Raw genomic sequence first — 51,054 nt, forward strand, 5'->3', positions numbered from 1 at the left:
TATTTAGCCTTGAGATTATTGCAGCACCAAGGAAGGCAATATCGACTAACTAAGAGCGAGCTTAGGCTCGCTCTGATTGAATTAGTGAATGAAACATGAGATTAAAGTTGTGGGGATCCTTCCGGTTTTAACCTCGCGGCCTTTGATAAATTCACCTACGGGGTGACAATACCAATGCTGCTCGTAGCCCGTAGCCCGTAGCCCAAAGCCCAAAGCCCGGAATCCGCAGCCAGCAGATAGGAATTCTATTGGGGTTAATTGGGCGATGATAAAAAAAGAGGAATAAGTTGATGTCTGTAGAAATAATGCTGTCAGCATTTGCCCTGATGCTGATCATGGAAGGCGTAGGGCCACTATTATTTCCGAATAAATGGCAAAATTTTATGCTGAAACTGGCCAAAGAGAAACCAAATACGATCCGACAAATTGGTGGTGTTATATTTATTTTTGGCTTCATCTTATTGTTTTTTAACAACTAAAACAAATTACTGTGATGATTCTATTTCACATCGAATCCGTCGTTAACAATTAAACTTCAAAAAAAATCATAAAATAGGTGATCTAGCCAAATGGGTCTGGTAAAATCCCCGCCTAATTTTCTTTCGAAATATACAAATTTATTATGGGCAAAAACGTCGTTGTGTTAGGCACCCAATGGGGTGACGAAGGTAAAGGTAAGGTTGTAGACCTGTTAACGGATAAAGCAAAGTTTGTTGTGCGTTATCAAGGTGGTCACAATGCTGGTCACACATTAGTGATTGACGGTGAAAAAACCGTTTTACACTTAATTCCATCTGGTGTGTTACGTGATAACGTAAAATGTTTGATTGGTAATGGTGTGGTATTGTGCCCGAAGGCACTGATGACTGAAATCGGCATGCTTGAAGCTAAGGGCGTACCAGTACGTGAGCGCTTACTTATCAGTGACGCATGTCCACTAATTTTGCCATATCATAATGCCTTAGACGCAGCCCGTGAAGCGGCTCGTGGTAACAAGAAAATCGGCACTACCGGTCGTGGTATCGGTCCAGCTTATGAAGATAAAGTAGCGCGTCGCGGTTTACGTGTTAGCGATTTATTTGATAAAGAAGCATTTGCCGTTAAGTTAAAAGAGATCATGGAATACCAAAATTTCATGTTAACCAATTATTACAAAGCAGATGCCGTTGATTACGATACCGTATTAGCCGATGCTCTCGCGGTTGCCGACATCATTAAAGATATGACCGCCGATATCAGTGAAATATTAGATCAAGCGCGTATTAATGGTGAATCGATTATGTTTGAAGGTGCACAAGGTACACTTTTAGATATTGATCACGGTACCTACCCATACGTAACGTCTTCGAATACGACTGTTGGTGGTGTTGCTACCGGTTGTGGTTTTGGTCCTCGTTATTTAGATTACGTGCTCGGTATCACTAAAGCCTACACTACCCGTGTTGGTTCAGGCCCATTCCCGACCGAACTCGATGATGACATCGGTAATCACTTAGGCACTGTTGGCCACGAATTCGGTGCTACCACTGGTCGTGAGCGTCGTTGTGGTTGGTTTGACGCCGTTGCCATGCACCGTGCTGTACAAGTAAATAGTATTTCAGGTTTTTGTCTGACTAAGCTAGACGTACTTGATGGCTTGAAAGAATTAAAAATCTGTACCGGTTACAAAACCGCATCGGGTGAAATTTTAACTGTGCCGCCAATGGCCGCTGAAGGTTATGAAAACATCACCCCTGTGTATGAAACCGTACCAGGTTGGTCAGAAAATACTGTGGGTGCCACCTCAGTTGCAGAGCTGCCGGCAAATGCGAAAGCTTATATCAAGCGCATTGAAGAAATCACAGGTGTACCAGTAGATATTATTTCAACTGGCCCTGATCGAAATGAAACCATGATTTTGGTTAACCCTTTCGACGAATAAAATTCTTGCGAACTTTATTAGAAAAGCCGAGCTCTGCTCGGTTTTTTTTGTTTTAAGCTTCGAGCAACTAGCAACTAGCAACTAGCAACTAGCCACGGGCAGCATATTTGTGAATTCACCTATCGTGTAACAATACGAATGCTGCGCGTAGCCCGTAGCCAGAAGCAATTAATTACCCCTGTAGGCAGGATGCCTTTAGAGGGTGATTAGATAAAGAATTTTATCAAGCTATAACCTATTATTATGGTACTGACTGTAAATGATATGAGTTATTACCAATTATGTTAAAAATTGTGTAACTTCGAAGAAAGTTTTCAGGTACTATCTCAAACCCGAAAGGTCCATCACTCTATTAGTAAAGGTATCTGCTATGACCGACTTCCGCCAGCAAGCACTCGATTATCATGAACACCCAACACCAGGAAAAATTGCCCTGGCGATCACCACGCCCGCAGAAACAGCTTATGATTTAGCTCTTGCTTATAGCCCTGGTGTGGCTGAGCCGGTACGAGCAATTGCCGAAAATCCTGATGATGTTTATCGCTATACCAGCAAAGGCAATACCGTTGCGGTAATTACCGATGGTAGCGCAATTCTTGGCTTAGGTAATCTCGGCCCGTTAGCATCAAAACCGGTGATGGAAGGTAAAGCGTTATTGTTTAAACGATTTGCCAATATTGATTCATTTGATATTGAAGTGAAGCACAATACGGTTGAAGATTTTGTCAATACAGTAGCGAATATTGCCGATAGTTTTGGTGGAATTAATCTTGAAGATATTAAAGCGCCTGAATGTTTTGCCATTGAAAAAGCACTAATTGAACGTTGTAAAATTCCTGTGTTTCATGATGACCAACATGGTACCGCCATCGTTACTGCTGCCGGTATGCTAAATGCGTTAGATGTACAAGGGAAAGTATTAAAGCACGCCAAAATTGTCTGCATGGGAGCAGGAGCCGCTGCGATTGCTTGCATGGAGTTATTAATCAGTTGTGGTGCGCAACGTGAAAATATCTATATGCTTGACCGTAAAGGTATTATTCATACTCGCCGTGATGATTTAAATGAGTATAAAAAATTGTTTGCCAATAATACCGATAAACGCACATTAGAAGATGCGATTGACGGTGCCGATGTATTTGTTGGCGTATCGGGCCCTGACGTATTTACTCCGGCGCAATTAAAACTGATGGCACCTAAACCTGTCGTTTTTGCTTGTTCGAATCCTGATCCTGAAATTAAACCGGAACTGGCGCATGCCACTCGTGATGATTTGATCATGGCTACGGGTCGTTCAGACTACCCCAACCAGGTGAATAACGTATTGTGTTTCCCATTTATCTTCCGCGGTGCGTTAGATGTTAGAGCCAGGTTAATTAATGCCGAAATGAAAGTTGCGGCGGTAAATGCCATTCGCGCCATCGCTAAAGAACCAGTGCCAAAAGAAGTCTTGAAAGCCAGTGGCGATGCCCGCCTGGAATTTGGTGCCGATTACATTATTCCAAAACCTATGGATCCAAGACTGTTGCAAAATGTCGCTTATGCCGTAGCGAAAGCCGCAGTAGATTCTGGGGTTGCTACCATTGACATGCCAGAAAATTATATGGGCAAAAGTTAAAATAAATTTTAACTTAATAAAAAAGCCGCAATCTGTGATACAGGCTGCGGCTTTTTTGTACAATGGTTGGCGGGGTTTGAATGCTTTGCATAGAAGCCTAATTAAACGGCTTTAACCTCGCGTACTTTGCTGAATTCACCTATCGTCTAACAATACCAATGCTGCCCGAAGCACGTAGCCAGAAGCTATTAGTCTTGTTCTTCAAACTCGGAAAAATCGGTGATGCCTTGCGCTTCCAGAATTTTACGCACACTTTCTGGTAACACGTTTTCATTATCTTTTGCTAAATCACCGTCACCGGGTAAAGGTTGACCAGTAAAAGCATGTAAAAACGCTTCACACAATAATTCACTATTTGTCGCATGACGCAAGTTATGTACTTGTCGTCTGGTTCTTTCGTCAGTTAACACCTTTAACACACGTAATGGGATTGAAACCGTAATTTTCTTTACTTGCTCACTCTTTTTACCGTGCTGTGCATATGGGTTGATGTATTCCCCGTTCCATTTAGCCATGGATATTCCCCAAATTTAATATTTATCACTACACTGTTACATAATCGCGCTTTTTTGCTAAAGCTGTTCTATAAATTGGCAATTATGCAATTTAGTCACTTTTGTGATCGTAAGTAAATTGTACTGGTTCTCATCATCGAGTCAACATCTAAAAGCAAAGATGTTTAGATGGCTAAAACTCCTTGACCTGAGCGGTAAAACCGTTTAGATTTATAGACGTCTAAACATCCAGGTTAAATTTTCGATAAAAGAGTCAACTATGAAGCAAGATAAATTAACGACTATTGCGGTAAGAGCCGGCATAAACAGTGATGAACATCATGGTGCTGTAGTGCCAGCGCTGCATTTATCCAGCACTTATAGTTTAAAAGGCTTTAATGAAAAACGTCAGTTTGATTACTCGCGCACCGGCAACCCAACTCGCGCCACTCTTGCGCAAGTTATTAGTGACCTGGAAAACGGTAGTACCGGTATCATCACCAGTACTGGCATGTCAGCTGTTCATCTTATTTGCCAGTTATTAGCCACTACCGATACGCTATTAATTCCTCATGATTGCTACGGTGGCAGTTACCGTTTATTTACTTATTTAGCCGAACGCGGTTTATTTAAATTATTGGTGGTAGATCAAAACGATGAGCAACAACTGCAACAAGCGTTAGCACAAAAACCAAAACTGGTGTTATTAGAATCGCCAAGCAATCCTTTACTGCGTATTGTCGACATCAAAGCCATATGTGCGCAAGCCAAAGCGGTAGGCGCGTTAGTTGCGGTAGACAATACGTTTTTATCACCACTATTGCAGCGGCCACTGGATTTGGGTGCAGACATCGTCATTCACTCGACCACTAAATTTATCAATGGACACTCTGATGTCGTGGGCGGCGCAGTCGTCACCAAAGATGCCGAACTGGGTGAAAAGCTGGCCTGGTGGGCCAACTGCATCGGCATCACCGGCGCAGCATTTGACAGTTTCATGGTTTTGCGCGGCATTAAAACTTTGCCTATCCGGTTAAAGCAGCATCAACAAAATACTGAGCAGTTGGTGGCATTTTTGCAAAACCACCCGGCCATTGAAAAACTTTATTACCCGGGCTTAACCGATCATCCAGGCCACGATATTGCCAAAGCACAACAACAAGGTTTTGGCAGCATGTTTTCTTTTGAAATAAAAGGTGGCGAAGCACAGGTACGCACTTTATTCGCCAATGTTAAGTTATTTACCCTGGCGCAATCATTAGGTGGTGTTGAAAGCTTGATCTCTCACCCATCAACCATGACACATGCGGGAATGAACCTTGAAGCACAAATCGCCGCCGGTATTGGCCAAAATTTGATCCGCGTATCGGTAGGTATTGAAGATATCAGCGATATTATCGATGATTTAGATAACGCCTTAAATGCCTCATTAGAGGTGGCATACTAATGACACAAGTTCAACTTCAGCAGCAGGGTGTAGCAGGTAAGCCAATCAATTATTTCAGTTCACAACAACAGCCTAAACTTAGCTGTAGTGTACATAAATTTGGCGGCAGCTCACTGGCCAATGCACAGTGTATAAACCGCGTAGTCAGTATCATTAAAGAGCATGGCAAACAGGAAGATTTAATCGTGGTTTCCGCCAATGGCAAAACCACAGATCAGCTATTTAAATTATTAGACGCAACTGATGAACAAGCCGTTACGCAGTTGGGAGATATTGAAGTTGAGCAAATAGCGCTAATTTCAGATTTATTATCGACCAAAGGCACGGCAACATTAAGCACACAGCTTTCGGCAGATATCGAGCTAATTGATCGTTATTTTATCGACAGCAAGGTGGCTGAAAATCGCAATGATATTTTATCATTCGGTGAAGTCTGGTCAGCGCGTTTGCTTGCTGCTGTGATCAGTGAGAGTTTATGCCCGGCAACAGCGATTGATGCCAGAGACATACTGGTGTTAGATTCACAAAATAACTTTACCTTGAATGAGGCGCTAAGCCAGCAAAATCTAACTCAGGCAAAACAGCCTGGCAAGTTGAATATCTTAACCGGTTATATCGCCAAAGATGAATTGGGCGATACCCAAACGTTAGGTCGTAATGGCAGTGATTATTCGGCCACCATTGCCGCGCATTTACTTAATGCCGACAACGTAACCTTATGGACCGACGTGGATGGTGTTTACAGTGCCGACCCGCGTATTATCAGTACTGCACGAAAGTTGCACCGCCTAGAAAATTCGGTGGCGAAAGAATTAGGTCGCTTAGGTAACCCGGTGTTGCATGCCAAAACCTTAAATCCACTGGCAACCCACAGTATTCATTTGAATGTTGCCAGCAGTTTTTTGCCGGAAGATATTGGCACTGAAATTGGCGCTTTTGGCGAAATTGCCAAGAGTGAAATCTCGGTAACTCATAATAACGAGTTAATTAAAATTAATTCGCAACAGTTTACTACGCGGGTGCTTGAGCAGATCAATGCCAGATTTTTACCCATTTACCAGTGTAAAAAAAATACCTGCGTGGTAATTTCCCAACAATTTGCTGATTTAGCGATTCATTATTTGCGCGAGCAAGATATCGATTACAGCACGCAAGATGTGTCATTAATAGCGGTGGTTGGCTATCAAATTGCTAACCGTGGTGAAATTAAAGCCCGTTTTAACCGGGCCCTTAAAGGCACTGACATCAGCGAATTTGTCGGCTCAGACAATGGCCACAGTTTACTGGCATTTTTTGAACACCAAAGTTCAGTGGAATTGATCAACCAAGTACACTCACAGGTGACCAAAGATAGCCGTAATATCGGTTTGGTGATTGTCGGTTTGGGCAATATTGGCCAACGCTTTTTAGAGTTATTGCCCAGTCAGTTAGAAAAGGTTGATGCCCTGGATAATGTTCACCTTGTCGGTTTGGCGAGCTCAACACGGGCATTATTTAACACCGATGGTATCGATGCCACTCAGGCGCTGGAGTTGTTTAACCAAAATAGTCTGCAATACGATAATCAAGTGTTACTTGAATGGTTAGAGCAGCACCCATACGACGAATCGGTGGTAGTCGATATTACCCCGAGTGAAGCATTCAGTGACTTGTACCAAAGCTTTTTCCAGCGTGGCATCCACGTGATCAGTGCTAACAAGTGTGCCGGCGCAAGCAGCACAGAAAATTATAATGCATTGCTTAATAGTCAAAAAGCCAGTGACAGCCAATGGCTAGTGAATACAACCGTAGGTGCAGGCTTACCGATCAACTACGCGATTAGCGATTTACAAAACAGTGGCGATTGTATTGAAGAAATTTCGGGAATTTTTTCCGGAACCTTATCCTGGTTATTTGCCAATTTTGATGGTTCGCAACCATTTTCACAATTATTAAACGATGCTCTGGCACAAGGCTATACTGAACCAGACCCTCGCGACGACTTATCTGGTCTTGATGTGCAACGCAAACTATTAATCTTAGCGCGATTAGCCGGCTTTGAGCTCGAACTTGACGATATTGAATGTCAAAATCTAGTGCCGGCAGCGGCTCAGCAATTAACTTTGCGCGAATTTTTACAGCAATCATCCCTGCTTGATGATTTCTTTGCCGAAAAATTAAAACAGGCAACGGATGAAAACGCTTGCTTACGTTATGTAGCGCGATTCACCCAAACCTTTGATGATGCCAAAGGTAAAGGCTATAAAGCAAAAGTAGGGCTAGAGGTGCTGCCGAAAGGCCATGCCTTTGCCAATTTAACACCATGTGACAATGTCTTTTTACTGAACTCGGTTTGGTATCAAGACAATCCATTAATCATTCGTGGCCCAGGCGCTGGCCGTGATGTAACCGCCGGGGGCTTACATTCAGATTTAGTTAATCTGTGTCGTACACTCGAAAACAAAACCAAAGAAGTAGTAATCAAGGGGATTAACTAATGAATGCCAGAGCTCGACAATTAGATTTGTTAAATCGAACGATAAGAGATATTGATAACGATTTAAACGTATCGTTTGAATTTTTTCCACCCAATTCGCCCGAAATGGAAAATACCTTGTGGAATTCGATTGAGCGTTTGGCGCCGTTAAACCCAAGCTTTGTCTCGGTAACCTACGGAGCGGGCAGTGGTACTCGTGATAGAACTCATGGAGTGATTAAACGTATCCAAAAAGATACCGGATTAATTGCCGCCCCGCATTTAACCTGCATTGATGCCGGCCGTGAAGAGTTAATTGATATTGCCAAAGATTACTGGGAAAGTGGTGTACGCCATATTGTTGCCTTGCGTGGTGATTTACCGAATAACAGCAGTAAGCCAGATATGTATGCCAATGATCTGGTAGAACTATTAAAAGGTGTAGCCGATTTTGATATTTCCGTTGCGGCCTACCCAGAAACCCACCCGGAAGCACCGAATGCGCAATTTGATTTAGTGAACCTAAAACGTAAAGTTGATGCCGGAGCGAACCGTGCCATCAGCCAGTTCTTCTTTGATATGGATTCATACCTACGTTTTCGCGACAGATGTGTCGCTGTCGGTATTAACGTTGAAATTGTTCCGGGCATATTACCAGTATCTAATTTTGCCACATTGAAACGCTTTGCCGATATGACCAATGTGCATGTGCCTGACTGGATGGGTAAAATGTATGAAGGCCTGGATGATGACCCGACAACCCGTAACATGGTTGGCGCTAACATTGCGATGGAACAGGTGAAGATATTAAGGAGTGAAGGCATCAATGATTTTCATTTTTACACATTGAACCGTTCCGAGCTTACCTATGCTATTTGCCATACCCTAGGCGTGCGTCCTTAATACTGGTTAAAAGTTAAAAGTTAAAAGTTAAAAGTTAAAAGTTAAAAAAGAAACGAAAAAGGAGAACTGTTCTCCTTTTTTTATTATTGTTTTTCAACCGATTTAAGCTCAGCTTTAATCGGTTTAAAAACAATAATGTTGGATGAAGTCGAGTAAGATCTTTTCGGTCGGTTTTATTTGATCAAACGCCAAAAATTCATTCACCTGGTGTGCCTGTTCAATCGAGCCAGGACCTAGCACTATGGTTTGGCAGCCAAGCTCCTGAATGTAAGGTGCTTCGGTGGCGTAGTTTACCGCCTGACAACAGTGGCCTGAAAATTTCTCCGCCAGTTTTACCAACTCACTGTCTTCACTTTCGGCAAAAGCGGGGGAGCTGGCATGCAGCTCCTGCATTGACACTCTGCCAGGATATTTCTCAGCCACCGGTTTTAGCGCTTGTGATAACCAATGCAAAAGCTCTTCATCCTTAATGCCGGGCAGGGCGCGCAAGTCGATATCCAGATAACAATCACCGCATATTCTATTGGCACTGTCGCCACCTTTTATCGCACCAAAATTGAGCGTTGGCTCGGTGACCGAGAACGCTTCATTTTGATAATTGGCAATCAAATCTTGTTTCAATGCCATCAGCTTTTCGATCACTTGATAAATCAACTCGATGGCATTTACCCCTTTATTGGGTAAACTGGAATGCCCCGACTTGCCCTTAATCGAAATACGGTGTGACATATGACCTTTATGCATGATCACCGGCTGTAAATTGGTTGGCTCGCCAATAATGGCGACATCGGGCTTGGCCAGTTGTTGCTCAATAAAAAATCGAGCCCCGGCCATGGTGGTTTCTTCATCTGCGGTAGCTAGAACATACAAAGGTTTTTTCAGTTGCTTAACTGGCAGGTTTTTGCAAACTTGTAAAATAAAGGCGAAAAACCCTTTCATATCACAGGTGCCTAAGCCATAGAATTTATCGGCTTTATCGGTAATGGTAAAAGGATCACTATCCCAGCCTTTTTCATCAAAAGGCACAGTGTCACTATGCCCCGATAATAATAATCCGCCAGTTCCCTCGCCAATTTTGGCTAATAAATTATACTTATTTCGAGAGTCTGGAACTTGTTGAATGGTAATGCTGAAACCCAGGTCGGAAAACCAACTTGCCAACAGTTCAATGACGGCTTGATTACTTTGATCCCACTGCGTACTGGTCGCACTTATTGATGGGCTGGCAATCAATTGAGTCAGTGCTTGTTGAAAATTTGGTAAAGACATGGTTATCCTTAATTAATAGTGAGATATTTATGTTAAAAAGTTGCATAAATAATCATAAATTGTTATTTTCTCTCTTACAGTTTAATCAAGCACAGGTTTTCTGGCTAGTAAATAATTATCTTACTTATAACATCAGGTAACTAAGTTGCCTCTGGTTGTTGTTAGAGAGCGATTTTCCCAGCTGAAACTGCGATTGATGAATAAAATTTAATGAATAGAATTGCAATTAAGGGTTTTGATGAAAGTAGCGATTGTAGGTGCTAGTGGCTATGCTGGCGCTGAGTTGGTAGAAATATTAACTAAACATGACAAAATTACCGATTTTCAACTGCTGGTTTCTGAAGGTAGTGCGTCGAGTGGCCGGTTATTTTCGGAGCTTTATCCGCGGCTGCAATCAATTTGTGATAAACCATTACAACCATTCACTTCGTCCTGGCTGGCCAGCAACCAGGATTTAGATGCGGTATTCTTTGCCACACCTCATGAGTACTCACAACAATGGGCACATGAGTTCGTTACTGCGGGTATTAAAGTATTCGATTTGTCTGGCGCGTTTCGGTTAAATAATGTTGAAGATTATCCCAAATATTATGGTTTTTCACACCAACATGAAACGTTAATTGACGCAGCCATTTACGGCTTAGCAGAGTTTAACGCTGAACAGATCAAAAAAGCAGATATTGTTGCTGTGCCGGGTTGTTATCCAACGGCTAGCCTTTTAGGGTTGAAGCCGATCACCAGTAATGGCTTAAATCAACCGGATGGCTTAATTGTGGTAAACGGCATTAGTGGCGTAAGTGGCGCCGGCAGAAAAGCGGCATTAGCGACCAGTTTTAATGAGCTTAGTTTAAAGGCTTATAATGTTTTACAACACCGTCATCAGCCGGAAATTAGTCAGGAATGCGGCCAGCAAGTTATCTTTAACCCACATATCGCACCATTCAAGCGTGGTTTGTTATCCACAGTCACCCTTAATTTAAAAGCAGGAGTGACGACTGAACAGGTTGAGCAGGCTTACAATAATGCCTATGCCAATACGCCTTTGGTCAGGATCAGCAAATCCTGGCCGCAAATCGACGATGTTGCCGGCTCGCCTTTTGCCAGTTTACACTGGCAATACGATCCAGGAAAATCTGTCCTGGTAGTAAGTTGCGCCATCGATAACTTATTAAAAGGCGCCGCATCGCAGGCAATACAATGCTTTAATTTAAATATTGGCTTAGATTCCCACTATGCGTTAGCAAATGCTGCAATCAGCAACGTATCAGCGCAAGGAGTTAATTCATGACTTCGCCTTTAGTCATTAAAATTGGTGGTGCGATTATGGAGTCGCCTGCCGCACTCAGTGAATTGTTTAAGGTGATTAAAACCCTACAAGATAATCAGCAACCAGTGATTGTGGTACATGGTGGCGGTTGTGTCGCCGATGAATTATTGGCAAAAGCAGGCTTTACCAGTAAAAAAGTGAATGGTTTACGAGTGAGTGAGCCAGAGCATATGCCGATTATTACCGGTGCTTTAGCGGGAACGGTAAATAAAGCATTAGTGGCAAGTGCAAATTGCGCAGATATTTCTGCCGTGGGTTTGGCCTTGCACGATGGCCAGATGATCAAATGTACCGCTGCCGAAGCATTTCTGGGTTGCGTAGGTATTCCGCATGCCAACAATGATAAATTTTTACAGTGTATGATGGCCGCCGGTAATACAGCCATCATTTCTTCTATTGGCAGTTTAGAGAATGGTCAATTGGTAAACGTAAATGCGGATGATGCCGCGGTTGCCATTAGCCAGTTAGTGCAAGGTGATTTGATCTTACTTACCGATGTTGCTGGCGTTAAAGGTGCAACCGGTGAGTATTTAGCGAATTTAACCTTTGATGATGCCCAGGATTTAATTGCCAGCGGTGTTATCGCTGGTGGTATGGTGGCAAAAGTGAACGCTGCCTTTACTGCTGCAAATCAATTACGACGAAGTATCGCGGTGGCCAGTTGGAAAACCCCTGAGCAATTAATTCAATTGCAACAAGGACAAGGTTTTGGCACCCGCATCGAACCTAACCTTTAATTATATTAGTAAACAGGATAGTTATGTCGTTACAACATTTTTTAGCAGATCAACTGCAAGATAAACAACAGCTTGAAGCATTGATTGCACAAGCAATAGATATTAAAAGCAACCCTGGCAATTATTCACAAGCACTTGCTGGCAAGTCGATAGTGATGTTGTTTGAAAAGCCATCGTTAAGAACACACATCAGTTTTGATATTGGCATTGAAAAACTTGGTGGCCACAGTCTTTATATTGGTCAGCAAAATGGCCAGCTAGGTGAACGTGAACGGGTGAAAGATGTTGCTAAAAACTTAGCCTGCTGGAGTGATGCCATTGTTGCCCGCGTATTCAAACAACAAGTGTTGGATGAAATGGCAGAGCATGCCGGTGTGCCGGTGATCAATGCGCTGAGTGATTTATACCATCCATGTCAGGCGCTTGCCGACTACATGGCGCTAACGGAAACCTTTGGCAGCGTAGAAAATTTAAATGTTGCCTATATTGGTGACGGTAACAACGTATCCAATTCATTAATGCTGATGGGCTCTATTTTGGGGGCAAATGTTACAGTAATAACACCACAGGGTTATGAACCCGATAGCTATTTGGTGGCGATCGCGGCGGAATTAGCTGAGCAAAGTGGCGCAAAATTAACAGTATCGACTAATATTGAAGATGCGAAAAACCAACAAGTGATTTATACCGACACGTGGATTTCTATGGGGGATAACACCAAGGTCGATGCGATTTTAGAAAAATTTATGCCCTATCAGATAAATGCCCAATTGATGGCGAAAGCCGGGGCAACGGCAGTCATGCACTGTCAGCCGGCGCATTTAGAGCAAGAAATCACCACAGAAGTGTTTGATTCGGAGCAATCATTAGCGTTTCTACAAGCAGAAAACCGCATGTGGGCACAAAATTCAGTACTGGTTAGCCTGTTTAAATAACGCTAACCTATTTAAAAATTTAACATCGAGATTAACAACATGAGTAAACAGATTAAAAAAGTGGTATTGGCGTATTCTGGTGGTTTAGACACATCGGCGATCATTCCTTGGTTAAAAGAAAACTACGAAGGTTGTGAAGTTGTGGCGTTTTGTGCCGATGTTGGCCAAGGCGATGAAGAGTTGATTGGTATTCAAGAAAAGGCCATAGCCTCTGGCGCTTCTGAGTGTCACGTGGTCGATCTAAAAGAAGAATTTGTCAAAGATTATATCTATCCAATCTTGAAAACCGGCGCAGTATACGAAGGACAATATTTACTGGGTACATCAATGGCTCGCCCTGTTATTGCCAAAGCACACGTAGAAGTGGCGCTAAAAGTTGGAGCGGACGCGGTATGTCACGGTTGTACCGGTAAAGGTAACGACCAGGTAAGGTTCGAGTCATGTTTTGCTGCCCTGGCGCCGCAACTAACCGTTATTGCGCCATGGCGTGAGTGGGACATGGTATCTCGTGAAGACTTATTAGATTATCTGGCCGAGCGTGATATTCCTTGTTCAGCGTCGCTGACTAAAATTTATAGCCGTGATGCCAATGCCTGGCATATCTCGCACGAAGGCGGAGAGTTAGAAGACCCGTGGTGTGAGCCAACGAAAGAAGTGTGGACGATGACCACAGATCCTCTGGATGCGCCGAATACACCGGACACGGTAATGCTGAGTTTCGATAAAGGTGAGTTAGTTGCCGTTGATGGTAAAAACTTATCTCCGTATCAAGCTCTGGTTTATCTAAACGATAAAGCCGGTGCCCATGGTGTTGGCCGTATTGATATTGTCGAAAACCGTTTGGTGGGGATGAAGTCTCGCGGCTGTTATGAAACTCCTGGCGGTACGGTATTGATGGCGGCCTATAAAGGCCTGGAGTCATTAATTTTAGACAAAGAGTCGTTAAAATTCAGAGAGTCGGTTGCGCTTGAGTTTTCTCACGTAATTTATGATGGTCGTTGGTTTACCCCTCTGGCAAAATCACAAATGGCAGCAACCAACTCGTTTGCCGAGCAAGTGACTGGTGATGTCGTGGTGAAGCTTTATAAAGGCCAGGCGACTGTGACGCAACGTCGTTCACCAAACAGTTTATATTCAGAAGAATTTGCTACCTTTGGCGAAGACGATGTTTATGATCAAAAACATGCCGAAGGCTTCATTCGTTTATTCAGCTTATCTAGTCGTATTAACGCACTAAAACAGCAGGAGAAATAATATGGCAGCATTATGGGGTGGTCGGTTTAAATCGGGCAGTAGTGATATCTTTAAAGCATTTAACGATTCGCTGCCATTTGATTATGTGCTGGCACAACAAGATATCCAAGGTTCGATTGGCTGGTCAAAAGCGATTCAAAAAGCGGGCGTATTGACCGTTGAAGAGCAGCAAAAAATGGAACAGGCTTTGTTAGATCTTGCTGCCAAGGTTGAACAGGGTGAAGTGGATTTTAGCGCCGCTACCGCAGAAGATATTCATAGCTGGGTTGAGTCTGAACTGATCGAAGTGATTGGTGATACTGCCCGTAAACTGCATACTGGCCGTAGCCGTAATGATCAGGTTTCTACCGATTTGCGTTTATGGTCACGTGAACAAGTTGATGTATTGTTAAACATGCTGAAAAATTGCGTGCAGCAGTTGATCAATTTGGCTGACAATAACAAACAACATATCTTGCCAGGTTATACCCATTTACAGCGGGCCCAGCCAATTCGGTTTGCTCATTGGTGTATGGCCTACGTAGAAATGCTTAAACGTGATATCTCACGTTTAGAAGATGCTCGCAAAAGAATGAATCAGTCACCGCTAGGTTGTGGCGCATTAGCCGGTACCACTTATGATATTGACCGGGTTGAACTTGCTCATTCATTAGGCTTTGATGGCCCATGTATGAACTCGCTCGATGCCGTATCGGATAGGGACTACGTATTAGAGCTATTGTTTGCCGCAAGTACCGGCATGATGCATTTATCACGTTTTTCAGAAGATTTAATTTTCTTTAATTCTGGTGAAGCAAACTTCATCACCTTAGGCGATCAAGTTACCTCAGGCAGCTCGTTAATGCCACAGAAGAAAAACCCGGATGCTTTAGAGCTAATTCGTGGCAAATGTGGTCGTGTCTATGGTTCATTACAAAGCTTACTGGTGACGTTGAAAGGCTTACCGTTAGCCTATAACAAAGACATGCAAGAAGATAAACAAGGACTATTTGACGCTTTAGAGCAATGGTTAAGTTGTTTGGTGATGGCAATCGAAGTGGTTAATTCTATCGAGTTAAACAGTGCCGAATGTCAAAAAGCCGCTCGTGGCGGCTATGCAAATTCGACCGAACTTGCCGATTATCTGGTCTCTAAAGGTGTACCGTTCAGAACTGCGCATGACATTACCGGCGCTGCCGTTTTGTATGCGATCAATCAAGGCGAACCACTGGAGAGTTTACGCTTAGATGAATTTAAGCAATTTTCACCATTAATTGAGGCCGATGTTTACCCGGTGCTGGAACTGGAATATTTAGTCGATAAACGCAATATTCTCGGTGGTACAGGTATCGAACCGGTAGAGAAGGTGATCGAACAAAATCGTCATCAATTTGGTTCCACTGATTATGTAGTCCGAGATGCCAAATTAACCGATTTAAGAGCTATCTTAAAACTGGTGAACTATTGGTCATCACGCGAAGAGAACCTACCGCGCAGTGAAGACGATTTAATTAAATCAATTCGAGACTTTGCTGTGGTTGAAGTGAATGGTCAAGTTTGTGCCTGTGCTGCATTGTATATTTACAGTACCGGCCTTGCCGAGATCAGATCGCTCGGAGTGTCTATCAACAACCAAGGTAAGGGCTATGGTCAAAAACTGTGCCGATTTTTACTCAACAGAGCGAAAGATTTATCATTACTGAAAGTGTTTGTGTTGACCCGCAAACCAGACTTCTTCAAACGCTTAGACTTTATCCCTGGGGATAAAGATGCGTTACCTGAAAAAGTGATGAAAGATTGTGATTTATGTCCTAAGCAAGATAATTGTGATGAAGAAGCCTTGTTGTATAACTTGAGCGATCATCAATCGATGCCACAAATGCTAGGCAGTATTGAAGTAGTAGAAACTTAATTCAGAAGGGATGAATTAACTTAGAATTTAAAAGGCCGCTAAATTTCATTTAGCGGCCTTTTAAATTAAAATAGCTCTTCTTCAGTCGTTTCTTCTTCGCTTTCTAAGATTTCTTCAATATTGTCATCACTTATCCAGTCTTTTGGTGCCGTGCCTTGGATGAAATACTCAAAGCGAGAGCTTCGGTCAGTTTTATTGGTGCGTTTCCCGGTTAGCTTATCGATGCGAATTGAGACTATATTTTCCGGTTGTTCAAACGCTTCATAGGGATATTGATTTAACGCCACTGCCATAAACTTAATCCATGACGGCTGCGCGGCATTGGCACCCGCTTCACCGCCAGCGGTTTGATTACGGCCTAAATTACCGTTGACCACGGTACGGCCCAAGTTGCGGGCGGGATCATCAAAACCAATCCAGGAACTGGCCGCTACCCTGCGGCTGAAACCACTAAACCAGGCATCTTTTGACTGGTTGGTGGTGCCGGTTTTGCCGGCTAAGTCGCGACGGTTAAGGGTTTTAGCGCGCCAGCCAGTGCCACTCCAGCCGGTGCCTTTTGACCAGTCACCACCACCGCCCCAAATGACACTATTCATCGCCTCGGTGACCAAGAAGGCATTTTCCCGGCTAATAATTCTTGGTGCTATTGCCTGGGTGATCAACTCAACATCAACATCCTCAATCGATTCAAAACTGTTGGCGTATTCTGCTTTTGCCAGTTCACACTGATAACAAGCCATTTGTGGTTCGGCCTGATAAATCACTTCACCATTGGAGTCTTCAATCCGGTCAATAATATATGGCTCTACCAAATATCCCTGATTGGCGAATGCGGAAAATCCGGTGACCACTTGCAGCGGCGTCATCGACGCTGAACCTAATGCTAATGATTCATTTTTCGGTAGCTCTTGGCTATTGAAGCCAAACTTGGCTAAATGGCTGATTAGGTTTTTTAACTTAATGCCCCGTAACAGTCGCACCGACATGACATTTTTCGATTTTGCTAAACCGGTTCGTACTCGCAGTGGCCCTTCATATACTGCCGGAGAATTTTTCGGACGCCAGGCAAAGCCAGAACGCCTATCCCATTGGTTAATCGGAGCATCATTAACAATAGAGGCTAACGTATAGCCATTATCAAGGGCAGCGGAATAAACAAATGGCTTAATATTTGAGCCCACTTGACGATTGGCCTGAGTAATGCGATTAAACTGGCTTTGTTTAAAACTATAGCCGCCGACACTGGCTAAAATAGCGCCTGAGTCTGGTGAAATCGCCACTAAGCCTCCTGATACATCAGGGAGTTGGCTTAAGCGGAAAATATTATCCTCTGCCGCTTTTACGTAAATGAGATCACCGGCAGTGATGATTTCATTGGCAAATTTTGGTGCCCTGCCTTGTGATTTGTCATTAACATAGGCACGTGCCCATGACATTCCCTGCCAGTCAATAATGGCTAATTCACCCGTTTTCAATAAAATTTCAGCCTGTTGTTCATCAACGTTAGTGATAATTGCCGGCAGTAATTCATTATATAAAGGCACGCCTTTTAATATTTTTACTAACTCTTCTAGCTCAGGTTTTTGTGTACTGACTTTTGTTATTTGCTCTTTATACTGTGCAAATTGGTTATCATTCAAGCTAAGTGCAGCCCTGCTTGTTAACAACTCTTTGTCGCTCTCAGATAGCCACAAGTGCTTTATTGCACCACGGTAGCCATGTCTCTCGTCATAGGCATGAATATTCCCTAATACCGCAGCCGTTGCTGCTTGTTGTAGTTCAGATTGTACCGTAGTGTAGACTTTTAAGCCCTTACCGTAAGCCACTTCAGTGCCATACATTGCCAGCGCTTTTTTGTTCGCCATTTCGGCGACATAAGGGGCATCAAGCTCGATATCAACGCCATGTCGTTTGGTACGTATGTCTTCATTGTTGGCTTGTTGGTATTCTTGTTCAGTAATATAGCCACTGACTAGCATTCGTTGTAACACGGTAGTGCGACGAAATTTAGCGCGGTCAGGATTACTGATCGGATTGTATGTGCTTGGTGCTTTTGGCAAGCCGGCAATAACGGCAATTTCCGCTAACGTCAATTGTTTTAATTCTTTGCCATAATAAACCTGTGCGGCAGCGCCAACACCAAATGCACGGTGGCTTAATTCAATTTTGTTTAAATATAATTCTAAAATTTCATCTTTGCTTAACAGGCTTTCCATGTGTAAAGAGATAAAGATTTCGCGAATCTTTCTGACATAGGTTTGTTCTCGGGTTAAAAAGAAATTTCGTGCAGTTTGCATGGTGATGGTACTGGCACCACCCGCATCGTTGCCAGTAATTTGACCGATAATGGCGCGCGTCATGCCTATCGGATCAACGCCAAAGTGCTCGTAAAATCGGTTGTCTTCGGTGGCCAAAATGGCATTGATCAACTGCTCCGGCATGTCTGCAAGTTTTGCTGGAATTCGCCTTTTGGTGCCGAATTGCGAAATCAATTCACCATCATTGCTGTAGATCTGCATAGGTATTTGTAATTGCACATCTTTTAATATTTCTACGCTGGGGAGCTCGCTCCGCATACTGAGATAGAAACCGCCGATAACCAAGCTTAATAAGGCGGTTCCTAATAGGGATAATTGCATGAAACGCTTGAGAATTTTCACTAAGAATAATACCAATAACAAAGAAAACAATAATTATATTACTAGTATATAGAGATAATTAGTGTAATAAATGGTTTTTTGTCTATATTATGTCTATATTAAAAAAATAATAAATAATAATAAACACAGGAAGTTATGCTCAGTCGATTTTTCAGCAAGAATGTATCTTTAATGGTCGGGATTGATATTGGTTCACACTCGGTTAAAGCGGTGCTTATTAGTGAAGATAAAAACGGTTATCAACTCGATGCATTCTCTGTAGAACCTATGCCCAAGGGCGCAATCGTTGATCGAAAAGTACAGGATATTGAAGCGATAGGAGCGGTAATTCGCAAAGTTCGCAAGCAAGTTATGTCTTCTGTTCAGCAAGCCGCCGTCGCCGTTTCTGGTTCAACCGTGATCACCAAAATCATCTATATGGATGTCTCTTTAAATGATGACGAACTGGCCAGCCAAATTGAAATTGAAGCGGACAGTTTAATACCATACCCTCTTGATGAAGTTAGCCTGGATTTTGAAAAGCTTGACGTCAATGAAGCCGACCCAAGCAAAGTTAATGTCTTACTGTCTGCAGTGCGTACCGAAACGATTGAAGCGAGAGTCTCGGCGTTAGATGCGGGTGGCTTTTCTACCAAAGTCGTGGATGTTGAATCCTATGCGTTAAGCCGGGCATCTGAACTTTGTATGCCAATGCTTCCGGATGATGCCAAAGACAAAGTCGTGGCTTTTATCGACCTTGGCGCCACCATGACCTTATTCACGGTAAATGAAGGTAATAATTCGATCTATACCCGTGATCAACTGTTTGGCTCTGAACAATACACCCGTTCTATTGTCTCTTATTACAATAAATCTTACGAAGATGCCGAAACTGAAAAAATATCCGGTGAATTACCACCGACCTATACCTTTGAAGTACTGGCACCATTTCAAACGACCCTGATCCAACAAATTCGCCGGGCGATACAAATGTATCTGACTTTCAGTGGTAAAGATAAACTCGATTATCTGGTCGTTTCTGGTGGCACCGCGGCGCTGGAAAATATTCAAGAGCTATTATCGGCAGAGCTGGGTATACACACCATAATCGCAAATCCATTCAATAATATGGTGCTTGGTGAGCTAGTGGATGAAGATGCTTTAGCACTGGCTGCGCCTCAGTTGATGGTGGCATCAGGCTTGGCAATAAGGAGTTTTTCGCCATGCCACATATAAATCTACTGCCTTGGCGTGAAGAAGCGCAACGCTTAAGGCAGCAACAGTTTTTCTCAATATTAACATTTTTAGCCTTAATTAGTTTTTTGGCGGTGTTTTTAATCAGCCAATATTATCAGGCAAGGATCGATGGCCAGCGAGCACGCAATCAATTTTTAACCAACGAGATTAAAGTGCTTGATGCGCGGATTGTTGAAATTGATACCCTTGAACAAAAGAAAAAAACCTTAATTCAACGAATGACGTTAATTGAGCAATTACAAAAAAGTCGTAACATTGGTACCCAGGTACTTGATGAAATTGCAAAAATAGTTCCATCCGGGGTTTACATTATTAAACTTGAAAAACAAGGTAATGTGTTGTTATTGCAAGGTAAGAGTGAATCCAACAATCATCTTGCCAATATGATCCGGGAAATACAAAGTTCCACTTTACTCGCCGATGCCGAGATTGAATCCATTATTAATTCCGGTAAATCGAGTAAGTTATTAAGCGATTTCAAGATGAGTTTACGGATTCAAGGTTTATTGGATGATAATCAAATTAGTAACGCAGGAGGTTAATGATGAATTTAGACCTTTCCCAATTTGATAATCTGGACCTGAATAATATTGGTCAATGGCCAAAACTGGCGAAAATTGCACTGGCGATGGTGCTGGTGGTTTTCGTTTCTTATTTTATTTACTTCTTATTAGTGAGTGATAAAATTACCGAGCTGGAGCGTGAAATAACGCAAGAAACCAAGTTAAAAAATGATTATCAAGCGAAATACTTCGTTGCCGCAAACCTTGAGTTATTTCGCGAACAAATGGAAGAGGCAGAAGAGATATTTGCTAAGCAAGTAAAACGATTGCCAGAGAGCCATGAAACTCCTGGTTTATTGGATGATATCACTTTTGTTGGTACCACCTCGCGTTTGGATTTTGTTAAGTTAAATTGGCAGCCAGAGATACATCAAGAATTTTATGTAGAATTACCGATTGAAGTGCAAGTTACCGGTGCTTATCATGATTTTGGCGAATTTGTCAGTAAGATATCGGGTTTGCCGCGTATTGTAACCTTACATGATTTCTCCATCACCGGTAATGCTAATGGTCTTGAGAACTCATTAACCCTGACTTTGCAGGCAAAAACATACAAATACAGGGAGAGTAAGTAATGCGTTATTTATTGTTACTTTCGGTATTGTTACTGAGTGCATGTTTTGACGATTTAACCGATCTGCAAGCGCACATAGATAAGGTTAAAGAGTCTACCTCCAATAAAATAAAGCCGATACCACTGCTCACCGATTTTAATCATTTTGATTATTCGGCGTTTGCGTTGCGCAGTCCGTTTGTGGCACCGAAACCAGAAGCGATTCAAGAAAAAATGCAACAAATGTCTGATTGTTTGCATCCTGATCCCAGACGGCGTAAACAACCACTGGAAAAGTTTGCTTTAGAAAGTTTAGATATGCGTGGCACCTTAGGGGAAAAAGGCATCATTTGGGCTTTGGTAGAAGCTGCTGATGACACTCTGCACAGAGTCTCTATCGGAAGTTATTTGGGGTTGTATAATGGTCGTATCACCAATGTCGGCCAGGAAGAAATAATCATAGTTGAATTAATACCAGATGGCGCTGGCTGTTGGGTAGAACGAGAAACAACCGTATCAATGGTTGAACCGGGCCAAGAGGGGTAAGGGAATTCATGTTTCATATCAAAAAAATAATAAAGTTACCTTTCAGGATGAAACAAGGCATAGTCACTGCCGTATTGTCCTTGCTCATGTTGTCACTACCATTTAGCAGTTATGCGCAAGGTAAACTCAACGACATCTATTACAACACGCTGATAGCCGATGAAATTGAATTTACCTTTGGTTTTGAACAATCGCTGAGCGCCGAGCCCGTAGTGAAAACCTTTACCGACCCTGCTCGTATTGAAATTGTCTTTGATGCTTCAGACTTTGTCGCGCCTTTAGCCGATACTCAGGTCAATCATGCCGGCATTAAATATATCGATGTGCAGCAACTCGCCGGCAAAATTAAAGCGACAATTTTTCTCGATGAGCTGAAATTATATCAGGCACAAATTATCGAAGGTAAGTTTGTCTTATTATTAAATAGCTTGTCGACGTTTGATAAAACTGACCCGCAGGCAGATATCGCCAGTGAGTTTATCAATAATATCCAGGCCATTGATTTTAGAAAAGGCGAAGCCGAAGCGGGGCAAGTATTAGTATTTTTAGATGATAGTATGTCGGCAGTCGATGTAAAAGACCGGCTCGGCAAAATTCATCTTGAATTCCATAACACCGAGATTATGGAAGAGCTATTGTATAAGCTGGATGTGACTGATTTTGGCACCATAGTGACCAGTATTGAAACCTTTAAAGAAGGCAATAATGCTCGCCTGGAAATCGGTACCAGCAAACCATTTTCTTTTGAGCACAATCAAATTGATAATATTTTTTCGTTAACGGTGAAAGAACAAGAAGAGAAAAAATCGTATCTGGAAGACGGCGAAAATTTTAACGGCAAAGCCATATCATTGAACTTTCAGGACATTCCAATTCGTACCGTGTTACAAATCATTGCCGATTACAATGGCTTTAACTTAGTCACCTCAGACACGGTTAACGGTAGTATTACCCTACGTCTGGATGGTGTACCGTGGGATCAGGCATTAGACATTATTTTAAAAGTAAAAGGCCTGGGTAAACGCCTGGATGGAAACATTCTGATGGTGGCACCTAACGATGAACTGGTTGCCCGGGAAGCGAAAGAGCTACAAGCGCAACAACAGGTTGCCGATTTAGCGCCTTTATATTCTGAGTTTGTGCAAATTAACTACGCCAAAGCCGGTGACTTTGCCGGTTTACTGAAAAATGAAGGCACAAGTTTAATGTCGGATCGAGGCAGTGTCACTGTTGATGAACGTACCAATACGTTATTGGTACGTGATACTGCGAAAAGTATTGAAGACATTAAACGTATGATCAATGTGCTTGATATTCCCATTCGTCAGGTGGTGATCGAATCACGTATGGTCACGGTGAAAGATAATATCAGCGAGGAGCTGGGCATTCGTTGGGGCGTTACGCATAACGGTGGTGATACTGCAACTTCAGGTAGCCTTGAAGGCGCTGATCTTGCTAATGCTGGTAATATTCCATCAATTAATGACAGATTGAATGTAAATTTACCGGTTGCCGACCCTGCCGGGGCAATTGCCTTTCAGGTGGCCCGCTTAGCCGATGGCACCATTTTGGATCTGGAATTATCGGCGATGGAACAGGAAAACAAAGGTGAGATTATTGCCAGTCCACGGATCACCACTTCGAATCAAAAAGAAGCTTACATCGAACAAGGTACTGAGATCCCGTTTGTACAAGCGGCCTCAAGTGGCGCCACCTCGGTAACGTTTAAAAAAGCGGTATTAGGTTTACGGGTAACGCCACAAATTACTCCGGATAATCGCATTATTCTGGATTTGGTTATCACGCAGGATACTCGCGGTGACACCGTTTCAACCGGTACCGGTTTGGCTACTGCCATTGATACTCAAGAAATTGGTACTCAGGTACTGGTAAATAATGGTGAAACTATCGTTTTAGGTGGTATTTATCAACAACAAGTGATCAATTCTATTTCTAAAGTTCCAATCTTGGGTGACATCCCTTATCTTGGTTGGTTATTTAGAACAACGACTGAATTTAACGAGAAAAAAGAACTACTTATATTTGTTACACCAAGGATAGTCACTGAAAAATTCTAACAAGAAATAGCAAAAATCAGTCAGGATAAGTTCATAAACTGCTTATGAATTTATCTAGATGGTGTTTTTTTAAGGCGCATGCTTGCAATTAGAGTCACTTAATTGCGATAATTGCGCCCTTAATTTTTTCGAGGAGTGTCCTCAATTTCGTTAACTTATACCATTTGATTCAACTTGGTATACCTTTTTACGAGTATTAAAGAAATCTCATGGCAGAAAAACGTAATATTTTCCTGATTGGCCCGATGGGCGCAGGTAAAAGCACAATTGGTAGAGAATTAGCCGACAAACTACACCTGGAGTTTTTTGACTCGGACCAGGAAATTGAGCGCCGCACTGGTGCCGATATCGCCTGGGTTTTCGATTTAGAAGGTGAAGAAGGCTTTCGTCTGCGCGAAGAAACCGTAATTGAAGACTTATCTCAGCGCCAAGGCATTGTCTTAGCAACTGGCGGTGGTTCAGTGATTAGCGATCAAATTCGTAACCGCCTATCCGCTCGCGGTATCGTAGTTTATTTAGAAACGACGATTGATAAGCAAGTGGCTCGTACCCAACGCGATCGTCGTCGTCCATTACTTCAAACTAAAGAAGACCCACGTACCGTGCTAGAAAATTTAGCGGTTGAACGTAACCCTTTATATGAAGAGATTGCCGATGTCATCGTGCAAACCGATGATCAAAGCGCGAAAGTCGTTGCTAGCAAAATCGTTGAACGGTTGGATTTTTAAAGAAAATGGCCGATTTGATAGTTTCATTAGCGGAGCGCAGTTACCCTATCTATATCGAGTCGGGGCTATTATCTGACAACAGCCAATTAACAGAACATATCGCCGGTAAGCGAGTATGCATTGTGACCAACGATGTTGTCGCGCCACTGTATTTGGCCTCATTAAAACAACAATTATCAGCATATACTGTTGATCAGTTGATTTTACCGGATGGTGAAGCACAAAAGAACTTGACCAATTTTGAAGTGATTATGGCGCATTTACTGGCTAATGGTCATGGCCGAGATTCCACCTTAATTGCACTGGGCGGTGGCGTTATCGGTGATATCACCGGATTTGCCGCAGCATGCTATCAACGCGGCATAGATTTCATCCAAATTCCAACCACCTTGTTATCACAAGTAGATTCTTCCGTGGGCGGTAAAACCGCGGTCAATCACCCATTAGGCAAAAATATGATAGGCGCTTTCTATCAGCCGAAAGCGGTACTTATCGACATTGATAGTTTATCGACCTTGCCAATTCGTGAATTTAATGCCGGTATGGCCGAAGTGATCAAGTATGGCATTCTAGGCGATAAGCCATTTTTCGACTGGTTAGAAACCAATAAGCAAGCGATTAAAGCCAAAGAGAGTAAAATTCTGGCTGAAATGATCCAACGTTGCTGCCAGGCAAAAGCGGATATCGTCAGTGAAGATGAAAAAGAAGCTGGCGTTAGAGCGTTATTGAATTTAGGTCATACCTTTGGCCATGCCATTGAAGCAGAACAAGGCTATGGCGTTTGGTTGCATGGTGAAGCCGTGGCAACGGGCATGGTGCAAGCATCACAATTGGCTGAGCATCTTGGCTATCTATCCGCTGCTGAGACCAATCAAATTATCGAATTAATCAGTTATTTCGATTTACCAATCAAAGCACCAGATGACATGAGCTTTGCTGATTTCATCAAGCATATGGCGCGAGATAAGAAGAATTTAGGTGGTAAATTACGCTTGATCATTCCTACCGCGATTGGCAAAAGTGAAATTTTTGATAACATCACCGAGCAACAATTACAGCAGGTTATCTAAACCAAAAAATCACCGCCGGCTTTTCTTCGTGGCATATTTTCCGTAATTCGAATAATTAGCCGCTACAGGCAATTGAGCAGTATAAGAATAACAAGATGATCAATAAGCAAAGAGCTTTTCTTAAATGGGCTGGTGGTAAATATACCCTTAGCGATGTGATCAGAAAAATGCTGCCCAAAGGCAATCGCCTTATTGAACCGTTTGCTGGCGCTGGCTCTATCTTCTTAAATACTGATTTTGATCAGTACCTGCTTAACGATATAAATAAAGATTTGATCAATCTTTATAAAACCCTGCAATACCAACCGGAATTGTTTATTCGTGATTCAGCCCGGTTATTTACGCCTGAATTTAATATTGCCGAAGAATATTATCAGATCAGAAAGCAATTCAACGCCACAGATGACCCCTATCAGCGCTCTTTAATGTTTTTGTATATGAACCGTCATGGTTACAACGGTTTGTGTCGTTATAACTCTAAAGGCGGCTACAACGTACCATTTGGTAAATACAAACGTCCCTACTTCCCTGAAAAAGAATTAATAAACTTTGCCGGGAAAGCCAAAAAAGCGGAATTTGTTTGCGAAAATTATCGAGAAATATTTGCCCAGGCCAAAGATGGTGATGTGATTTATTGTGATCCACCGTATGTACCGCTGAGTAAAACCGCCAGCTTTACCAGTTATGCCGGTAATGGTTTTGGTTTAGACGAGCAAGCCGATTTGGCCAATGCGGCGGAAGAAGTGACCGCAGAGAAGAAAGTTACCGTGCTGATTTCGAATCACGATACCATTTGGACGCGAAAAATATATGAGCATGCGGATAAAATAAAAACGCTGAAAGTGGCAAGAACCATCTCGCAAAAAGGCTCTAACCGTAAAAAAGTTGGCGAGCTGTTAGCCTTGTATAAACCGAAAAAACTGTAGGGGTGAATTCATTCGCACAATTTATTCACACATTTAGGGCAACACCAAGTTCACAATAGCCACTAAAGCCCCAACAAATAATACCACGCTAATCAAGCCAACCACGACAAAGTGACTGAATTTACCCCCTTTGAAATCTCGTTCGCGGTTCTTATCACTTTGTACGCCAAAAAAAGCGGCAGCCACACTACTTGCAACTTCTTTTATCGAAGGCTGCTTTTCATTGTTATGTCCAGCCTCTTGCTCTGACTCTGCTTTGTTGCTTGCCATTATGACTCCTTTTATGCAGACATGGATCTACAGTAGCAAGCAATGACTAAAAAACAAACTATTTTAAAATAGTGGTTGGACCAGTTTGATTTTCTGTTATACTCGATCGCTAATGAATACGATAACAAGGTTAGGATTTACACTATGCTGAGCTACAAAGCACCAATAACTGACATAAAGTTTCTGCTTGAAGATGTTTTTAACTATTACGAACACTACCAGCAGCACCCCGAGTTTGCCGAAGCAACTCCGGATTTAGTCGATGCTATTGTTAGTGAATGTGCCAAATTTTGTGAAAATGAATTACTGCCATTAAATCAAAGCGGTGATAAAGAAGGTTGCACATTTAAAGATGGTACAGTTACCACTCCTAAAGGATTTAAAGAGGCGTATCAGCAATACGTTGATGGTGGATGGCAAAGTTTGTCGCACCCAATCGAACATGGTGGACAGGGGTTACCACCATCATTAGGCATGGTGAAATCAGAAATGATGGGCACCGCTAACTGGTCATGGGCTATGTATCCGGGGCTAAGCCATGGGGCGATGAATACCATTCAGGTCCACGGTACTGATGAGCAGAAAGAATTATATTTAACCCGACTTACCGAAGGTACCTGGACCGGTACCATGTGTCTAACCGAGCCACAATGTGGCACCGATTTAGGGCAAGTAAAAACCAAAGCGGAAGATAACGGCGATGGTACCTACAACATTACCGGTACCAAAATATTCATTTCTGCCGGTGAGCACGACTTAACCGACAATATTATTCACATTGTGTTAGCAAGATTACCTGGTGCGCCGGCGGGTACCCGCGGAATTTCATTATTCATCGTGCCGAAAATGCAAGTTGATCAACAAGGTAATATCGGTGCCGCCAATGGTGTCATTTGTGGTTCTCTGGAAGAGAAAATGGGCATTAAAGCCTCTGCCACGGCGGTGTTAAATTTTGATAACGCTAAGGGCGTGCTCATTGGCCCGGAAAATAAAGGCCTGGAATGTATGTTCACCTTTATGAATACCGCCCGTGTTGGTACCGCGTTGCAAGGCGTTTGTGCGGCGGAACTGGCTTATCAAAATTCGCTTATTTATGCCAAAGAACGGTTATCGATGCGGGCACTAACCGGTAAGAAACAGCCTGATCAAATTGCCGACCCGATCATTGTTCATCCTGATGTTCGTAAAATGCTGATGACGCAAAAAGCAATCAGTGAAGGCGGTCGCGCCATGATCTACTACACCGCCAAATTGGTCGATGATATCGAAATGGCAAAAACCGAAAAAGAACGTAAGCGTGCTGATTATCGCTTGGGCTTTATTACGCCAATTTTAAAAGCCTTCTTAACCGAGCTGGGTTCTGAAAGTGCCAATCATGGCCTGCAAATTTTCGGTGGTCACGGTTATATTAAAGAGTGGGGCATGGAGCAAATTGTTCGCGATGCACGAATTTCTACCTTGTATGAAGGCACCACAGGTATTCAGTCATTAGATTTATTGGCTCGTAAAATACTGTTGAACCGTGGTAAATCGTTTAAACAATTCGCCTTTGAAATTTTAAATTTCTGTAAAGACAACTCTATGGTGTCGAGTAACCCGCATAAAGCCGCAATGAATCGCTTTATTTGGCCGTTAAGTAAAGCGACAGCAAATTGGCAGCAATATACTCTGCGCCTGACGTTAAAAGCGAAAAAAGACAGAGACATTATTGGCTCTGCCTCGGTCGATTATTTAATGTATTCAGGTTATGTGAGCATGGCTTATTTTTGGGCGCAAATGGCGCAAGCCGCGTATGAAAAACTGGCAACCGATGTGGAAAACCGGGACTTTTATCGAGCGAAAATCAAAACCGCCGAATTCTATTTCGAGCGCATGCTGCCCAGAACCAAGTCGTTGGCGGCAACCATGATGGCAGACCCAAAAACCTTGATGCAACTCGATGAAGAATTGTTGAGTTTTGTCTAAATCGACTTTTTGCACAAGGAAGTGCTTATCCTCCCGAGCCATGGATGGCGGATAGGGAGGGATTATAGAGATAATTAACTCACTATCCCTTGATTAAGTAAGGCGTTAATTTCGCGCTCACTATAGTTAAGGCGTTGTGACAAAATTTGCTGGCTATGTTGCCCCAACGCTGGTGCTGCACTCTTGTATTGCAATGGTGTAGCAGAAAGGTTGATCGGAGATGCCACCGTTTTCATCAGATTGCCTTCATTATCGGCAACTTCTCGCACCATTTTTCGGTGTTTGACCTGTGGATGCTCAAATACCTGTTCTAAGGTGTTAACCGGCCCACAAGGCACATTAACCTGTTCCAGTTGTTCTACCCAAGTTCTTGTCGTTTTCCGAGCCAGTATACTTGCTAGTATAGGGATCAGAGCCGCTCTATTGTTTACCCGTTGCTCATTAGTGCAAAACAATGGATCTCCGGCGAGCTCAATGCATTGGCCAACTTGACAAAACTTGCTAAATTGTTGGTCATTGCCAATGGCTAAAATAAGACTGCCATCTTGAGTGGCAAACGTTTGGTAAGGTACGATATTCGGGTGGCTATTGCCTAGCCGTTGTGGATTTTTAGCCGTAGTTAAATAATTCATCCCCTGATTGGCTAACACCGCCACTTGCACATCGAGCAAGGCAATGTCTATATGTTGCCCTTGGTGAGTATGCTGACGAGCCATCAACGCCGCTAATACGCCATTCGCACTATAAAGTCCGGTCATTACGTCAATGAGGGCAACCCCCACTTTCATTGGTGTACCATGTGGCTCTCCGGTTAAGCTCATCAATCCGCCCTCCCCCTGGATCATGCCATCATAGCCGGCTTTATGCGCACTCGGGCCATTTTGGCCAAATCCGGTAATGGAACAATAGACCAGTCGCGGGTTAAGTTGCTTTACTTGTTGATAATCCAAACCATACTTGCTCAGGCCGCCAACTTTGTAGTTTTCAATGAGCACATCGGCCTGAGCGATTAAGTCTTTAACTACTCGCTGCCCGGCACTGCTGCTGATATCAATCGCTATAGATTGCTTGTTGCGATTCGCACAGTGGAAATAGGCAGCTTGCGGCGGTTGTTGCTCACTTGCCTGTTTGACAAAAGGAGGTCCCCAAAACCGGGTATCATCACCTTTGACCGGGCGTTCAATTTTGATAACTTCAGCGCCCATATCGGCCAACATTTGTGAGGCCCATGGCCCGGCTAAAATTCGGCTTAAATCAACAACCTTGATCCCATCTAACGCGCCTGCCATTATTTAAATACCTCGCTAAATGCCTGTTTTAACAAGTCGACTTTATTGACCTCTCGTGGTGATTTTTTTTGTACCAGAGACAAGTTAAACTGGTAAGTACGGCTACTTGGCTGGATCAATCGAATCTCCCCCTGGTTTAATTCTTCTTGTATGTAGCTTTGTGACATAAAACCAATATAGTGACCAGATAGAATCATCGCCTTACGAGTATCAAATTGATAGGCCTTGGCAGCAAGATTTAATTTTTTCAGTTGTTGACGTCCTGAACCGTCGATATCAATGCCGGGATGGATAGCGGCAACTGCAGCTAAATCGTCATCACTGATAGCACCATCCACTTTATTAAAAAATGGATGGCTTTTACCACAACACAAGTAAATCGGCTCACTGTATATTGGTGAATAATTCAAACCTTCGATTTGCTGATAGCCAGGGAATAAGCCGATATGGGCCTTATCTTTAAGTAATGAACGTTCAATATTCGAAATAGAATCACCATCTAATACAATGTGTAAATTAGGCGCATTGTCGTGGATGATACCGATTACTTGTGCCAACTTTTGTTGGCGTCCAGTATCTAGCTGGTCGGCACATAATATCACTACTTCACCGCTGAGCTCTTTGCCCAGAGTACCCACATACAAAGAGAAATCATTCAAAGAATCGAATAAATCGATTACCGCCCGGTATACCGCCTGACCTTCTTCGGTCAGGGAAAAGCCACCACGACCACGCAAACACAACTTTAATTTCATCCGTGTTTCAAGGTTAGACATGTGCACACTAATGGTTGAGCGAGTTACGCCTAATGCAGTTTCGGCGGCAGCAAAACCACCATGTTCAACCACAGCAACAAAGATCCGCAATAACCGCAGATCATATTCGGTAATGGGTTTAGGAATAATAGAATCCAGATTCAAAAGTTTTATCTACTCAAAACATAAGGTTGAATGTTTAGTATTTAACATCAAATCGATTTGTTATTCAATGGCTACAGCCGTGATAATTTAAAGTCCGGAAAAATATTTAGCGTTGGAGATAGACATGCAGCAGTTGCAAGATAAGCATTTAGTTAAACCTTTTTCATACATTAATGGTAGCTGGCACAGTAGCGAATCATCGTTTGTCGTAACTAACCCGGCAAATGGCGAAGAAATCGTAAAAGTAAGCGATGCCGGTGTCGCCGAAACTGAGTTGGCGATTAAAGCGGCAAAAAATGCGTTAAAGTCGTGGTCGGCAAAATCGGCCAATGAACGCGCAAACTTGCTGCGTAACTGGTTCAACCTGATGATGCAGCATCAAGACGATTTGGGCCGAATTTTGACCTCAGAGCAGGGCAAACCACTAGCGGAAGCGAATGGTGAAATTGTCTATGGCGCCGCATTTATCGAATGGTTTGCCGAAGAAGGCAAGCGCGTTTATGGTGACACCATTCCGGGGCCTGCCAATGATAAACGCATCGTAGTGATCAAACAGCCGGTGGGTGTAGTGGCATCGATACGCCTTGGAATTTCCCGAATGCGATGATTGCCAGAAAAGCTGCCGCAGCATTGGCTGCCGGTTGTACTTTTGTTGTACGTCCAGCGACACAAACACCGTTGTCAGCGCTAGCGATGGCAGAACTGGCCGAGCGAGCGGGTATCCCTGCTGGCGTATTCAACGTAGTGGTTGGTACGAATGCACGTGGTATCGGTGAAGTGTTAACTCAGCACCCCGATGTGGCGAAATTTACCTTTACCGGCTCTACCGGGGTTGGTAAATCCTTGATCGCCCAATGTGCAAGCACAGTAAAAAAGGTGTCGATGGAGCTCGGTGGTAATGCGCCATTCATTGTGTTCGACGATGCCGATATCGACGCTGCCGTGCAGGGCGCAATGGCATCCAAGTATCGCAATGCCGGCCAAACCTGTGTTTGCACCAACCGAATTTTTGTCCAGCAAGGTGTATTGGCTGAATTTACCGAAAAATTCACCGCAGCCGTTGCCGCTTTATCGATAGGCAATGGTTTGCATGATGGTGTTAACGTCGGACCAATGATTTCAACAACCGCGGTTGCCGACGTGGATAAGTTGGTGACGGCTTCTATTGACGCCGGTGCCACCCTGGTTCTTGGTGGTGCAGGCCATGCGCAAGGTAATAATTTTTACCAGCCGACAGTGCTAACCAATGTGACTAATGACATGCCGATTGCCAATAACGAAATTTTTGGACCGGTATCGCCAATCATCGCTTTTGCTGATGAAGATGAAGCGCTTGCCATGGCAAATGACACGGAATACGGCCTGGCGGCATATTTCTATACTCGCGACATTGGCCGGGTTTGGCGTGTCGGTGAAGGTCTGGAATTTGGCATGGTTGGCATCAATGAAGGCATTATTTCCAATGCTGCCGCCCCCTTTGGTGGCGTTAAACAATCGGGTAACGGTCGCGAAGGCTCTAAATATGGTTTAGACGACTATATGGAAATCAAGTATTTATGCATGGGTGGCATAGACAAATAGAATTGTTGAATAGCACACCGATGAACATTAATTGTTAGCGTATCGCGCTAACTGTAAAATAGATTTAGAACAGGTAAAGAACAATGAATAACTCACAATTACAGGCAAGAAAAACTCAAGCAATCGCCCGCGGCCAAGGCAACATGTATCCGGTATACGTTGAACGTGCCGAAAACTCTGAACTTTGGGATGTAGAAGGCAAACGCTATATCGATTTTGGTACCGGCATTGCCGTGTGTAATACTGGTCATAGCCACCCCAAAGTGGTTGCGGCAGTAAAAGCGCAACTTGATAAGTTTAGTCATACTTGTGTGATGGTGAATCCTTATGAAGTTGCGGTTGAGCTGGCTGAAAAACTGACCGCCATTGCCCCGGGAAATTCAGAAAAGAAAGCGATTTTTGTCACCACTGGCGCCGAAGCGGTAGAGAATTGCGTAAAAATTGCGCGTGCCCATACCGGTCGTCGCGGTGTTATCGCCTTTAACGGTGGTTTTCATGGTCGTACTAATTTGACCATGGCCTTAACCGGAAAAATAACACCCTATAAAAACCTATTTGGTCCGTTCCCCAGCGATATTTTTCATGCACCTTTCCCTATCGAATGTCATGATGTCTCGGTAAAGGCGTCTTTAAAAGCGCTGGAAAACTTGTTCAAAGTGGACATTGCAGCAACCGATGTGGCGGCAATAATTGTTGAGCCGGTGCAGGGCGAAGGCGGTTTTTATGCCGCACCAAAAGAGTTCTTACAAGCCTTACGTAAGGTATGTGATCAGCATGGTATCGTGTTAATTGCCGACGAAATTCAAACGGGTTTTGGTCGTACCGGCAAAATGTTCAGTTTTGAGCATGCCGATGTGGAGGCCGACTTAATGACGATGGCCAAAGGTATCGCCGGTGGCTTCCCAATTGCTGCGGTAGTTGGCAAGAGCGAGATCATGGACGCGCCATTACCAGGTGGTTTAGGTGGCACATATGGTGGCTCACCGGTCGCCTGTGCCGCAGCATTAACCGTTTTAGATGTGATTGAAGAAGAAAATTTAATCACTCGTTCAGCAGAGATTGGTGCACTATTCAATGAGCGCTTAACCCAGTTACAAACGCAGTTCCCTAAACTGATTGGTGAGGTTAGAAATCAAGGGGCGATGATCGCGATGGAATTGGTGCAGCAAGGAGATTTCGAGCAACCAAACCCAGAGCTAACGCAAGCAATCATTGCCAAGGCGGCTGAATATGGTTTAGTACTGCTTGCCTGTGGCTTCTACAGTAACGTTATTCGTTTTCTGCCGGCATTAACCATCAGTGATGAATTGGCCAATGAAGGCTTAGATAAATTTACTGAATTGTTTGCTTCTGTTGCAAGTTAGTTAAATTCATACGCCTTTATAGATGCAGAGCAGGATTTATCATTTAATGAGTGACAGTAAATTAACACAAACCAGTGTGCCTATAGTGATAACTGAACAGGCACAATGTATGCCGAAAACGCCAGCAAGTAACGAGCAAGCGGCTAGGGAATTTTCTTTATCTCTGGATTTTCAGGATGCTGATCAACAATGCTTTGTTTTAGGGTATAACTAAACAAGTCACAGCTATCGAGGTTCTATACTCGTGCTACTGCAAGGTGCTCTGAATCGGGAATTTTGCAGTGGTACGAGTATAATTTAAATTGAAAAAGTATTTTTCAATTGTTTAGAAAGTTTTACCAATACTAAATACTAATGACTCTTCACCTTCACCAGTTTCTACATCAAGTTCTTCAGAGTTAGCTATAACGGCGACACCGATATCAAAACCAGAGACTTCAGTACCGTAGCCAAGTTCTACGTAATCACCCTCAAAGTCATCACCCCAAGTACCAACAGTGGCATAAAATCCTTCGTATTCAACCGTGGCAGAAAGAAAGTCATAATCAGCTTCTTCAATGCCTAAATCGTCATCGTCTTCATGAGTACCAACATTGTATGACAGTGAAAAGAAGCTGTAGCTTAACCCTAAATTCACTTCGTTATAAGCCGAATCGAAATCACCGGTATATTGATATGAAGTAAACCCTGCGCTTAAGCCTAAGCCTGATTCTGTTTCAATGCCGTAACCGCCGTAAAAGTCAATTTCAAGGCCGTCTTGAACGTCTGCGGCCCAAGTACCTAAATACAAACCGCCATTCTCAAAGTCAACACCAGCACTTGCGGAAGCCGTACCCGTTTGTGCAATACCACGGAAAAAGTATTGAGATACCACACCAGCGTTACCGCTAACGCCTTCAAGTGCTAAAGCAGACGTTGAAACTGTTGAACCTAAAGCCATTGCTGTAAGTAATAATGAAGCAGTTAATGTTTTTTTCATGTTTTCACCCTGTTTTATTTTTAATAATTTTTGAGTTAAGTAACTAACTGGTTGATAAAGTGCAAAGTCGATGCCGAGTATTAAAAAAATGAAAAATTTAGCTGTAGCCCTTTCATAGCAGAGAAAGTTAAAAGCAAGTAGCGCAGAATCGATCGCTGAAGAAATTGTTGCTGCTCGAAAATGGTGCATGCTGTGCACTTTTTGTGCGCTCTCTTTGCATATTTTCAACACGAACGCTGGTATTAGCGCGATGCGGGAAGCAATTGCCGGGATATACTTATACTCGACCGGCAGGAGCCTTTAGATAATCTGTGCACATGGGTGGTGGATAGGGACTGTTTGTTTAGGGGCGCATGAAGGCCTGAGATACCAGCAGTCATTGAGGGTGTTGTTGAAAGTGATTTACGTTAAAATATCGGCAATTTGTACATTGTTACTTCAACTTAGCACTGAGTTTAGGTAAAGTAGCGGCAATAATTGTATTGATTCATATACTCAACCTGAATTCGGGATAAGCAGCACTTGCTCAATACTGCACTTTTTTCGATTTTCGGCGTTAAAACAAAGGTAAAAATATGTCTTTTTTGATTGCTCCATCGATTTTATCCGCAGACTTTGCGCGTTTAGGCGATGATGTTGCTAAAGTGTTAGCGGCAGGGGCCGATGTGGTTCATTTCGATGTGATGGATAACCATTTTGTGCCAAATTTAACCTTTGGCCCTATGGTTTGTAAATCATTGAGAGATTACGGCATAACGGCGCCTATTGATGTGCATTTAATGGTGAAGCCAGTTGATAGTCTTATTCCTGGTTTTGCCAAATCGGGCGCCGACATTATTACTTTCCACCCGGAAGCAACAGATCACGTTGACCGTACATTGCAATTAATTAAAGATCACGGTTGTAAAGCAGGCTTAGTGTTAAACCCGGCAACGCCATTGCAAGTACTTGATTTTGTCATGGATAAACTTGACGTTATTTTATTAATGTCAGTAAATCCTGGTTTTGGTGGCCAATCATTTATTCCATCAACCCTAGACAAATTAAAACTGGTTAAAGAGAAAATTGTTGCCAGTGGACGAGATATTCGTCTGCAAGTTGATGGTGGGGTGAAAGTCGACAACATCGCAGAAATCGCAGCAGCTGGCGCGGATATGTTTGTCGCCGGTTCAGCAATTTTTTCTCAAAACGATTACAAATCAGTAATTGATAAAATGCGCAGCAATCTTGCGCAAGTAGATTCAACGAAATAAATTTTTAAAGGACAGTTATGACTAAGCCCGTTGTTTTAAGTGGTTGTCAGCCATCAGGTGAGTTGACTATAGGTAATTATTTAGGTGCACTTCGCCAATGGGTGAATATGCAAGACGATCATGATTGTTATTATATGTTGGTTGATCAACATGCCATTACCGTTAGGCCAAACCCAGAAGCTTTACGCAACGCGACCTTAGATGGCCTGGCATTGTACTTAGCTTGTGGTGTGGCTCCGGAAAAAAGTACGATATTTATTCAGTCGCATGTGCCGGAACATGCTCAACTTAGCTGGGTGCTAAACTGTTACACCCAAATGGGGGAACTGAATCGAATGACTCAATACAAAGATAAGTCACAAAAATCTGAAGCCAATATGAATTCAGGGTTGTTTACTTATCCGGTATTGATGGCGGCAGATATTTTACTTTACGGCGCCGACAGGGTTCCAGTTGGGGACGATCAAAAGCAACATTTAGAGCTCGCTCGCGATATCGCCACTCGTTTTAATAATTTACATGGTGATATCTTTACCATCCCTGATCCGTACATTCCGAAATTTGGCGCCAGGGTAATGAGCCTGCAAGAGCCAACGAAAAAAATGTCAAAGTCGGATACCAATCCGGGCAACTTTATTGGTTTATTAGAAGATCCGAAAAAGATCACTAAAAAAATTAAACGAGCGGTAACCGATTCCGATGAGCAAGCACGAATTTATTTCGACACAGCTGAAAAACCGGGTGTATCCAACTTGTTATCTATGCTTTCTTGCACAACCGGTAAAACGGTAGAGCAGTTAGTGCCAGAATATGAAGATAAAATGTACGGTCATTTAAAAGGCGATGTGGCTGAGGCTGTTGTCGCGATGCTTGAGCCGATCCAGCAAAAATTTCACCAGTACCGTGAAGACCAAACATTTCTGAATGATGTAATGCGTCAAGGTGCTAATAAGGCTTCAGAGCGAGCCGCTAAGATAATCACTTCGGTATATGATGCGGTAGGTTTTATCCCTCGTCCATAACGGCAACAGAGGCAGAGTCAAATTATGGTTAATTTAATTTGACTCTGACCCTCATTTATCTTGTTATTTCTTCTTATCTATCTGTTTTTCAGCAGCAATAAATAACTCATCACTTTGTTTGATAAAGGCTGCCGTAGTGCTTGCCGGCGCAACTGAAAATACGGGTGTTAAAATGGTTGCATCGTAAACCGGGAAAGGATTAAATTCAGGCTTATCACTCAAGTCATTCATGAATAATCCTCCGTAAACCAATGCGGTGATGCCGGCGGCAATTTTGAACCTGCGTTTGCCACTTTGGGCAAAGGCGATATAAAGGTTAAACCAAAACAGGCAAAAGGTTAAGGCAATGGATATTATTGCTATCAGCCAACCCCAAGCCCACTGACTTGATATATTGAAACTGAAAAATGCTTCAACAAAGTCAGTAAGCCAAAATACATTGATAATGACAAAGCTGACCCCAAGTTGACTACCCACCCTAGGTTCATGCTTATTTAGAAATGCCATTAACGAACATAACAATGGCCATAATGCATAACCGATTGTCACTGAAATTAAGCCGATCAATATTTGGCTATAGACGATTTCTTTATTCGGGTTGTTTAAATATAATAAGGCAAAATTGATCACACTAAATAGCGCTATCATGGAGATAATCATTGACCAGCGACCAAATCTCTCGACCAAATTTTCCAGCTCACTAAAAGCGACACTTTCTACTACCGGATGGTTAGCAAAATAGAAACGAAGCTGACTTTTACCTAGCTGGATAATATCTCCAGACTCTATTGTATGACGTCTGGTAATACTTTGTTTGTCGGCGAGAATGCTGCCATTTAATGATTCCAGGTCGTCTACAAACCAAATTCCATCTTCACATTGCAGTGATAAATGTTCCGGGCAAACATGTGGATCAGATAGAATAATATCGTTATTAAATCCTCGGCCAATATTGACCGAGGAAGTGGCAAATTTATGACGGCCAATCAGTTTTTTACCGCGACTGATTTCTTCAATAATTAATTCCATTTTACTGACTCCATAAACTTCTGACTAAAGCTTTGAGCAAAGTTCTTATCAACACCGGATAAGGTAAAGTGGCTTACCAATGCTTGTTTATCATGGTCAATCGAAGCCGATAAATACATCACATCGTATAATCCGCGATACTTTTTAAATGCTCTGATACATAAAATCGCTTTATTGCGAATGCTCTCATCACTATCCGTGGTGATATCGTGCTGGCATTCAAATTCACTGACGTCCTCTTTACCTGCGCGGTTACTGGCACCGGCTCGATTAATTTGCGTTTGGTAAATTTGGTAAAAACGAGTACTGCTGATTTCTTCGCTTTCAAAGAAATGGAATTCCATATCAATACTGCCAGTAGTAAATGCTTCAGATATGTAGACATATTCTTCCATCTGGCAATTGGTTGCGGCTTTGAACAATAAAGCATCAGCTTTATCGGCATTAGAGTCGCCCCAACAACGAATATAATTTACCCCGGTATCCGGAATTGAAGCACCGGCGAACGATTTAGTTTGCCAGTCATTCGCCATAATTTCTGTTAACAAACGGTTTTGATTGGCCTTTAGTTGCTCGGTGATTTGTTCATCGATGGTTTTTTCCACTTGTACATCGAAATTATTAATTAGTGCGGCGAGTTTGTCATGGGGGATTAAAAAGCCTATTTGGTTGCCAGAGGAGGCTACGTTTATGCCAACGACTTCGCCAAAGCGGTTAACCACCGGGCCGCCACTCATGCCTGGGTTTACGGAACCGGTAAAATGGATTCTGTCATTAAATGCTTCTTTTTTTAAGCCGTTATAAGTGCCAGGCACCACTATCATGCCGAGATCATGCGGATTGCCCAATGAATACAGCTCTTCTCCTTTTTCCGGCGCTGTTTCAGAAATCATAAAATGTTGTGTGTGCGGGTTTTCGGCTAATAAAACAATGGCTAAATCATTTATTACATCAACGGTTTGCAATGATAACTGACCTTTTTTACCTTGATCATTTTCGTATTCAATGATGTATTTTTCAGGGTGCTGGGCATAACCTGAGATAACGTGGTAATTGGTGGCGATATAGCCATTCTCACTGATTTGAAAGCCTGAGCCAATAGACGATTTCTCGCTGGTGGCTTTGTCGATAAGTCGAATTTGATAAAGAGATGGCGCCATATCCTGAAAAATTTGCTGGGCTTGTTCGGTAGCGCCTAAGACAAAGCTATAAAAACTGAACACCAGTACAACAAAACGCTTCATTAATCATCCTAAAAATAGTTTTTATTCATTGTGCCACTTAAACCCAATGGGTTAAAGCATTGCGGTTTGTATTTAATTGATTTGCAATAAATGAACGGCTGCAGTGAGTTTCTTTACAAAATCTTACAATATACTACATAAATATTACATAAATATTACAAATCAGATTGGATTTTATCTTCAACCTAATCTACCTTTATATGTGTAAGTATAAATATAAATATATAAGAAACACCTTTTGCGCTAAAAATTCAAAATTCCCGTTCAATACCACTTAATCGTGGTAGTTTTTGTGTTGCCATGAACATAGTTATGAATTTTATTGTTTGTATATGTGAACAAATGGAAATTAGCGAGTATTTTTTCATCACATTTTTCCGGAGTTACCATGAAATACACCTTAAGTTTTGGTTACATTAATAAAGTCGCCGATAACATTGCCGAAGTCTTAGTCGATAACAGTGCCACTATTAATAATGAAATGTATGCGGAATACAAAGACTTTCTTGAGACTCATTTTACTAAACCCTATGCCGTTTTGATAAACAGCATAAATGAATACTATTTAACCCCTGAAGTAAAATTGCAATTGGCGAAGAGTAAAGAATTAGCTGGCGTTGCAACCGTGAGTTATACCAATAAAAATAACAAGGTAATCGATGATTTCTTACAGGTAAGGGCGAATGATAATATCAATTTGAAACAATTCTCAGCTTTTGAAATGGGACGAAACCATGCCATCAGATGGCTTGAACTTGAGCTTACCAAAATGAGCGCTAAGGCATAATTCTTTTTCAAACTAGTTGAGTAATTTAACATGAAATATTATCTAAGTTTTGGTGGCATCAACATTATTGGTGACACCATAGCAGAAGTTATCATCGAAGAAGGCGTTGTTATGACGTTAGAAATGTGTGAAGAGTATGATGCCTTTCTGCTTGACCATTTTCCTCAGCCTTTTGGCATTTTATCGAATAGATTACACAACTATTCTTACACTTATGAAGCTAAGTTGCATACGGCTTCATTAGAAAATTTAAAAGCCATTGCGGTTATCACCTATAATCAAGAAGCTAAAAAAGAAACCGAAAATCTGGTCAAACATCGCCTTCAAGACAATTTGAACTATAAAGAATTCTCTGGTTTGCAACTTGGGCGCGATAATGGAATAAAATGGCTAGAAAACGAATTAGCAACAATCATCGTTGATTCTTGATGAGCGTTGAACAAATAGCAAGGTACCTTTTAGCAAAACCAAACAGCACTCTCGATTACCCTTTTGGTGAACAGGTAAAAGTTTTTAAAGTCAAAAATAAAATGTTTGCCACCATGGCCATTGGCAAGATGGGCAAAGGTGATGACGCCGGAAATATGCATTGGTGGATGAATCTAAAGTGTGATCCAGATGAAACGGTTATGCTGCGTGATATATTTCCTTCCATAATTCCGGGCTATCATATGAGTAAGCGGTTATGGAATACCATTATCCTTGATGGTTCAATTCCGCAGGGTGAAATTGAACGTATGATGGATAATTCTTATTTACTGGTGGTCAGTAAAATGACCAAGAAAGATCAGCAATCCCTATCTATACATATATAGTTGGTGCATTTGTAGTTTCCGATTTTTAATGTCGCGCAGGTCAATCTTTTTATTAAATCTGTAGAGAAAACCCCGAGATCCGAGCGAAGCGAGATCGCGGGGGGAGTTCACTAAAATCCAGCTTTGCCCATGTATGCTTCATGAAACTTGGCTACTGCATGATCACCCATAACCCTTCTAACACCTCTATTGAAATCTGCATCACTGGTAGGGGCGCAAGACATTGTTTGCGCACATGTCTTTCCTATAATTCTTGAGCCTGTAGTCTGGGCACCCTTTTCAGGATAGGTATTTCTCAGGCTTGCCAATTGAGCATCAAAAATATCGTTCAGATTACCATAAACAGTTATCACTTCGATGTCACTTTTCTCAGCATTTTGTGCTGTTTGGCCAGATGTTTTCGTTGAAGCGGTTGATTTAGCCGGTGCAGCTATAGCCGGTGCAGCTACATCCGGTGCCACTATAGCCGGTGCCACTATATCCGATGCAACTTTAGCCGATGCAACTTCAGTTACCGCAATCGGGGCATCTTCGATTGCCTCCATAAGATCGGGGAAATCAGCCTCCTTAAAGTGGCCAGATTCTTTCATGAATTCTATATAGGCCGGCATTTTTTTAAAGCCTTTTCGATAGGCCTTGCTTAACCATTTATCTGCTTCGTCAAAGTCCTGCTCATAAAAATCCGGGCTGAAATACATGATACCTAACAAAAATGAGGAACTGACATTATTGTTTCTTGCCGCTTTTTTTAAGTATTTGACGCCTTTGTCCAAATCCATAAATTCTGCGTTATTAATGTACATCATCGCTGTTTTGTACTGGCCTTTAACCGAACCGTATTTCGCCGCGCTGCGGAATTGCTTGAGCGCACTTTTCATGTTTTTTTCGGTGCCATGACCGTAATAATACATTTCAGCCAATGTCACCATCGCGTCGGCATAGCCCATGCGAGCATATTTCTTATATTGTTTGAAATAGTCAACGCAGCTGCTCTCCTGACATGGGCCCATAGTCGCAGTAGCTGCAAAAGTATTGCTGCTGAGCAAGCACGCAACAAATATTGAAATCAATGTGAGCGTTTTCTTCATGTTGTATTCCTTTATCTTGTTTGAATTTTAAATGATTGACGGCATGTTGAACCGTCGGACAAATCTACTTCATTAAAAATAGACTACAACGATTAAAATTAAAATGCCAGCGAAGATTTTTTAGCTGGATGTTAGGCGTAATGTTCTAATTTTAAAAAAGAAATTATGAAAGTAGGCCCTTCCTGAAATAACCAATCCCCGGGTAAAACCAACCTATATAAAACATCGTTTTAGCTGTGACTGATGAGGTTATTTTAGCAATTATCCTTGATGGTGGTCAGTAAGGTGACCAAGAAAGATCAGCAATCCCTATCTATACATATACAGTTGGTGCATTGCTGATACCAAAACCAAGCGGCTGTCTTTTTCAATGAATTTCGCGGTCATACGAGCATTTACTATTGGAATTATTGTTTTTGGGTTCGGGGTAAGTCGCACACGCTGCTCATGTCGTTAGCAAAGCTGTCAATATTACATCCGATCTATCGAGGCTTAACTGTTGGCAAGCGCCGGCTTATCAATTACTCCGTTATCATTACCTTACAGCCTTGGTGAAGGTGTACCATAACCAAAATATAACGAGATGGGTTGCAATGTCATCTTGCCTTTTTGACTCAACAAAATAGCGATACCCGGTGATTCTTCTTCAGCGTAACATTGATGTATTTCTTAGGCTGGCCAATTGGCTTCTGAATAAATCATGTAAATTGGAGGTAATGGTTATGACTTCTATGTCGGATTGTTGCGGGTAAGTGGCTTCAGCTTTTGCCTTCAATTGCTCAGCTTTTACGGTTTCGCTAGCGTTAGCTTCTACTTTATCCGCTTCTAACGCGGCGGCCTGCACTTTGGCGATTGCAACTGGCATTGGATTATCTGCAATTTCATCCGATAAGTCAGAGGAATTTACCTGAATTAACATAGTATTAACAACATATAGCCAGTTGTAATTTTACAAAAGCTGCTCTGTTAAGAGCTTCTTTGGTAAAGAATACATTACCAAATCTTTATTGTTGGCATGCTTATCTAGAACCAAGCGTTGAAGAAGTGGTAAACTATAACTTATTAAACGTTACTAGAGATAAACCATGCCTTGGATACAATTGCGCCTGGCGGCCAATGAAGAAACAGCAGAAAAATATAGTGATTGGCTAATGGCTTGTGGCGCACAAGCGGTTACCTTTATCGATGCCCAAGATACTCCTATTTACGAGCCTCTTCCGGGGGATGAAGTGATCTATTGGAATAATACCGTGGTGATGGGCCTATATGAGGCTAGCCATGATATGGACATCGCGATTGCTTATTTAAAAGGTATTCACCCCGATAAAGAGCAAATGCAATATAAGCTGGAACAGCTAGAAGATAAAGATTGGGAGCGTGAATGGATGGACAACTTCCATCCAATGAAGTTTGGTCAGCGCTTATGGGTTTGTCCTAACTGGCGTGAAGTACCAGAGCCGGATGCGGTAAATGTGATGTTAGATCCCGGGCTTGCTTTTGGTACGGGTACCCATCCGACTACAGCGCTTTGTTTAACTTGGTTAGATTCTTTAGATTTAACCGATAAAACGGTGGTCGATTTTGGTTGTGGTTCAGGCATACTTTCTCTGGCGGCATTAAAGCTTGGTGCCAAAAAAGTGATTGGCATTGATATCGACCCACAAGCCTTACAAGCAAGCCAGGCCAATGCTGAGCGCAATGGTGTTGCCGACCGCTTAGAGTTGTTTTTACCGAAAGACCAGCCAGAATTTAAAGCCGATGTGGTGGTGGCCAATATTTTAGCCGGGCCGCTGCGTGAACTGGCACCGGTTATTATCGATTACGTCGATGACCATGGCTTGTTAGCGCTTTCTGGAATTTTAGAAGAGCAAGGTGAGCAGTTGCAGGGCATTTATGGTCAATGGTGCACCATGGATGCGATTGCCGTACAAGATGAATGGGTCCGCCTTAGTGGTGTGCGTACAAGGTAAACATCAACAAATTCAAACTTGCTAATGATGCTCTACAAAGGCAGTAAATAATTTCTATTTACTGCCTTTTATTTTTCATCAAAGTGATTCAAAAAAAGTCAATAAGAAAAACTACAAAAAAAACTAAATTGTTCAATTTATATGCTTTTCTTTCGCGGAAAAAACACGTAAACTTAGCGCCCTTTTGAACAGTAGCTCAAAAAAGCATCACGTGAATATAGGTTCTTATCAGTTAAACAGTAATGTTATTCTAGCCCCTATGGCTGGAATTACCGACAGACCTTTCAGGCAACTGTGTTGTCGGTTAGGTGCCGGTATGGCTGTGTCTGAAATGCTTTCTTCTAACCCTAAGGTATGGAAGAGTGGCAAATCGAAGTTAAGAATGGAACATGGTGATGAAGCCGGAATTCGTTCGGTTCAGATCGCAGGGTCTGATCCAACTGAAATGGCTTATGCTGCAAAAGTAAATGCTGACAACGGCGCGCAAATTATTGATATCAATATGGGCTGCCCGGCAAAAAAAGTAAATAAAAAATTAGCTGGTTCAGCGTTACTAAAAGCACCAGAACAGGTTGAGCAAATTGTTAAATCTGTTGTGGCGGCGGTAGAGATACCAGTAACCTTGAAAATTCGTACTGGCTGGTGTGAAAACACTCGCAACGGTATCGAAATAGCCAACATCGCCGAAGCAAATGGAATTCAGGCGTTAGCTGTACATGGTAGAACTCGCAATGACTTTTATAAAGGCAATGCGGAATATGACACCATAAAGTCAATCAAAAGCGCGGTAAACATACCTGTTATCGCTAACGGAGATATTACCAGCGTAGAAAAGGCCAGGCAGGTACTAGAATATACCAATGCCGATGCCATTATGATTGGTAGAGCAGCGCAAGGTCGACCATGGATTTTTAGAGAAATTAACCATTTCCTAAAAACGGGTGAGCATTTAGCCCCACCCAAAGTGGAAGAGATACGAGCTATACTACTGGCTCATGTGCAAGAGTTGCACAAATTTTATGGTGATTTTATGGGCGCAAGGATTGCTCGTAAACACGTATCCTGGTATTTGCAAACGCATGATCAGGGTAAACAATTTCGTTCCATATTCAATGCGCTTGAATTGCCTGTAGAGCAACTAGATGCGTTGAATGTATTTTTTGATAATTTAACTTAGAAAGAGTCTGAACTTTATGTTTGAACAAAATATTACTTCTCCATTTGTTATCGGTGACCTGCAAACTCAGACCAAGGCCTCACCTTTACGTACCCAAGCTAAAGTAGCAATTAAAAACTACTTATCACAATTAAACGGAAACGACGTTGATGATATGTACGACCTTGTACTGTCAGAAATTGAAGCGCCAATGTTAGAAGAAGTAATGCAATATACTCGCGGTAACCAAACTCGCGCTGCTAACTTACTGGGTATCAACCGTGGTACTTTACGTAAGAAACTTAAAAAGTACGGCATGAACTAAAATCAAGCAGGTTCGCCTGCGACAAAGCACCTTCGGGTGCTTTTTTTTATACAGGGATGTATTTATGCCCGGCAGGCAGGAAGCCTAATGAGGGTGCTACTTTTTAGGGCTTTAATTTTTAGCGTTAAAAAGCATACCTAATTCAAATTTAATTTAAGCAAACAAGGTAAACAAAACTATGGATACTCCACGTCCTATTAGACGCGCACTATTAAGCGTTTCTGACAAAACCGGTATTGTTGAGTTCGCTCAGGCTTTATCGAAACAAGGTGTTGATCTTTTATCAACTGGTGGTACTGCCAAATTATTAGCAGACAACAACATTCCAGTTACCGAAGTGTCTGATTACACCGGTCATCCAGAAATCATGGATGGCCGCGTAAAAACTCTTCACCCGAAAGTGCACGGTGGCATTTTAGCTCGTCGTGATATGGATGAAGCGGTAATGGCTGAAAACAACATTTCAGCAATCGATATTGTTGTCGTTAACCTTTACCCGTTTGCAAAAACTGTTGCCGCACAGGATTGTAGCCTTGAAGATGCTATCGAAAACATCGATATCGGTGGACCAACAATGGTTCGTGCCGCGGCAAAAAACCATAAAGACGTGACCATTGTAGTAAATGCATCAGATTACGATCGTGTATTAACCGAAATGGCTGCGAATAATGGTTCATTAACCTATCAAACCCGTTTTGACTTAGCGATTGCTGCTTATGAGCACACTGCAAGTTACGACGGAATGATAGCCAACTACTTCGGTAAAATGTTACCAGCCTACGGTGATAAAGATGAAAGTGTGAGTAAATTCCCGCGTACTTTCAACTCTCAATTCGTTAAAAAACAAGACTTACGTTACGGTGAAAACTCGCATCAAAATGCGGCATTTTACGTAGAAGCGGAGCCTGAAGAAGCATCAGTTTCAACAGCTAAGCAAATTCAAGGTAAAGCCCTTTCTTACAACAATATTGCCGATACCGATTCTGCATTAGAGTGTGTTAAAGAATTTGATAAACCGGCTTGTGTCATTGTTAAGCATGCTAATCCATGTGGCGTTGCTTTAGGTGACAACATCTTGGAAGCCTACGAAAAAGCGTATAAAACAGATCCTACATCAGCATTTGGTGGCATTATCGCCTTTAACCAAGAGTTAGATGCAGATACAGCGGAAGCAATTGTTTCTCGTCAATTCGTTGAAGTGATCATCGCGCCAAGCATTTCTGATGGTGCAGCGCAAATTGTTGCCGCCAAACCAAACGTACGTTTATTAGAATGTGGTCAATGGTCTAGCAAAACTACTGGGTTAGAGCAAAAACGTGTTAACGGCGGTTTATTAGTACAAGATCGTGACAATGGCATGGTTGGTTTAGATGATCTTAAAGTCGTAACCAAGCGTCAGCCTACAGAACAAGAAATGAGTGATTTATTATTCTGTTGGAAAGTGGCGAAATACGTGAAATCAAACGCTATCGTTTATGTCAAAAATGACATGACCATTGGTGTTGGTGCTGGCCAAATGAGCCGCGTATATTCCGCAAAAATTGCTGGTATCAAAGCCTCCGATGAAAACTTGGAAGTTCCTGGTTCAGTAATGGCATCGGATGCATTCTTCCCATTTCGTGATGGTCTAGATGCAGCTGGCGCAGCCGGTATTACCGCAGTAATTCAGCCTGGTGGTTCAATGCGTGATGCGGAAGTTATTGCTGCCGCAGATGAGCACAACATCGCTATGGTGTTTACCGGTATGCGTCACTTCCGTCATTAATTGCTAAATACCCTGAGTTCAGATTAATTAAACTTAGTTTATTTACTATCTAAAAGAGAGTCGGTGGATAACACTGACTCTCTTTTAAATATCTGCTATAACATAGCAAGTAATCATTTTTGACTAATCAAGTTTGGAAATACAGCAATGAAAATAATAACATCGTTAATCACCGCTTCAGTTTTGTCAGCTTCATTCATTACCAGTGCTTTGGCTCATGATACCGGGCACTCGCAATTAGAGCAGGCAATAGCCGGTGAGCACCGAAGCGCAAAAAATAGTGCTCGTGATCAGTATCGTCATCCACAACAAACCTTAGAATTTTTTGGCTTTCAGTCAACTATGACCGTTGTCGAAATCGCGCCAGGCGGCGGTTGGTATACAGAAATTTTAGCTCCTGCTCTTAAAGGTTCTGGTATTTTTTACGGTGCTCATTACCCAGATACCGGTAAAGATGATTATTACAGTAAATCACGGCGTCGGCTTGAAACAAAACTTGCCAGTGATGCGGTATTTAGTGAAGTTAAATTGACCAACTTTACCCCAAAAGTGGCAAGTGAATTGGCACCAGCCAACAGTGCCGATTTAGTCTTAACTTTCCGCAATCTGCATAACTGGGGCGAAGCCGGTGTTAAGCAAATTTTTGCAGACAGTTTTAAAGCATTAAAACCTGGTGGTGTATTAGGTGTGGTAGAGCATAGAATGCCGACATCGCAAAAGTTTGCCGATAATATGCGTAGTGGCTATTTCCCACCGCAACTGGCCATTGATTTAGCCATAGCTGCTGGTTTTACATTAGCTGACAGCAGCGAAATTAACGCCAACCCGAAAGATAGTGCAACTCATCCAAAAGGGGTGTGGACATTACCACCGGTATACCGTTTAGGTGATAAAGATAAAGCGAAATACTCAGCCATCGGTGAGAGTGATCGCATGACATTAAAATTTATTAAGCCGGCTAAATAAGTCGGTTTCAATTTCAGTTAGGAACATAAAAAATGAACGTTTTAGTTATTGGTAGCGGTGGTCGTGAACATGCTCTTGCATGGAAAGCCGCGCAATCTAACAATGTTGAAAAAGTATTTGTTGCGCCGGGTAATGCCGGTACTGCTACTGAACCAAAATTAGAAAATGTAAATATTTCAGTGGGTGACATTAAAGCATTAATCGATTTTGCCAAACAACAAGATATTGCGCTAACTATCGTAGGCCCGGAACAGCCTCTAGTAGATGGCGTGGTTGATGCTTTTCAAGCCGCTGGCTTAACCATATTTGGACCCAGTGCGAAAGCAGCACAACTTGAAGGGTCAAAAGCTTTTACTAAAGATTTCTTGGCTCGCAATGATATCCCTACAGGCTATTATCAGAACTTTACTGAAATTGAGCCTGCTCTTGCTTATGTTCGTGAACAAGGTGCACCAATTGTTGTTAAAGCCGATGGCTTAGCTGCTGGTAAAGGTGTGATTGTTGCGATGACGCTAACCGAGGCCGAAGATGCCATTAAAGATATGTTAGCTGGCAACGCTTTTGGTGATGCTGGTCATCGTGTCGTTATTGAAGAGTTTTTAGAAGGTGAAGAAGCCAGTTTCATCGTCATGGTTGATGGTAAGAATGTATTAGCGTTTGCCACCAGCCAAGATCACAAGCGTGCCTATAATGGTGATGAAGGTCCTAACACTGGTGGTATGGGAGCTTATTCTCCGGCGCCGGTGGTGACCAACGAAATTCACCAACGTACGATGAATGAAGTGATCATGCCAACGGTTGAAGGAATGGCCAAAGAAGGTGCCCCTTATACTGGCTTTTTATATGCCGGCTTAATGATTGCCGCTGACGGTACACCGAAAGTGATAGAATATAACTGTCGTTTTGGCGATCCAGAAACACAACCGATCATGATGAGATTGCAATCAGATTTGGTTGAACTGTGTTTATTAGCCTGTAATGGCGAACTAGATAAAGCGGCTATTGAATTTGATCCTCGCGCTGCTGTAGGTGTGGTACTAGCCGCAGGTGGCTATCCTGGTACTTATGCCAAAGGTAAAGTGATCTCAGGTTTAGATACAAACACGCTAACCGATCGTAAAACGTTCCATGCTGGCACAACTGAACAAGATGGCAACATAGTTACTTCTGGTGGACGTGTATTATGTGCAACGGCATTAGGTAACAGTGTGACTGAAGCGCAACAAGCCGCGTATGAATTGTTACACCAAATTGACTGGCAAGATGTGCAGTTTCGAACAGATATTGCGTATCGCGCGATAGCTAGAGAACAGTAGTCGATATCGTTAACGTATTCTAGGACGGGACATTTAAATAAAAAGGGCTGCAGTACTGCAGCCCTTTTTTATTTAAAGAAGAATTATTAGTTAATCTTGCTGACCATTTGGCTCTGGTCTCTCTTTTGCTTCTCGTACTTTCAAAGTGCGTTGTTGAAACTCAGTGTCATTTAATGAATCAATGGCAGTTGCGGCATCAGCAGAGGCAATTTCAACAAAACCAAAACCACGGCGCTTACCTGTTTGTTTGTCTTTCATTAAACGAACAGAATGTACCATTCCATATTCAGCAAATAAACTGCGAACAGCAGATTCATTTGCGCGGTAAGGTAAATTACCGACATAAAGAGTTTTAATGTCACTAGAGACGGTTTCTTCACCTTTCATAAGTGTTATCAATGAAGGGGAAAGTAAAGCACCAATAAATAAAGCAACCGCAACAGACATAGGATCACCTAAAGAAGCATACTCAGAGATTAAGTAGCCAATAACAGTTATGCCAGTTGCAACGAATGCAGAGGTTAAGATAAGTGGAGATTTCATGATTATTACCTGATTTTTATTTTTTTAAATAGTGATAAGTATTTATCTAATCAAAACCTATGTTAACCACATTTTAACAAACTGCAATGGCATTTGGTTAAAAAGTAGCTAATAACAGTGGATTAGGTACAAATAAGCACTAATAGTTAATGACTAAAGTAAAAACTGAAAATTAATACAGTGGAAAATTATTGTAGCTAAATGACATCGGAATATTAATCAGACGTTACCTTTTGTATGGAAAACAAACAAAAATACCGTTATTTCAATTTATTTCAATTTATTTGCAAAAAGCAGTTGACCCCGGCGTAAAAATCCCTAAAATGCGCATCCACTTCCAAGGCACTTCTCAACGAAAGTTAAGAGGCAACCTGGTAAGGGTTTTGATAAGTTTGTTCACCTTTATAGATAAACAAACCGTCAACAAAAATTTGAAAATTCGCTTTTAAAATTAATTGCGAAATACTTCAAAAACATGTTGACATCAAAACTGAGATGCGTAAAATGCGCATCCTACTTAAGGCAAGCACAGCGCGCCTTACAGTACTAAAGAGCAGCGAATGCGACTGACTCTTTCCATAAGTTTTCAACTTATGATTCTTTAACAATTAGTTATCATGCAATTTGTGTGGGCACTCACATTGAGATTAATTTACATAGTCCTTCGGGACACATAATTACTTAATGATGAATGAACACACAAACATATTAGTCAGGATTTATTTTAGCGATAAAGAATGATTAGTACGTTTTAGTTATTGCGCTTCGACTTCGGTTGAGGTGTGAGTAACGAAAC

At 42.3% G+C, this 51,054-nt stretch carries 45 protein-coding genes and 1 pseudogene; 34 read left to right on the top strand and 12 right to left on the bottom strand.

The window, feature by feature from the left end; genetic code table 11:
* The first annotated feature begins 290 nt into the window (after positions 1–290).
* The 3 genes from ND16A_RS17870 (at position 291) to ND16A_RS17860 (ending at position 3,539) form a co-directional block, all read left to right on the top strand.
* Positions 291–479 (top strand): DUF2065 domain-containing protein, encoded by a 189-nt coding sequence (locus tag ND16A_RS17870; protein WP_033075847.1) that lies wholly within the window; start codon positions 291–293, stop codon positions 477–479.
* Positions 480–622: 143 nt separating this feature from the next.
* A complete protein-coding gene (locus ND16A_RS17865) occupies positions 623–1,921 on the top strand; it encodes an adenylosuccinate synthase (RefSeq protein WP_033075848.1) in 1,299 nt (432 codons plus the stop codon).
* Positions 1,922–2,291: 370 nt separating this feature from the next.
* Positions 2,292–3,539, top strand: a complete 1,248-nt coding sequence (locus ND16A_RS17860) for a malic enzyme-like NAD(P)-binding protein (RefSeq protein ID WP_033075849.1) — start codon at positions 2,292–2,294, stop codon at positions 3,537–3,539.
* A 188-nt stretch (positions 3,540–3,727) separates the two neighbouring features.
* On the opposite strand, the gene metJ is transcribed toward ND16A_RS17860, so the two are convergent.
* Positions 3,728–4,054: a met regulon transcriptional regulator MetJ gene (metJ, locus tag ND16A_RS17855; protein WP_033075850.1), complete on the bottom strand. Its 327-nt coding sequence runs from the start codon at positions 4,052–4,054 to the stop codon at positions 3,728–3,730.
* 259 nt (positions 4,055–4,313) lie between these two features.
* Between metJ and metB the strand changes: the two genes are divergently transcribed.
* From metB to metF, 3 genes are read left to right on the top strand one after another with little or no spacing between them, the layout of a single operon-like run.
* Positions 4,314–5,480, top strand: coding sequence for a cystathionine gamma-synthase (gene metB / locus ND16A_RS17850; protein ID WP_033075851.1), 1,167 nt, complete (start codon positions 4,314–4,316; stop codon positions 5,478–5,480).
* A complete protein-coding gene (gene metL / locus ND16A_RS17845) occupies positions 5,480–7,957 on the top strand; it encodes a bifunctional aspartate kinase/homoserine dehydrogenase II (RefSeq protein ID WP_052072783.1) in 2,478 nt (825 codons plus the stop codon). The genes metB and metL overlap by 1 nt, the downstream gene beginning before the upstream one ends.
* A complete protein-coding gene (gene metF / locus ND16A_RS17840; protein ID WP_033075852.1) occupies positions 7,957–8,838 on the top strand; it encodes a methylenetetrahydrofolate reductase in 882 nt (293 codons plus the stop codon). The genes metL and metF overlap by 1 nt, the downstream gene beginning before the upstream one ends.
* 123 nt (positions 8,839–8,961) lie before the next feature.
* Here the strand turns inward: metF and argE are convergent, their stop codons facing one another.
* Positions 8,962–10,107 carry an acetylornithine deacetylase gene (gene argE / locus ND16A_RS17835; protein WP_033075853.1) on the bottom strand — a complete coding sequence of 382 codons (1,146 nt, stop codon included), beginning with the start codon at positions 10,105–10,107 and terminating at the stop codon, positions 8,962–8,964.
* Positions 10,108–10,345: 238 nt separating this feature from the next.
* Here argE and argC point away from each other — a divergent pair, with 238 nt between their 5' ends.
* Genes argC through argH form a run of 5 tightly spaced genes read left to right on the top strand, consistent with a single transcriptional unit; the run spans position 10,346 to position 16,251 of the window.
* Positions 10,346–11,395 carry an N-acetyl-gamma-glutamyl-phosphate reductase gene (gene argC / locus ND16A_RS17830; RefSeq protein ID WP_081945413.1) on the top strand — a complete coding sequence of 350 codons (1,050 nt, stop codon included), beginning with the start codon at positions 10,346–10,348 and terminating at the stop codon, positions 11,393–11,395.
* Positions 11,392–12,171 carry an acetylglutamate kinase gene (argB, locus tag ND16A_RS17825; protein ID WP_033075854.1) on the top strand — a complete coding sequence of 260 codons (780 nt, stop codon included), beginning with the start codon at positions 11,392–11,394 and terminating at the stop codon, positions 12,169–12,171. Before argC ends, argB begins: the two co-directional genes overlap by 4 nt.
* 23 nt (positions 12,172–12,194) lie before the next feature.
* A complete protein-coding gene (locus ND16A_RS17820) occupies positions 12,195–13,106 on the top strand; it encodes an ornithine carbamoyltransferase (protein WP_033075855.1) in 912 nt (303 codons plus the stop codon).
* Positions 13,107–13,145: 39 nt separating this feature from the next.
* Complete coding sequence (locus tag ND16A_RS17815) at positions 13,146–14,360, top strand: argininosuccinate synthase (protein ID WP_033075856.1); 1,215 nt, start codon at positions 13,146–13,148, stop codon at positions 14,358–14,360.
* 1 nt (position 14,361) lies between these two features.
* Complete coding sequence (argH, locus tag ND16A_RS17810; RefSeq protein ID WP_033075857.1) at positions 14,362–16,251, top strand: argininosuccinate lyase; 1,890 nt, start codon at positions 14,362–14,364, stop codon at positions 16,249–16,251.
* A 65-nt stretch (positions 16,252–16,316) separates the two neighbouring features.
* Here the strand turns inward: argH and ND16A_RS17805 are convergent, their stop codons facing one another.
* Positions 16,317–18,890, bottom strand: coding sequence for a penicillin-binding protein 1A (locus ND16A_RS17805; RefSeq protein WP_235281930.1), 2,574 nt, complete (start codon positions 18,888–18,890; stop codon positions 16,317–16,319).
* A 156-nt stretch (positions 18,891–19,046) separates the two neighbouring features.
* Here ND16A_RS17805 and ND16A_RS17800 point away from each other — a divergent pair, with 156 nt between their 5' ends.
* The 8 genes from ND16A_RS17800 to ND16A_RS17765 all read left to right on the top strand — a co-directional run bounded on the left by ND16A_RS17800 (position 19,047) and on the right by ND16A_RS17765 (position 26,611).
* Positions 19,047–20,126 (top strand): pilus assembly protein PilM, encoded by a 1,080-nt coding sequence (locus ND16A_RS17800; protein ID WP_033075858.1) that lies wholly within the window; start codon positions 19,047–19,049, stop codon positions 20,124–20,126.
* Positions 20,114–20,689, top strand: coding sequence for a PilN domain-containing protein (locus tag ND16A_RS17795; protein WP_033075859.1), 576 nt, complete (start codon positions 20,114–20,116; stop codon positions 20,687–20,689). The genes ND16A_RS17800 and ND16A_RS17795 overlap by 13 nt, the downstream gene beginning before the upstream one ends.
* Positions 20,689–21,285 (top strand): type 4a pilus biogenesis protein PilO, encoded by a 597-nt coding sequence (locus ND16A_RS17790; protein WP_327143621.1) that lies wholly within the window; start codon positions 20,689–20,691, stop codon positions 21,283–21,285. Before ND16A_RS17795 ends, ND16A_RS17790 begins: the two co-directional genes overlap by 1 nt.
* On the top strand, positions 21,285–21,809 hold the full coding sequence (locus ND16A_RS17785) for a pilus assembly protein PilP (RefSeq protein ID WP_033075861.1): 525 nt from the start codon (positions 21,285–21,287) through the stop codon (positions 21,807–21,809). The genes ND16A_RS17790 and ND16A_RS17785 overlap by 1 nt, the downstream gene beginning before the upstream one ends.
* Positions 21,810–21,817: 8 nt before the next feature.
* Positions 21,818–23,887 (top strand): type IV pilus secretin PilQ, encoded by a 2,070-nt coding sequence (locus tag ND16A_RS17780; RefSeq protein WP_200880790.1) that lies wholly within the window; start codon positions 21,818–21,820, stop codon positions 23,885–23,887.
* Between the two features lie 209 nt (positions 23,888–24,096).
* On the top strand, positions 24,097–24,615 hold the full coding sequence (aroK, locus tag ND16A_RS17775) for a shikimate kinase AroK (protein ID WP_033075862.1): 519 nt from the start codon (positions 24,097–24,099) through the stop codon (positions 24,613–24,615).
* Positions 24,616–24,620: 5 nt separating this feature from the next.
* On the top strand, positions 24,621–25,685 hold the full coding sequence (gene aroB, locus ND16A_RS17770; RefSeq protein ID WP_033075863.1) for a 3-dehydroquinate synthase: 1,065 nt from the start codon (positions 24,621–24,623) through the stop codon (positions 25,683–25,685).
* A 95-nt stretch (positions 25,686–25,780) separates the two neighbouring features.
* Entirely contained in the window at positions 25,781–26,611 is an 831-nt protein-coding gene (locus tag ND16A_RS17765) for a Dam family site-specific DNA-(adenine-N6)-methyltransferase (RefSeq protein WP_200880791.1), read from the top strand.
* Positions 26,612–26,644: 33 nt separating this feature from the next.
* Here the strand turns inward: ND16A_RS17765 and ND16A_RS17760 are convergent, their stop codons facing one another.
* A complete protein-coding gene (locus ND16A_RS17760; protein ID WP_033075864.1) occupies positions 26,645–26,881 on the bottom strand; it encodes a DUF2970 domain-containing protein in 237 nt (78 codons plus the stop codon).
* Between the two features lie 144 nt (positions 26,882–27,025).
* Here ND16A_RS17760 and ND16A_RS17755 point away from each other — a divergent pair, with 144 nt between their 5' ends.
* On the top strand, positions 27,026–28,846 hold the full coding sequence (locus ND16A_RS17755) for an acyl-CoA dehydrogenase C-terminal domain-containing protein (protein WP_033075865.1): 1,821 nt from the start codon (positions 27,026–27,028) through the stop codon (positions 28,844–28,846).
* 74 nt (positions 28,847–28,920) lie between these two features.
* Here ND16A_RS17755 and ND16A_RS17750 read toward each other — a convergent pair whose 3' ends face one another.
* Both ND16A_RS17750 and ND16A_RS17745 read right to left on the bottom strand, forming a co-directional pair.
* Positions 28,921–30,135, bottom strand: coding sequence for a CaiB/BaiF CoA transferase family protein (locus ND16A_RS17750; protein WP_033075866.1), 1,215 nt, complete (start codon positions 30,133–30,135; stop codon positions 28,921–28,923).
* Complete coding sequence (locus ND16A_RS17745; protein ID WP_033075867.1) at positions 30,135–31,055, bottom strand: LysR family transcriptional regulator; 921 nt, start codon at positions 31,053–31,055, stop codon at positions 30,135–30,137. Before ND16A_RS17745 ends, ND16A_RS17750 begins: the two co-directional genes overlap by 1 nt.
* A 124-nt stretch (positions 31,056–31,179) precedes the next feature.
* Between ND16A_RS17745 and ND16A_RS19835 the strand changes: the two are divergent.
* From ND16A_RS19835 to ND16A_RS21195, 3 genes and pseudogenes are all read left to right on the top strand, one after another.
* Positions 31,180–32,636: pseudogene (locus ND16A_RS19835) on the top strand (NAD-dependent succinate-semialdehyde dehydrogenase).
* Positions 32,637–32,719: 83 nt separating this feature from the next.
* Positions 32,720–34,000, top strand: coding sequence for a 4-aminobutyrate--2-oxoglutarate transaminase (gene gabT, locus ND16A_RS17740; RefSeq protein WP_033075868.1), 1,281 nt, complete (start codon positions 32,720–32,722; stop codon positions 33,998–34,000).
* Between the two features lie 46 nt (positions 34,001–34,046).
* Positions 34,047–34,214: a hypothetical protein gene (locus ND16A_RS21195; RefSeq protein WP_160173470.1), complete on the top strand. Its 168-nt coding sequence runs from the start codon at positions 34,047–34,049 to the stop codon at positions 34,212–34,214.
* A 111-nt stretch (positions 34,215–34,325) separates the two neighbouring features.
* Here the strand turns inward: ND16A_RS21195 and ND16A_RS17735 are convergent, their stop codons facing one another.
* The gene (locus ND16A_RS17735; RefSeq protein WP_033075890.1) at positions 34,326–34,979 is read right to left on the bottom strand and encodes a TorF family putative porin; all 654 of its coding nucleotides are present in this window, start codon (positions 34,977–34,979) and stop codon (positions 34,326–34,328) included.
* A 575-nt stretch (positions 34,980–35,554) separates the two neighbouring features.
* On the opposite strand from ND16A_RS17735, the gene rpe reads away from it, so the two are divergent.
* Positions 35,555–36,232, top strand: coding sequence for a ribulose-phosphate 3-epimerase (gene rpe, locus ND16A_RS17730; RefSeq protein WP_033075869.1), 678 nt, complete (start codon positions 35,555–35,557; stop codon positions 36,230–36,232).
* A 17-nt stretch (positions 36,233–36,249) separates the two neighbouring features.
* The gene (gene trpS / locus ND16A_RS17725) at positions 36,250–37,254 is read left to right on the top strand and encodes a tryptophan--tRNA ligase (protein WP_033075870.1); all 1,005 of its coding nucleotides are present in this window, start codon (positions 36,250–36,252) and stop codon (positions 37,252–37,254) included.
* Between the two features lie 63 nt (positions 37,255–37,317).
* On the opposite strand, the gene ND16A_RS17720 is transcribed toward trpS, so the two are convergent.
* Positions 37,318–38,283, bottom strand: coding sequence for an FHA domain-containing protein (locus ND16A_RS17720; protein ID WP_052072785.1), 966 nt, complete (start codon positions 38,281–38,283; stop codon positions 37,318–37,320).
* A complete protein-coding gene (locus tag ND16A_RS17715) occupies positions 38,274–39,527 on the bottom strand; it encodes a S1 family peptidase (protein WP_033075871.1) in 1,254 nt (417 codons plus the stop codon). Before ND16A_RS17715 ends, ND16A_RS17720 begins: the two co-directional genes overlap by 10 nt.
* Positions 39,528–39,915: 388 nt before the next feature.
* Here ND16A_RS17715 and ND16A_RS17710 point away from each other — a divergent pair, with 388 nt between their 5' ends.
* The 3 genes from ND16A_RS17710 to ND16A_RS17700 are packed head-to-tail and all read left to right on the top strand — an operon-like array spanning position 39,916 to position 41,129.
* The gene (locus tag ND16A_RS17710; RefSeq protein WP_033075872.1) at positions 39,916–40,314 is read left to right on the top strand and encodes a hypothetical protein; all 399 of its coding nucleotides are present in this window, start codon (positions 39,916–39,918) and stop codon (positions 40,312–40,314) included.
* A 30-nt stretch (positions 40,315–40,344) separates the two neighbouring features.
* Positions 40,345–40,743, top strand: a complete 399-nt coding sequence (locus ND16A_RS17705) for a hypothetical protein (RefSeq protein WP_033075873.1) — start codon at positions 40,345–40,347, stop codon at positions 40,741–40,743.
* The gene (locus ND16A_RS17700) at positions 40,743–41,129 is read left to right on the top strand and encodes an MmcQ/YjbR family DNA-binding protein (RefSeq protein WP_033075874.1); all 387 of its coding nucleotides are present in this window, start codon (positions 40,743–40,745) and stop codon (positions 41,127–41,129) included. Before ND16A_RS17705 ends, ND16A_RS17700 begins: the two co-directional genes overlap by 1 nt.
* Positions 41,130–41,239: 110 nt before the next feature.
* Here the strand turns inward: ND16A_RS17700 and ND16A_RS17695 are convergent, their stop codons facing one another.
* Both ND16A_RS17695 and ND16A_RS17690 read right to left on the bottom strand, forming a co-directional pair.
* The gene (locus ND16A_RS17695) at positions 41,240–42,217 is read right to left on the bottom strand and encodes a tetratricopeptide repeat protein (RefSeq protein WP_033075875.1); all 978 of its coding nucleotides are present in this window, start codon (positions 42,215–42,217) and stop codon (positions 41,240–41,242) included.
* A 646-nt stretch (positions 42,218–42,863) separates the two neighbouring features.
* Entirely contained in the window at positions 42,864–43,136 is a 273-nt protein-coding gene (locus tag ND16A_RS17690; protein ID WP_033075876.1) for a hypothetical protein, read from the bottom strand.
* A 166-nt stretch (positions 43,137–43,302) separates the two neighbouring features.
* Here ND16A_RS17690 and prmA point away from each other — a divergent pair, with 166 nt between their 5' ends.
* The 6 genes from prmA (at position 43,303) to purD (ending at position 49,715) form a co-directional block, all read left to right on the top strand.
* Entirely contained in the window at positions 43,303–44,187 is an 885-nt protein-coding gene (gene prmA, locus ND16A_RS17685; RefSeq protein ID WP_033075877.1) for a 50S ribosomal protein L11 methyltransferase, read from the top strand.
* A 211-nt stretch (positions 44,188–44,398) separates the two neighbouring features.
* A complete protein-coding gene (gene dusB, locus ND16A_RS17680) occupies positions 44,399–45,364 on the top strand; it encodes a tRNA dihydrouridine synthase DusB (RefSeq protein ID WP_033075878.1) in 966 nt (321 codons plus the stop codon).
* Positions 45,365–45,380: 16 nt separating this feature from the next.
* Positions 45,381–45,668 (top strand): DNA-binding transcriptional regulator Fis, encoded by a 288-nt coding sequence (gene fis, locus ND16A_RS17675; protein ID WP_033075879.1) that lies wholly within the window; start codon positions 45,381–45,383, stop codon positions 45,666–45,668.
* Between the two features lie 178 nt (positions 45,669–45,846).
* Positions 45,847–47,433 carry a bifunctional phosphoribosylaminoimidazolecarboxamide formyltransferase/IMP cyclohydrolase gene (purH, locus tag ND16A_RS17670; RefSeq protein WP_033075880.1) on the top strand — a complete coding sequence of 529 codons (1,587 nt, stop codon included), beginning with the start codon at positions 45,847–45,849 and terminating at the stop codon, positions 47,431–47,433.
* Positions 47,434–47,580: 147 nt separating this feature from the next.
* Positions 47,581–48,399 (top strand): class I SAM-dependent methyltransferase, encoded by an 819-nt coding sequence (locus ND16A_RS17665; protein WP_033075881.1) that lies wholly within the window; start codon positions 47,581–47,583, stop codon positions 48,397–48,399.
* 32 nt (positions 48,400–48,431) lie between these two features.
* Positions 48,432–49,715 carry a phosphoribosylamine--glycine ligase gene (purD, locus tag ND16A_RS17660; protein ID WP_033075882.1) on the top strand — a complete coding sequence of 428 codons (1,284 nt, stop codon included), beginning with the start codon at positions 48,432–48,434 and terminating at the stop codon, positions 49,713–49,715.
* A 90-nt stretch (positions 49,716–49,805) separates the two neighbouring features.
* Here purD and ND16A_RS17655 read toward each other — a convergent pair whose 3' ends face one another.
* A complete protein-coding gene (locus tag ND16A_RS17655; RefSeq protein ID WP_033075883.1) occupies positions 49,806–50,258 on the bottom strand; it encodes an RNA recognition motif domain-containing protein in 453 nt (150 codons plus the stop codon).
* Positions 50,259–51,054 lie beyond the last annotated feature (796 nt).

Origin of the sequence: Thalassotalea sp. ND16A (assembly GCF_000764205.1) — a bacterium.
Classification (GTDB): Bacteria; Pseudomonadota; Gammaproteobacteria; order Enterobacterales; family Alteromonadaceae; genus Thalassotalea_A.

Excerpts from the sequence above, each read along its gene's own strand:
- ND16A_RS17785 (WP_033075861.1), top strand. The coding sequence starts at position 21,285 with ATGCGTTATTTATTGTTACTTTCGGTATTGTTACTGAGTGCATGTTTT.
- ND16A_RS17705 (WP_033075873.1), top strand. The coding sequence starts at position 40,345 with ATGAAATATTATCTAAGTTTTGGTGGCATCAACATTATTGGTGACACC.
- argE (WP_033075853.1), bottom strand. The coding sequence starts at position 10,107 with ATGTCTTTACCAAATTTTCAACAAGCACTGACTCAATTGATTGCCAGC.
- metF (WP_033075852.1), top strand. The coding sequence starts at position 7,957 with ATGAATGCCAGAGCTCGACAATTAGATTTGTTAAATCGAACGATAAGA.
- fis (WP_033075879.1), top strand. The coding sequence starts at position 45,381 with ATGTTTGAACAAAATATTACTTCTCCATTTGTTATCGGTGACCTGCAA.
- ND16A_RS17655 (WP_033075883.1), bottom strand. The coding sequence starts at position 50,258 with ATGAAATCTCCACTTATCTTAACCTCTGCATTCGTTGCAACTGGCATA.
- ND16A_RS17860 (WP_033075849.1), top strand. The coding sequence starts at position 2,292 with ATGACCGACTTCCGCCAGCAAGCACTCGATTATCATGAACACCCAACA.
- purH (WP_033075880.1), top strand. The coding sequence starts at position 45,847 with ATGGATACTCCACGTCCTATTAGACGCGCACTATTAAGCGTTTCTGAC.
- argC (WP_081945413.1), top strand. The coding sequence starts at position 10,346 with ATGAAAGTAGCGATTGTAGGTGCTAGTGGCTATGCTGGCGCTGAGTTG.
- ND16A_RS17815 (WP_033075856.1), top strand. The coding sequence starts at position 13,146 with ATGAGTAAACAGATTAAAAAAGTGGTATTGGCGTATTCTGGTGGTTTA.
- ND16A_RS17695 (WP_033075875.1), bottom strand. The coding sequence starts at position 42,217 with ATGAAGAAAACGCTCACATTGATTTCAATATTTGTTGCGTGCTTGCTC.
- ND16A_RS17755 (WP_033075865.1), top strand. The coding sequence starts at position 27,026 with ATGCTGAGCTACAAAGCACCAATAACTGACATAAAGTTTCTGCTTGAA.
- ND16A_RS17700 (WP_033075874.1), top strand. The coding sequence starts at position 40,743 with ATGAGCGTTGAACAAATAGCAAGGTACCTTTTAGCAAAACCAAACAGC.
- argH (WP_033075857.1), top strand. The coding sequence starts at position 14,362 with ATGGCAGCATTATGGGGTGGTCGGTTTAAATCGGGCAGTAGTGATATC.
- ND16A_RS17710 (WP_033075872.1), top strand. The coding sequence starts at position 39,916 with ATGAAATACACCTTAAGTTTTGGTTACATTAATAAAGTCGCCGATAAC.
- purD (WP_033075882.1), top strand. The coding sequence starts at position 48,432 with ATGAACGTTTTAGTTATTGGTAGCGGTGGTCGTGAACATGCTCTTGCA.
- ND16A_RS17765 (WP_200880791.1), top strand. The coding sequence starts at position 25,781 with ATGATCAATAAGCAAAGAGCTTTTCTTAAATGGGCTGGTGGTAAATAT.
- ND16A_RS17665 (WP_033075881.1), top strand. The coding sequence starts at position 47,581 with ATGAAAATAATAACATCGTTAATCACCGCTTCAGTTTTGTCAGCTTCA.
- ND16A_RS17870 (WP_033075847.1), top strand. The coding sequence starts at position 291 with ATGTCTGTAGAAATAATGCTGTCAGCATTTGCCCTGATGCTGATCATG.
- ND16A_RS17750 (WP_033075866.1), bottom strand. The coding sequence starts at position 30,135 with ATGGCAGGCGCGTTAGATGGGATCAAGGTTGTTGATTTAAGCCGAATT.
- ND16A_RS17760 (WP_033075864.1), bottom strand. The coding sequence starts at position 26,881 with ATGGCAAGCAACAAAGCAGAGTCAGAGCAAGAGGCTGGACATAACAAT.
- ND16A_RS17795 (WP_033075859.1), top strand. The coding sequence starts at position 20,114 with ATGCCACATATAAATCTACTGCCTTGGCGTGAAGAAGCGCAACGCTTA.
- metJ (WP_033075850.1), bottom strand. The coding sequence starts at position 4,054 with ATGGCTAAATGGAACGGGGAATACATCAACCCATATGCACAGCACGGT.
- ND16A_RS21195 (WP_160173470.1), top strand. The coding sequence starts at position 34,047 with ATGAGTGACAGTAAATTAACACAAACCAGTGTGCCTATAGTGATAACT.
- ND16A_RS17720 (WP_052072785.1), bottom strand. The coding sequence starts at position 38,283 with ATGGAATTAATTATTGAAGAAATCAGTCGCGGTAAAAAACTGATTGGC.
- ND16A_RS17735 (WP_033075890.1), bottom strand. The coding sequence starts at position 34,979 with ATGAAAAAAACATTAACTGCTTCATTATTACTTACAGCAATGGCTTTA.
- metB (WP_033075851.1), top strand. The coding sequence starts at position 4,314 with ATGAAGCAAGATAAATTAACGACTATTGCGGTAAGAGCCGGCATAAAC.
- aroK (WP_033075862.1), top strand. The coding sequence starts at position 24,097 with ATGGCAGAAAAACGTAATATTTTCCTGATTGGCCCGATGGGCGCAGGT.
- prmA (WP_033075877.1), top strand. The coding sequence starts at position 43,303 with ATGCCTTGGATACAATTGCGCCTGGCGGCCAATGAAGAAACAGCAGAA.
- ND16A_RS17800 (WP_033075858.1), top strand. The coding sequence starts at position 19,047 with ATGCTCAGTCGATTTTTCAGCAAGAATGTATCTTTAATGGTCGGGATT.
- gabT (WP_033075868.1), top strand. The coding sequence starts at position 32,720 with ATGAATAACTCACAATTACAGGCAAGAAAAACTCAAGCAATCGCCCGC.
- ND16A_RS17820 (WP_033075855.1), top strand. The coding sequence starts at position 12,195 with ATGTCGTTACAACATTTTTTAGCAGATCAACTGCAAGATAAACAACAG.
- ND16A_RS17690 (WP_033075876.1), bottom strand. The coding sequence starts at position 43,136 with ATGTTAATTCAGGTAAATTCCTCTGACTTATCGGATGAAATTGCAGAT.
- ND16A_RS17715 (WP_033075871.1), bottom strand. The coding sequence starts at position 39,527 with ATGAAGCGTTTTGTTGTACTGGTGTTCAGTTTTTATAGCTTTGTCTTA.
- ND16A_RS17865 (WP_033075848.1), top strand. The coding sequence starts at position 623 with ATGGGCAAAAACGTCGTTGTGTTAGGCACCCAATGGGGTGACGAAGGT.
- trpS (WP_033075870.1), top strand. The coding sequence starts at position 36,250 with ATGACTAAGCCCGTTGTTTTAAGTGGTTGTCAGCCATCAGGTGAGTTG.
- metL (WP_052072783.1), top strand. The coding sequence starts at position 5,480 with ATGACACAAGTTCAACTTCAGCAGCAGGGTGTAGCAGGTAAGCCAATC.
- ND16A_RS17805 (WP_235281930.1), bottom strand. The coding sequence starts at position 18,890 with ATGCAATTATCCCTATTAGGAACCGCCTTATTAAGCTTGGTTATCGGC.
- aroB (WP_033075863.1), top strand. The coding sequence starts at position 24,621 with ATGGCCGATTTGATAGTTTCATTAGCGGAGCGCAGTTACCCTATCTAT.
- argB (WP_033075854.1), top strand. The coding sequence starts at position 11,392 with ATGACTTCGCCTTTAGTCATTAAAATTGGTGGTGCGATTATGGAGTCG.
- rpe (WP_033075869.1), top strand. The coding sequence starts at position 35,555 with ATGTCTTTTTTGATTGCTCCATCGATTTTATCCGCAGACTTTGCGCGT.
- ND16A_RS17780 (WP_200880790.1), top strand. The coding sequence starts at position 21,818 with ATGTTTCATATCAAAAAAATAATAAAGTTACCTTTCAGGATGAAACAA.
- ND16A_RS17790 (WP_327143621.1), top strand. The coding sequence starts at position 20,689 with ATGATGAATTTAGACCTTTCCCAATTTGATAATCTGGACCTGAATAAT.